This is a genomic window from Paludisphaera rhizosphaerae (assembly GCF_011065895.1).
GTDB lineage: Bacteria > Planctomycetota > Planctomycetia > Isosphaerales > Isosphaeraceae > Paludisphaera > Paludisphaera rhizosphaerae.
The window spans coordinates 1-57,671 of the sequence record NZ_JAALCR010000018.1 but is presented as its reverse complement, the minus strand read 5'-3'; the positions used below and the strand labels follow the sequence as shown (position 1 = coordinate 57,671).

Here is a 57,671-nt window from a genome sequence, read left to right as displayed (position 1 = left end):
CGGTGTACTCGCGGGCCACGCTGGCGCTGGGGTCCAGGACGTTCTCCAGGATGTAGTCCGCATTGCGGCGGTCGGAGCCGGTCAGCTCGGGGCCGACGTCGCCGCCGTCGTCGAACAGCTTGTGGCAGTTGTAGCAGGTGCGACGGAACACCGCGCGGCCGGCGGAGGGGTTCGACTCGCCCGAGCCCAGCACCGACTTGTACTTGCCGATGAGCGCCGCCTTGTCGGCCGAGGTCGCCCGCACGCTCCCCCAGACGGCCTCCAGCCGGCGGGCGAGCGGGGCATCGTTGAGGGCCAGGATCTGGCGGGCGATCGGGACGCTCACCTCCCGGCGCGGGACGGTCCCGCGCTCGACGGCGTCCAGCAGGGCCATCGCCCAGGCCGGCCGCGAGGCCAGGGTGGCGACGGCGTTCTCCCGCTCGGCAGCCGCGAGCGCGGGGTAGCGGGCCAGAACGACCTTCGGCGTCTCGGGATCAGGGTACGCTGCCAGGCCGCGGATGGCCGCGGCGCGGAGCGAAGGGTCGTCCAGCAGGCTGCGGAGGTCCCGCTCCAGTCCGGGCGTCCGACGCTCGACCAACGTGGACAGAGCCGAGGCGCGGCGGGAAGCGTCGGAGGTCGGTTGCAGCAGGACGGTCCGCAGGGCCTCCACCGCCTTGGGCTCGTCCAGGATCACGGCCAGGAGCAGGACCTTGTCAAGCACCGCCGACGACTTCACGGCCGAGAGCCCGGCGTAGAGGTCGCTCCAGCCCTCAGGCCGGGGGACCTTCTTTCGGCCCCGGAGGGCGGTCAGGACGCCGTCGAGCACGTCCGAACGGACGTCGTCGCGGTCGAGCGCCAGCACCGGCGCGAGGGCGCCCAGGGCCTTCGACGGGTCGACCGCGACCATGCGTCGGGCCAGGAAGTTGCGGAGCATCGGCAGCTTGACGGTCGGGATCAGCGCCGCGGAGCGGTCGAACTCGGACGCGGCCAGGGGCTCGATCCCGTACCAGGTCATCAGCGGCAGCATCGGATCGGCCGGGTCGATCTCCGCGGTGGCCAGAACCTCGGCCAGCGGCCGGCGGTCGGCGACGGGGATTCGCTGCAAGGCCGAGGTCAACGCCAGCCGGACTCGGGGAGACTTATCCACCTTCGCCTGTTCGGTCAGCTTCGCCACGACGCCCGGCGCGACGGACGTGTTATCCACCAGCAGCCGGACGGCCCAGCCGCGGACCGACTCGTCGGCGTGGGTCAGCAGGCCGAACAGGGCGTCCTCGTCGAGAGCCCCGATCGCGTTCAACGCCCAGAGCATCCGCAGCCGGCGGGGCGAGTCGGCCGCGTCGTGGAAGGCCTCTCTCAACATGACGGGGATCTTGGCCATGGGGCCGCCGGTTACCACATCTTGCCGTATGACGCTGGTCTTGAGCATGCGGTCGCCGTTCGCGGCCCGCTCCTGCAACAGCCGGCGAGCCGTGCGGACGTACCAGTCGTTTTTATGGGATTGAAGTGCTACGAGCTGCTCATCGGACTGCTTCGACAGGTCGACCTTCACGGGCTTGGGCTCGCCGTAGGTCATCTTGTAGATGCGGCCGTTCTCGCGGTGGGCGTTGTCGGCGTCGTTCTCGTGGCACTCGCCGATGTCGGCCCAGTCGGTGAAGTAGACGGATCCGTCGGGACCGTACTTCAGCTCCAGGCCGCGGAACCAGACGTCGTCCACGCGGAGGAGGTCGGGCTCATGGTGGGCGACGTAGCTGGACCCCTTGCGTTCGAGGCGGTCGTGGTTGACCCGGTGGCCGTGGATGTTGAACGTGTAGACGGCGTCGCGGTAGGCGTCGGGCCACTGGTCGCCCAGGTAGATCATCGCCCCGACGTGCGCATGGCCGCCGCCGGCCTGGCTGTGCTTGTCGTGCCCGGCCCCCTCGCGAGACTCGGTCCAGTCGCCGCCCGCCCAGTGGAGGTGGTCGGCGCAGGTGTGGATGCGTTGATAGGTGTTGGCGTTGAAGTCCTCGCCGAACATCCGGTCGTAGCGGGCCCCGGGGACGACGTGGAACAGGTGGGGGATCACGCAGTTGGTGATGAACGCCTCGCCGTGGTCGTCGAAGTCCAGACCCCAGGGGTTCGTCGTGCCGTGGGCGACGGCCTCGAAGACCTTCCGCGTGGGGTGATACCGCCAGACGCCCGTGTTAATGGCCGTGCGGTCGGCGTCGGGCGTCCCCGGAGCGGCGACGCGCGAGTTGGACAGGATGCCGTTGCATCCCCAGAGCCAGCCGTCCGGGCCCCACTTCAGGGCGTTGAACATGTTGTGCTGGGCCTTCACGTCCCAGCCGTCCAGGACCACCTCGGCCGCGCCGTCGGGGACGTCGTCGCCGTCACGGTCGGGGATGAACAGCAGGTTGGGCGTGGCGCAGACCCAGGCGCCGCCGAAGCCCAGCTCAATCCCCGTGAAGCTCGTGCCGCCTTCGTAGAAGACCTTGCGGGAGTCGAACTGGCCGTCGCCGTCGGCGTCCTCGAAGATCAGGATCCGGTCCTTGCCCGTCGGGCCTTTGAGCCAGATGGGGTACGAGTAGTTCTCCACCACCCAGAGCCTCCCCTTCGGGTCGATGGTGAAGGCGATCGGCTGGACGACGTCGGGCTCGGCCGCGAACGGCTTCACCGAGAACCCCGGTGGGATCGTCATCCGCGAGGGAGCCTGCGCCGGAGGCGTCGGGGCAGGGGCCGGCTTCGGGTCGTCCGCTCCCATCGACGCCAGAACGGTCGCCGCCAGGGCGAGGAGGAATCGTCGCGAGGGCATGACAGGGCTCCGACGGTGGGGCGGATCAGCGGCCGGCGACCAACCGGCGGGGACCTGCAGCCTAAGGCCGTCGCAGGGCTCCGTCAATCCACTCCCGCAGCCCGGCCCACCCTCCCTCACCGTGGCGGAATTTCCTCGATTCCCCTCTTGATTCGGGTTAAGCCGCTGGATATATTCAATGTGTTGAGACTGAATCTCAATTGCAAAATACCCCGCAACGCTCAGAGTGGCATCGGCGTTGTGTGGTCCCTCCCCGGAAGTGCCGAGGCTTGCGGCGTCGGCGACCTTCCGCATCATTTCCCAATGACCGTCCTGGTCGCGGCGGCCCCGGATGAGACAAGGCATCCGGGGCCGCCGTCCTCGTTTCGAAGGCGGTGGATCGGATTGGGGGAGGCTTTTCAACGGGTCGTAGGGCCATTAGGCTCTGGGGTCGCGAATCTGTCCTCTCCTGACGTCCGCCGAGGAGCGAACTCATGAACCCGTTCCGAGCCCTACCGGTCTCGATCGCCTTCCTGTTCGCCGCTGCCTCGGCCGGGGCGCAGGAGCGGCCCAACGTGGTGTTCATCCTGTGCGACGACCTGGGGGTGGACGACCTGAGCTGCTACGGGCGGAAGGACCAGCCGACCCCGAACCTCGATCGTCTGGCGGCGGGTGGGGCGCGATTCACCTCGGCGTATTGCGGCCTCTCGATCTGCTCGGCCTCGCGAGCGGCCATCATGACGGGCAAGGCGCCGGCGCGGGTGCATATCACCACGTTCCTCCCCGGCCGGCCGAACGCCCCGTCGCAGAAGCTGCTGCATCCTGAGATCACCATGAACCTCCCCTCGTCCGAGGTCACCCTGGCGGAGCGGTTCAAGGCGGCCGGCTACGCGACGGGGATCTTCGGGAAGTGGCACCTCGGCAATGCGAAGGGCTCGAATCCGACTGATCAGGGGTTCGATGAGGCGTTCCTGCCGGGCGGCGACTCCGAGCCGTCGGCGACCGAGGGGGGCAAGAACGAGTACGCGATCACGAATCGGGCGATCGACTTCATCGAACGTCGGAAGGCGGAGCCCTTCTTCGCCTACGTCGCGCATCATACGCCCCACATCAGGCTCGCCGCGAAGCCCGAACTGATCCCCAAGCACGCCGACGCCTTCAACCCCGTCTACGCCGCGATGCTGGAGACGCTCGACGACACGGTCGGCCTGATCCTGGCGACGCTCGAGAAGAACGACCTGACGAAGAACACCGTCGTGATCTTCACGTCCGACAACGGCGGCCTCCACGTCCTGGAAGGGGGCGTGGTTTCCACCCACAACACGCCGTTCCGCGCGGGCAAGGGCTATCTCTATGAAGGGGGTCTGCGGATTCCGCTGATCGTCTCATGGCCGGGACGGATCCCCTCGGCGGTGATCGCCGAGCCGACGGTCAACATGGACCTGACGCCGACCCTGATGGAGCTTTGCGGCCTCCCCGCGCCGGCTGAGCCGGGTCTCGACGGCCTGAGCATCGCCCCCCGCCTGCGAGGCGGATCGGCCGGATCGCCTCGCACCTTCGCCTTCCATTTCCCCCACTACACGAACCAGGGGAGCAAGCCCGCCGGCGCCATCCGCGAAGGCGACTGGAAGCTGATCGAGTATTACGATGACGGCCATCTCGAACTCTACGACCTGGCCGCCGACCCCGACGAACGGACCAACCTCGCCGCCAGGAACCTCGACCGTGCGAAGGTGATGCAGTTGAAGCTGGCCGATTGGCGGACGTCGATCGGGGCTCAGTTCAACACGCCCAACCCCGACTTCAAGCCCGCGCTCGCCAAGCCGTTGTACGTCGATTTCGACGCCTCCGCCGTCCGCCCCCTGGCCACCGCCGTCGAGACCGCGAAGATCTTCGAGGCCTGGCGAAAGCTGATGAACGCGGCCGTCGCCGGAGCCCAGGCCGCGAGGAAGGCCGGTTGAACGGCCGACCGCCCCGCCGAGGGCGTACGAAAGGCTCGTGACGACGCTTCTCCTCTCGTGTGACAGAGCCCCGCGCAGCGTCCGACTGCCGGGCGCGATCGAGAGCCCGCGCCTGAAGACTCCCCCTCGTCCAGGATGAGGCAATCTCCTGCTGGACGAGAGGTAGGCCCCGACCAAGCTTTGCATCGGTCCTCTCGACGAATCGCTGAGAGGCTCTCCGCCGACGAACGCGCGGTCGCGACCTCGACGACGTTCGCCTCCGCCTCAAGAAGATCACTCCGCCGCCCATCCGGCCCGATCGCCCGATCCCGGTTCAGTCCGCCTTCGCGGCCGTCGACTCGCTTGGTCGGTAATATATGGACGGTGGCGGCGTATAAATCCGCAGACAATGGCGCGAGGCTACGGGCCGGAAGCTCCGGCGATCTGTCGCTGAGTGTGTGGTTATGTGATGCGGCCGTGGATTTTGCTCGATCCCGGTGCCCGGTTTTCGCTCGGAACCCACGATTTCCACCGTCTTGACGCACCGGGCAAGAACCGCGCGGCGATGGGAGCATTAACGCATGGGACGATACGGCCGATATGAGGCCATGCCGCCTTGTTGTTATTTAGAAGGATTTTTGTTGTTAATTCTTTGCTCTCGCGATATTAATCTCTGAGCAATTCTTGGCGTGGTTGAAATTCCGGGCCGGTCGATGGATCGCGGGCCTGGAGGTTCGAACGCCTTCGAGCAAGCGATTGCGCGACTCTCCTCTCCTTTCGATACGACGAGGGCGCTCTCAATGAGCGGCCTCCGGGGGACTGCATTTGAATGTAAAATCAGTGATCGTCATTTGATGCGTTCTGGAGCCGATGATGACTGCGACAACAGTTCGAGCGTGGTCGCGGACGGAACGGATGAGTTTGCGGACGGCCGGGCGAGGATTCGCCGCCGTGTTAACCCTCGGGTGGTCCCTCGCCGCCCTCGACGCTTCTCCACCGGCTCACGCCCAGCAGCCGGGAGAGGCTGAGAAAACGATCGAGTTCAAGCCCGAGCTGCCCGTCGACGTGAACGACGGGACCGGCGACTTTTCCTTCATTCACGATCCCGCCAACATCCCCGAAGCTCAGCAAATCTTCGATCGCTTCGCGTGGCGGTTGTTCGTGGGGATGAACTGGCCGACGAAGGCCGACGGGCAGCCGGATCCAGCGATCAGCCTGAAGCAGGACGCCGTCGAGGGGGCCTGGCGGCCGCGCGTCTGGCAGACGTTGGCCGAGGCGAACTCCCTCTTTCAGCGATACGGCGCCGCTCCCCAGCCGTGGACGTCGGGCGCCTATCCGGGAACGTTCGAGGCCGACCATTACGAGCCCTTGACGCTCTGGATGTATTCCAAGATCAACAACCGTCACGCCCTGAACCGGACCCAGATCGTCGACGAGTCACTTCAGGCGTTTACCGGTCCGCTCGTCGACCAGCAGGGCCTCTGGGTCCGCTACAAGGTCTACGTCAACCGCACCTCCTACGAGTACATCCGCCGGAACGGCCTCTACAGCCTCGAAGGCCAGGCCCGATTCGCCGCGGACCGCACCGTCTCCTTTCCCGTCGACGGCGACAAGATCGACGGCGAGACCTTCACGGCCGGCACGACCGAGGTGAAGTTCGCCTGGAAGCAACTCGCGACCTACGACGAGAAGGCCAACGGCCCGTTCGTCGCCCGCGACTACGACTTCTCCAAGAACGACGGCTTCAAGCAATTGGCCTCCAAGATGACCTGGAACTCCGATCCCTCCCGGTTCCTCGTCCGCTGGTCGTACATCATCCACAACGAGGCCCCGACCAAGGACGGCGTGCCCCAGCCCGATCCGGTCCCGGTGCCGATGGGGATGGTCGGCATGCACATCGCCACCAAGACGCGTTCCTCGCCCGAGTGGATTTGGGCCACGTTCGAGCACGTCGACAACGTCCAGACGAACGACCTGTCGTTCGTGCACATCGGAGGAAAGAAGCAGCGGCTCCGTCCGATCTTCAACAACCCCGACCTGCCGACCAAGATCCCGAACGTGCTCGCCCCCAAGAACAGCCGACCCGACGCGACGGGCGCGCCGACCGACTGGGACGAGTCGCTCACCACGACCCCCGTGCAGGTGACTCGCGTCATCCCCATTCCGCTCGCCACTCAGCAGGTGAACCGCGAGTCGCAACGCGCGTTGGCCGGCCTGGGGAGCGTCTTCCAGTATTACGAGCTGATCGGCGCCCAGTGGCCGGTCCGACCGAATTTCCCAGCCTTCCCGTCGGGGAACAACTCGGCCCCGGAGAGCATCGTCTTCAAGACGCCCGGCCAGATGGTCCCGGTCTACGTCGCGAACACGACGATGGAAACCTTCTTCCAACTCGGCGTTCAGGCTGCCGGGCCGCTGGCTCAGGACGACCGGCTCCCTCCCAAGCAGGTCGCTGACCCAACCCTCGTCTTCGGCACGGAGAGTTGCGTCGGCTGCCACTATTCGGCCGGCATGTGCCTCGGCTTCAAACGCGACGCCGAGGGGAAGCTGCTCATGAACGAAGGGAACAAGGTTCCCATCTTCGGCATCAACTCCAACGCCGGCCGCACGGGCAACGCCGACTTCTCCTGGTTGCTCCAGATGAAGGCCCAGTCGGAGGATGCTCCGAAGTCCACCGCCGTTCCCGCCGCCGTCCGCGGCGTGAAGGGGGCCGCGAGCCTCAACGACCCAGGCTCCGACCCCGAGAAGAACCTGCCGAAGTAACCGAGTCGCCCACTCTGGTCCCGGCGTCCCGCCGACGGTGCGCCGGTTGACTTATCCGAGCATCGACACTCAAGAAGCAAGGGACCGAATCGTGCCCCATCAGTACGTCTACGTCCACAGCTTTACGCCGAACAACGGCGACTGGAAGCCGATCGGCGACATTGTCAACACGCGTCGAACCGGCGACGCGATCGACCTCGACATGTCCACGCCGGGGATGAGCCTCCGCGTCTCCTTCCTCGGGCCGACTTGCTTTCGGGTCCGTTTCCGACCGGTCGTCACTCCCGACTACACCACGGAGACCTCCTTCGCGGTCGTCGAACGCGACCTGACGGGGGGCGTGCCGCTCTCTCTGGTCGTCAACAAGGGGGGCGATCATCTCGACGTCGACACCGGCTCGATCCAGGTCCGAATCAACCTGAAGCCGTACGGGATCCAGGTCTTCCGCGGCGGCCAGTTGATCAGCGCCGACATGCCGGGCTACAACCTCGTCTACATTCCCTTTCAGGAGGTCGTCGCGAACTTCAAGACCTACCCCGCCAACGCGCGCTATTGCGGGTTCGGCTCGAAGGCGGGCGCCCAGTTGTTCAAGAACGAATTCACGATGACGTTCTTCAACTTCGACAACTTCTCCTACAACAGCGCGCCCGCGCTCCCCGAGAGTGAGGGGAACAATCCGTTGAATCCCTCCGAGCCCCTGTATTGCTCGGTCCCGCTGCTGCTCGAAGTCAATCCGAGCCCGATCGGCGACTTCGCGGGCGACCCGTACGCGTACGGCGTCTTCTTCGACAATCCGGCTCAGTCCTATTTCAACATCGGGGCGAGCGACTACTCCGATATGTACGGCAAGTATTACTTCGGCGCGCTCTACGGGGAGATGGACTACTACTTCATGGCCGGCGACGACGTTCGCGGCGTCCTCGCGCAATACACGACGCTCACCGGCCGGTCGCCCATGCCGCCCAAGTACGTCTTCGGCTTCCACCAGGGGGCGTACGGCTACTTCGACTCCGCCACCCTTTCGGCCGCCGCCAACGGCTACCGCGCCGCCGCGATCCCGCTCGACGGCCTTCATATCGACGTTGACTTTCAGGACAACTATCGCACCTTCACCCATAGCGAGATCAAGTTTCCGAACGCCGCCCGATACCTCTCCGGCCTGCACGACCACGGTTTCAAGTGCAGCACCAACATCACCCCGCTGCTGACCGACAATATGTTCGACGAGAAGGGCGACATGGCGGCCTACGATCAACTCCAGGCGATGAACACCGCCGGGGGTCTGCTCGCGAGCCAGTTCTTCCCGGGCGAGGACCCGGCCCCCTCAAACCCCGATCCCCTCTTTCTCGGCGACGTCAGCTACGGCGACAATTTCGGGAGCAACACCTACTTCACCGCCTATCCCCCCAAGGTGTTCAGGAACGGGTCGATGGCGCTGGGCGCCCAGGGGCGCTACAGCGACTACTCGCGTGCGAAGGTCCGCAAGGCCTGGGGGCGGCAGTACAAGCACCTGATCCAGGACCTCAAAATGGACATGATCTGGCAAGACATGACATGTCCGGCCCTGAACGTCGTGGGAGCGACTCAACCGAAGACCTTCCCGCTGTCGCTGATGCAGAACCCCGACGCCGGCCCCCCCGTGCCCAACGCCGTCATCCACAACGCTTACGCCCTCACGCTCCTCATCGGGACCTGGGACGGAATTCAGACCCTCCGCAGCGAGGTCGCCGATAAGACGCGCAACTTCATCATCGCCCGGGGCGGTTACGCCGGCATGCAGCGCTACGCCGGCCTCTGGACGGGCGACTCCCCGTCGAGCTGGGATTATCTCCGTGTCAACGTCCCCCAGGTGCTCAACCTGGGCCTCTCCGGCATCCCGATCAACGGCGCGGACATCGGCGGCTTCGCCACGGGTTCCGGATCGGTCGGCCAGGGCCGCATCGAAGGCTCGAAGGTCGTCGGTCAGATCACCAACTACGAGCTTTTCACGCGCTGGATGCACGCCGGGGCCTTCCTTCCCTGGTTCCGCAACCACTACAACGGTTACGTGAAGGAGTTCCAGGAGGCCTTCCGCTACCAGGAGCCCGTGCCGACGAACTGTCGCAAGTACGTCGAGCTGCGGTATCGGCTCCTTCAGCTCTTCTATGACGCCATGTTCGAGTGGACCCAGACGGGCGTACCCGTCAGCAGGGCTCTGTTCGTCAACGACCCTCACGACCCGAACGTCTACGACCCGCGCTGGGCCGACAGCGAGTTCTTCGTCGGGCGAGACCTGCTCATCGCCCCGATCATCGAGCAGCACGAGACCGCTTCGCCCCCGTCCCCGCCGATCCGGCAGGTCTACCTCCCGGCCAGGAGCGACTGGTACTCCTTCAAGGACAATCGAGCCAAGCTCGAGGCTCCGGTGACCGGCGGCATACCCGCCTTCGACTACTTCGCGCCCCTCGACCTGGTGCCGATCTACGTCCGCGCCGGGGCGATCCTGCCGACCCGCGAGCTTGAGCAGTACGTGGGTCAGTTGCCGCAGAACCCGCTGACCCTGAACATCTACCCCGGGCCGGACAGCTCCTACCGCCTCTACCTGGACGACGGGATTACCACCGACGCCGCGGAGAACGAGGTCTTCCGCATCACCGAGGTCAGCCACAAGAGCGTCGCCGGCGGCCAGGAGATTCGCGTCCACCGGCTCAAGGACGGGTTCACGCCTCGCGAGCCCTTTTACTTCATCGCCCTGCCGGGGACTCGCCGTCCGTCGACGGTGTCGGTCGGCGGCGCCGCCCTGCCCGACGTCGGCAGTCCCGAGAACCTCACCGGCTCGGCGGCCGACGCTTACTACTGGAATCCGAGCATCGAGGTCACGTTCATCAAGGTGTTCGACTCTCTGCCCGACGTCACCGTGACGGCCCTCTTCCTGTGAGCCGGCCCGAGCCGCCTCTCGACGCCCAAGCGACCCCGGTCCAGACGAGGGAGACCCATCGTGCAACACGTTGAAACCGATTCGAGAGCCCAGATGATCTTCACCCGGAACTTCCGAGAGGAAATCCGGGGCGCCTTCCGGGCCGGTTCGACGGCCCTGATCCGCTTCGACCCGTTCCGCGTCGTCCCTCCCCACGACGACTACAAATTCGGCGACCCTGCGCGGCCGGTCGAGGCCCACCTCCGCTACAAGGAGAACGCCCCCTTCCAGGCCACCCGGCTCGTCAGTTGGGTCGGCGAGCCCGACCATATTCCTCAGATGGCCGTCATTCGCGCTCCCAAGCTCCTGGGAGACGCCGACATTCCGGCCGACGCCGACTGGGTGGAAGTTTATTTCACCTACCAGGACGCCGGCGGCCGGATCTACTACGACAGCAACTGGGGCAAGAACTACCGCTTCCGGTTCTACCAGATCGAGATCCACGTCATCGACTCGACGATCGTGGTGCAGCCCTCTCGGCCTCTCAACGAGTTCCTCGCCACCGTCGCCGCCGCTCCCGTCGTCGATCGCCTGATCGCGCGTTATCGCATTTTGAACTCGCCGACGCCCCTCGCCGAGACGGCCGTCGACCTCGTCCGCACGGAGAAGCTCGACGAGCACGGGCATGTGATCTGGACGACTCAGGGAGTCCAGGTGCCCAACCAGGCCGTCGTCGTTTACGACCTCATCTACTACGCCGAGGGTCGTCCGTTTCGAGACGACAACCAGGGACGCTACTTCGTCGCCGCGCTTCCCGACGTCCGCAAGAAAGCCGGCTACTGAGCGCAAAAAATCCTCTCGCCGATTCGGGAACCGAACATCCTCCCTCCGGAGCGAGCCGTGTCCTTCTCAAGACGACTCCCTCGGTCCTTCGCCCGTCGCCTTTTGACGGCTCTGGCCGTCGTCACCTCGCTTGTGGGTATCGCCAACGCCGCGCTCGCTGCTCCGCTCGGGCCCTCGCTCGACGCCACGGGCGGCGTGACCTTCCGGGTCTATTCCGCTCCGGCGACTCGCATCGAAGTCTGGATCTACGCGAACCCCGAGGGGGAAGCGGAGAAACTCGCCCTCCCTCTGGATAACGACCCGACGTCCCACGTCTGGTCGAAGACCGTCTCCGCCGCCGACCTCCAGAGCGCCGGCCTCTCCGGGGCCGTCTTCTACGGCTACCGCGCCTGGGGGCCGAACTGGCCGTACGTCGCGAGTTGGAAGAAGGGGACCGCCGACGGGTTCGTGTCGGACGTCGACGACAAGGGGAACCGCTTCAATCCCAACAAGCTGCTGCTCGACCCCTACGCCCGCGAGGTGAGCCACGACGCCCGCAACCAGTTGCACCCCAACGGCGACCTGTACCTCTCGGGCTCAGCCCATCGCGCCGACGACACCGGCATCATAGCCCCCAAGGGCGTCGTCCTCGCCGACGTCGCCGTCGACGTGGGCGTCCATCCCCAGCGTACGCTCAAGGACGACCTGATCTATGAGGTCCACCTTCGCGGCCTCACGGCCCAGGACGCCGGCGTTCCGGCCGCCGAGCGCGGCACTTACGCGGGCGCGGCACGCAAGGCGGCCGCGCTCAAGGATCTCGGCGTCACGGCCGTCGAGTTCCTCCCGATCTACGAACTCCAGAACGACCAGAACGACCTCACCCCCGGCTCCGCCGTTGGGGACAATTACTGGGGATACGACCCCGACAGCTTCTTCTCGCCAGACCGTCGCTACGCGGCCAACAAGTCCTGGGGAGGACCGACCCGCGAGTTCAAGCAGATGGTCCGCGCCTTCCACGACGCGGGGATCAAGGTCATCCTCGACGTCGTCTACAACCACACCGGCGAGGGGGACGTCGACAAGGAGACCGGCTCCATCGCTTCCATTCTCAGTTGGCGGGGCCTCGACAACGCGACGTACTACGAGCTTCGCGATGACAACGCCCCGTATCAGGACGACGGCCGGCCCAACCGATGGCTTCGCAACGGCTACTACGCGAACAACAACGGCGTGGGGCCGAACGTCAACACCGCCGCCCCGGTCACTCGCGACCTCGTCCTCGATTCCCTGAAATACTGGACCGAGCAGATGGGGGTCGACGGCTTCCGGTTCGATCTGGCCGCTGTGCTCGGGAACAGCCAGACGCACGGCGACTTCAGCTTCGACAACTCTTCGACCGACGGCTTCCTCAAACGCGCCGTCGCCGACCTGCCCGCGCGCGGTCTCGATGGTTCAGGCGTCGATCTGATCGCCGAGCCTTACGGCGCCAAAGGGTTCGGCACCTTCCAACTCGGCCAGTTTCCGTTCGGCTGGACGGAGTGGGACGACCGATTCCGCTACCCGATCCGGCAGAAGCAGAACAAGCTCGGGATCGGCGGCAATGAAGTTTCTCCGGCCCAGCTCATCACCCTGTTCGCCGGCTCGTCCGACATCTTCCAGGCCAGCGGTCGGAAACCCTACAACGGCGTCAATTACATCGTCGCCCACGACGGCTTCACGCTCCGCGATCTCTACAGCTTCCTGCACAAGCAAAACAACCAGCCTTTCCCGCTTGGTCCGTCGGCGGGCGGGGCGGACGACGACCGCAACATCTCGTGGGACCAGGGAGGCGACCCGGCGCTTCAGCGGCAGGCGGCGCGTACCGGCCTGGCCCTCTTGCTTGTTTCGGCCGGCGTCCCGATGATCGTCGGTGGGGACGAGATGTACCGCTCGCAGCTCGGCAACAACAACCCGTTCAACCTCGACAACGACCGGTTCTATCTCGACTACGACCTTCAGACGAGGTTCCCGCATCACCTCGCCTACGCGAAAGCCATGTTCCAGTTCCGTCGCGACCACGCGGCGCTGCGGCGAGGGGAGTTCTTCGACGGTCGGGACCACAACGCCAACGGCCTTAAGGACGTCACCTGGATTCGCGACGACGGTCAGGAGGCCGACGGCGCCTATCTGGACAACACCCAGAACCACTTTATCGCCTTTCGCCTGGATGGGACGGAGGCCGCTGATGCGTCGCCGTCGATCCTCGTCGCCTATAACGCGTTCTCGGCCGACATCACGGCGACGCTCCCCGCCAACCTGCCTGGCAATCGTTGGCACCTCGTCGTCGACACCTCGGCCGCGCTCGAAAACCATGACAATATCGCGAACCCGCCGCTGCGGGTCGACGCGTCGACTTACAAGACGACGTCGCGATCGGTGGCGGTCTTTGTGGAGAAACCCTGAACCGACGCGCCTTGCGTGTCGTCTCACATAAGAGTCTCGCCATCGCAACGTGTTCGGGAGGTGGCGTCATGATCGGCTCCACGCCTCGCGAGGTCGGTCGCGGGTCGAAATGGCTCTGGGCCGTCGCGCTGTATGAGCAGGCTCGGGCGGTGGTTTTGCGGCCTCGGCCGTGGGGTCGCATCCCGCTGGTCGCGATGATCACGCTGCTAGCGACGGCGCCGGTCTGCCTGCTGCTCAGGGAGGTTCCCGCGCGAGGAACGCGACGGCGACAGGTCGTCGCGCTGCACCGACGGGCGCTTCGGACGACGAGGAGGCTGACGCCCTGGGGACGACTCCCCTGGCTCGCGATGGGGGCCTTGCTGGCGACGGCGCCGATCTGCCTGTTTCTCGCTCAGGATCGGTTGGGGAGCCGGGTCCTCGGCCGGGGCGAGGACGAAGTCGCCTTGATGGTCGACCACTGGCAGCAGACGGCGGCGGTTGCGGTGATCGTCCTGGCGGTCGGCCGGATGTGGAGGCTGGCGCCCGTGCTGGGGGCTCTCTGCCTGTCGAGCCTGTCCGGGTTGCTGATCGCGGCGGAGATCGCCCTGGTGTACTGGATTGTCTACGGCGGTCTCGCGGGAGTCGGGATGCCGGGGCTCTTCTGGCACTTCGACGCGACGACCCGAGGATGGGCCGCGTTCGGCGTGACGCTGTTCACCGGCTGGATGGTCTATCTGTTGTTCACCCGCGATCACGAGATCCATCGCCACGAGCCCGAGCATCAGATCTGGCCCCGGTTCGCGACCGCGGCGAGGGCGAGCGGGCTGCCGATCCCCCGGTCGATGCGGGGAACGCCGGACGGCGGACCGGCTGGAATGCTGGGAAGGTCGAACGCGGCGGGCCGTCTCTCGTGGTTCATGGCGGTCTTCGGCGTCCCGGCGACGTTGGCGTTGGCGATCCCGGCGTTGATTCCCGTGGCGAGGCCCTTGGTCCCGGAGTCGGTCGTCGATGAGCCCTGGCTGATCGGGATTGCGGCCGGCGCGGCGACACTGGGGGCCCTGGCGACGATTCGACCGGCGACCCGGCTCCATGAACTCTGGCACGCCCTGAAGCGCTGGGCGCGTCGCGAGGACCCGGCCTGGTGGACGGTCTGGAGACTCGACCGCGATCGGCTCGACGCCCACGCGAACATGAGGAACCTGTTCCTTGTCCTTTCGGCCGTCTTTCTGATTCCGTACTGGGTCGCCGGCCCGGACGTGTTGCGGTCGCGGTTCCCGGCCGCGTTCTCGCTTTGCACGGCGCTGGGGCTGCTGGCGACCACCGTAACCTGGCTTGGGACTCGCCCGCTGCGCTGGCGGGTCGGGATCGCGGCGGCCACCGCGATGCTGCTGTCGCTGGTTGGTTCGCTCGACTACGAGGTCCGGCTGGACGATCTATCCGACCGTTATCCGGGCACTCTGGAGCAGTTCGCGCGACAGCTCTCCGTTCAGGGCGGGATGCCGGCGAGTTACACGGGGATTGTGGACCTTCAGGGCTTCGAACGCCGCACCCTGGACTTCGCCGACGGAGCCTCCGCGCCCGCGGCGGCCTTGCGGGACGCATCGCATCGCGAGCGGTGGCTTGAGAACTGGCGGCGCTCGTTCGCGACCGCTTCGCGTCCCTCGCCGAAGCCCATTTTGGTGGTTGTCGCCGTCAGCGGCGGCGCCCTTCGAGCGGGAGTTTGGGCCGAGACGGTTCTGGGGTATCTTGACGCCTTCCTCGATGATTTCTCGCACCACGTCCGGTTGATCACCGGGGCGTCCGGGGGGATGCTGGGCGCGGCGAGGTTCGTCGTCTCCCAGTGCGACGGCCACGGGCTGCCGGGCGGTCCGGTCGGGACGCGAGGAGCGCTGCAAGGACCGCCGGATTATCTCTCGCCGATCGCCTGGCAGATCGCCTTTCGCGACTTCCTGCCCAACTCGCTGATCCCCACGGCTCTGTATAACCGCGGCAACGCTCTGGAGGAAGCCTGGGGGCGCGTCGACCGGGGGCTGGACACGACCTTTGAGCAGCTTCGGGACGCCGAGGAGCAGGGGCTGGTCCCATCGATCGTCTTTTCTCCGATCACGACCGAGGACGGCCGCCGGCTGTTGATCGGCAACCTGCCCCTGGCCGACCTGACGTACACGCCCGCCCGCTCGTTGCTGGTCGAGGACGCCGGTCGTCTCGCGGACGACTACCGGCGCGACAACGCCCGAACGCCCGACGACTACGATCTGGAGTATCCCGAACTGGCGTCGGTCTCAGCCGTCGAGTTCTTCCGGATGTTCCCCACCGATCGGAAGCGGCTCCGGTTGGCGGCGGCGGTGCGGATGAGCGCGACGTTCCCGTACGTCACCTCGTCCGTGGTCCTGCCGACGTTCCCGCCGAGGCACGTCGTCGACGCCGGCTACTACGACAACTACGGCGTGAACCTCGCAGGCGCGTGGGTCGCCAGCCACGCCCGCTGGCTCGCCGAGAACGCCGCGGGCGTTCTGTTCATCCAGGTCCGCGCGTTCCCCAACGAGGCCCGACTCAAGAAGCTCGACCGCGAGGTTCTGGCCGCCCCTCCCTCGGAACCAGGGGCGACGCCTTCCATGTGGGGCCGGATCGAAGCGGTCCTGGACGCCGTCCCGAGGTCCGTCGGGCTGATCTTCGGCGGGCTTCAGTCGTTGGTGCTCCCGGTGGAGGGGCTCGCTCATGTGCGGGATTCCTCGATGTACTTCCGCAACGACGCTCAGCTCAACGGCCTGCACGACACGTTCCGCCGGCTTCGCGAGAACGACCCCGAGTTTTTCCGATCCGTCGTCTTCACCTGCGACACCACCCCGCGCGACTCGAACGCGCCCAACGTGGAGACCTTGAACTGGTACATGGACCCCGTCGAATTCGCCCGAATTCGTCGTAATATGGAGGACCTTTCGGAAGACGGGCTCACGGGCCGGAGTCGCAACCACCTGAGGTTTGAGAGTCTGCTCGACTGGTGGCGGCGGCGGGGAGGCGGCGTCCACGCCTCCGATCACGTCCGTCTCTGATCGGATGACTGGAGGAGATTCGCGGGTGATGTCCGAAGAGTCGAACAAGCAGGTGGTCCGCGATTACGTCGCCGCATTCAACCGGGGCGATCTCGACGCCCTCCGCGCCCTCTTCGCCCCTGACGCGGAGATCCAGGGCGTTCTCGGCGCCGGGACGATGGATCGGGCCGCGTCGATCTGGCGCCAGTTGATCGAGGGGCTGGCCATCAACCTGACCATCGAGGAGATGATCGCCGAGGACGACCATGTCGCCGTCCGCTACACCGAGCGCGGGACGTTCCGCGGCGAGTTCCTCGGCCACCCGCCGACGGGCAAGTCGTATGAACTCATCGCGATGGAATGGTTCACTCTCCGCGACGGCCTCATCACCCGCCGTTGGGGCGCCCGCGACGCCGCCTCCCAGGCCCGGCAGATCGGTTTGCCGTTGGGATAGTGGAGCCCGATCCGGTCTCCATAACGGCCTTCCCCCCTCGCGGGGGAAGGTGGCCCGAAGGGCCGGAAGAGGGGGGATCGGCGTCGCCTTGAGAACCGAACGCCGGAAGCACGTCCAGCGGCGGTCGTCCCCCCTCATCTGATCATCGCGATCTGTCTTCCCCCGCGAGGGGGGAAGACCGTTTTCGGTATCGCTCGATCCGAAATCCGCCGCTCCTTGCCTGGCTGTTCGGACCACCGACGTCGGCCTCCTTGCGTCGGCGATCGGCCTCGTCCGATTTTCGGCTCAGCCGTACGCGCGGACCTCGTAGATCCGGGCGGAGTCGGCGCCGTTGGTGGCGGCGACTTCGATCCGGAGCTTGGAGGCGGCGACGGGGGTGAAGTCGTGGCGGCGGAGGCGCTGGTGGTTGCCTTCGACGTGGGCGAGTTCCACGCGCTTGCCGTCGGCGGTCTCGGCGACGAGACGGTAGTCGCGGATCGTCTCGGGCTGGGGGGCCCGGATGCCGTGGTCGTTGTCGCCGAGGCCGGCCGAGCTGAGAGTCAGCTCGCGGTGGAAGCCGCTGTCGAAGGTGATCTGGACGTGCTTGATCGTCTTCGGCTCGGCCCAGGTCAGCTCCAGCCAGGCGCCGTCGGGGGACATTGGGGCCGACCAGCGGTGCTCCAGCGAGCCCGGCATGTCGCGGACGAAGCCGTCCAGCACGCTCTCCGCCTTCGAACCCTCGCCGACGGCCGACGCCGAGGCCTTCGCCTGCTGGGCGAGGTCCGACGGGTCGTCGGCGCGAAGGTTCTTGATGGTCTGATCGTCGCGGAGGAGCGTCTGCTGAAGCTCCTTCAGCCTGGGCTTGTCGCGATACAGCTCGCGAGGCGTGAGGTTGTACCGCGAGCAGAGCGCGGCGGCGGTGCCGGCGGCCTGACCCATCACGGCGCAGGTGGCCATGACGCGCGTCGACGTGAACGCGACGTGCGAGCAACTGGCGTTGCGGCCGGCCATGAAGAGGTTCGAGATATCCTTGCTGTAGAGCGACCGCAGCGGGATGTTGTAGACCTCGGCCAGCTTGGTGCTGACGTAGGGAGGCTGGCTCGAATCGTCGAAGCCCGGCGAGGGATGCTCGTCGAGCGGCCAGCCGCCGATGGCGACGGCGTCGTCGAAGTCGGTGAAGCTCATGCAGTCGTTCTGCGTGAGCATGTGGTCTCCCTGGATGCGTCGGCTCTCGCGCTTGCCGGTCATCATGCCGACCCAGGTGAGCGCCCAGTTGGCGGCGTCGGGATACTTGCCCGAGTTCTTGATGTAGTCCCAGACGCCGGTGACGATCGAGAGCAACTCGAAGCGGATCCGCTCGTTGTCGCGAATCATGTCGTGGCCGCCGCCCCACTCGATCCACCAGTAGCCGTATTCCCAGCTCTTCTTGCCGACCGGCCGGTGATTGAGCTGTTCGGGGCCGATCTTGCGGGCCCAGGCGGGGGCCTTGTAGGGCATCGGCTTGCCGTAGTCGCGAGCCGTGAACAGGATGCTGGAGCCCTCAGTCTCACGGTTCGGCTCAGGCGGGGCGAGCGACTCGCGGAACTCGTCGCGGGCCTCATGCCCCCAGCGGACCGTCGCGCCCGACTCGAGCGCCAGCCGCGAATCGCCCGTGCAGTCGGCGGCGTAGCGACACTTGATCCGGTAGAGGTGCTCGGACTTGTCGCAGCGGGCGAGGACGCGCTCGATGCGGCCGTCCTTGACGTCGGCGGCGACGACGGCGGTTTCGAGGATCAGGGTGATGTTGGGGTTGGAGACCAGCTTGTCGTAGAGGAGCAGGTCCCAAAGCTCCCAGCAGCGCTGGGGGTTGTTGGCGGCGTCGTCGAGGCGGAGTTCTTCGAGGATGCCGCCCTCGCGCCAGCCGGGCCGGCCGCCATGGCAGTTGGCGCCGACGATGTGCATCTTGACCTCGCTCGACGAGTTCCCGCCGAGCCGCGAGCGGTCCTGGACGAGCACGACCTTAGCCCCGTGTCGCGCCGCCGCGAGCGCCGCCATGACGCCGGCCGGGCCGCCGCCGGCGACGAGGAGGTCGCACTCCAGGTCGACGAGCGTCATGTTCGGCTCGCCCTCGAACCGTCGCTTAACGGCCGCCGGATCGCTCGGGGCGAGCGTTTCGAAGACGCCTCGGATCTGCTCCGGCGATCGCTGCGGTTCCCCCGCGAGGGCCGAGGCCCCGTCCGCGAAGACGAACAGCGAATAAGCCGAGGCCCCCGCCGCCGTCGCCAGAAACTCTCGGCGCCCCAACAGACCGTCGCGCTCGCGCTTCATCGACCCGCCCTCCGTTCGCGATGGACCCGGAATGGTGTCGGCCCCGACCGACCCTATCGGCGCCATGCTAACCAGGGTAGCCGCCGCCGGGTCTCGATCAAAGAGGGTGCCATTCGGCCATGGGGTCGAAGTCGAGGGCGATGTCGAACATTAGCGGACCATATTCTCAAGAAAAACAGCTTTCCCTCTCGGGAAGTGAGTGGAATCGAGCGCGAGCGTCTATTAAGTCTTAGTTTGGGAGATTCAGGGGTGTCCTCAAGCAGATTTTGACTCGGTTTCCCACGCTTCAGCCTCCATGGGGGGCGTTCGGTCTTGCCGATGCGCACCTCGTTTCAGGCTATCCCGGGACGGCGTCGTTCCGGGGGATTGCAACCGACCGATCGGCCGACCGGCTGTTCCGGCGGCTTCTGGAGTCGTCATCCATGAAGACGAGAACGTATGGGGCCTGCGAACCAGGCCGGAAGTGTCGGGGCGCCTACGAGCCGACCGTCGAGGCGCTGGACCGCCGCGTCGTGCTGAACGCCTCGACCGTGACGTCCTGGGCGGCTGCGTTGCACGGGGGGGCCGCGACGAGCACGCTTTCAGGCCAGGTGACCAACGCGGCGACGGGGCGGCCCCTCGGGCGCGTGCCGATCCAACTGGTCGACGCAAACGGCCAGGTCGAGTGGACAGTCCTTACCGGACCCCGCGGACGCTATTCGTTCCGTGTCCACGACAAGGGCGCTTACGTCGTCCGCGCTGTGGCCCCGCGCAACGGGGTGCAGGTCGCCCCGACCTTCACCAACGCCGTCCCGACGGGCTCGATGGAGCCGGGCTTCGATAGATCGTCGTGGAACTACAGGACGGGGAACAGCGACCCGTCGAAGGGGCCAGTCGGCCCGACGAGCTGGTGGACGGTCGCCTCGGCGGGGACGCTGCCGTTCCAGTCACCGATCAACATTGTGGGGCCGACCACCGATCTGAGCCGGGTTCTGAACGTCTCGTACGCCGCCGCCGCGCCGACGTCGATGACGAACACCGGTTCGCAGCTCCAGCTCAATTTCCCCGGCGCGACGGCTGCCAACCCGGATACGATCACGCTGGCCGGCCGGACGTTCTCCCTGACCGAATTCCATTTCCACGACCCGTCCGAGAATCAGGTCGACGGCCACACGTACAACATGGAAGTCCACTTCGTGAACACGAGCGCCGAAGGCGGTGCGACCGTCCTGGCGGTTTTCCTGCAATTGGGGGCGCACAACGACGCGCTCGACCCGATCCTCGCGGCGGCGACGGAGCATCTGTCGGAGACGCCGGCCGGCACCTCGACGCCGGGGAGCAACGTGGGCGTCCTCGACTTCTCCAAGCTCCTGCCGACCGACATGACGGGCTGGTACTTCCAGGGGTCGCTGACCACTCCGCCGCTGGCGCAGCCGTTGAACTGGATGGTCTTCGCCACCCCGATCACTCTCGACTTCGCGCAGCTTCAAGAGTACGAGACCCTCGCCGACGGCAACGACTTTTTGCCCAACGCTCGCCCTGTGCAGCCGACCGACGGCCGCCAACTCAACGAAATCAACTACGACGTCAATTTCCAGGGACAGTCGATCGCCGGCCTGAACTTCAGTTTCGCCCCCAGAAATTCCTGAGTCGATCGACGATTCTCGCTCAAGGCGGCGAGGCCCCCCTTGCCGCCTCCTTTCAGCCATCGGGATCGATGCTGAGTGCTCGGCCGACGCGCCTCGTCGATCGGGAAGCCCAGTCGCCGTATGATGTGGAGTCGCCGATGAGACAATGATCGTCGGGTACTTCGCGAGGACACGGCACCTTGGGACTGTCACGCGCGGTCGCCTGGGGGGTGGGGCTGGCTGCGGCGGTGCTGACGCTTGTTCTGGCGCCTGCTCTGGCATCGGCTTATCTGCCGAAGACGATGGTGCAGAACCCCGTCGAATGGGGGCTCGCGGCCGTCGCCTTGATCTGGATCGGGGTGGAACGAACGCACCTCCGCAGGCGGGAGCGAGACTTCATCGAGTCGTCTTCGACCTGGCTCTTGCGGCGCGGGCTGTTCCTCATTCTGGCGGCCTGGACGGTCTTCCGGCTCGCGGCGTTCCTCCCGCATTATCCCTACTGGCCCTGGGCTCGAGACCAGGACTCCTACGCCGTCACGGCGCGGTCGTGGAGCCTGGGAGTCCTGCCGTATCGCGATATTCGGTCGTACAACTTCCCGGGGCACGTTTACTTCCACTGGCTGCTCGGCCGGGCGTTCGGTTGGGGACGTGCGGGGTTGCCGTACATCGCGGACGCCGCGACTCTGCTGGCGCTGGGCGGCGTGCTCCTGGAATGGAGTCGGCGGCGGCTGGGCGGAATGCTGCCGGGGTCGCTGGCGTATTTCGTGATCCTCGCGGCGTACTTCGACGTCCCCTACCAGATCGTCGCCCAGCGCGACTGGCATACAACGCTCCTGGCCGCCGTCGCGCTGATGACGATGCAGACGTGGCCGGGGAGGGGTGGTCGATGGGCGTCGGCGGCGACGGCCGCGGCGGCGTTCACGATCCGGCCGCACCTCGTCGTATTCCTCCCCGCGATGGCCCTGGCGGCCTGGCAGGGGGGCGATGAGCGCGAGATCGATTCCTGGCGGCGGCGAGCGGCGAGGGTCGTCGGATGGGCCGGCGCGTTTGCCGTGTTCGTCGCGATCGGCTTCGCGCCGTTGGTCGCCGCTGGGATTCTGGACGACCTTCTGCGGAACCTGCGGACCGCTTCCTACGGTGGGCCGTACAGCACGTTCAGCCCTGAGCGAGCCCTGATGATTCTCAGAGAAGAGATCGCGACGCCCACGACGGCGGGGGCCATCGTCGCGTTGGCGGCGCTGAGCATCCGCGGCCCGTTGCGATGGACGGCCCGCGTCTGGCTGGCAGCGCTCGGCGGCGTGATCGTCTACCGGCCGTTGCATCCGGTCGACCACGGCTATCTCCAGATGCCGCTGAAACTCGTGACGGCGATCGCCTGGGCGGTGCCAGTCGCATGGGTCGTTTGGACTGCTGTGCGCGCGAATGGCGGCCTTCCGACGTCTTCCCCTCTGGAGGAGGAAGACAGGCCACGAAGCGGGAACGACCGGCGAGGGTTTGAGAACGCTCCGGCGGAAGTCCCTGCGCCGCCGGTCGCCCCCTCATCCGACGCTTCGGGCCACCCTCCTCCTCCAGGGGGGAGGGGAACCGCCTCGATTCGCAAGGCGTTCCTGGGGGTACTGGCGATCCTGGCGCTGATGTACGAATCGGTCCCGCTGCGAGAGCCCTGGAACTGCAGCCTCGCGGCGAGCCTTGATGCGGTCTGTACGTGGGCCCGGGGAGGCCGGCCGTCCATGCCGCCGGGCGCCTATCTCGACTTCGATCCTTACTTCCACCCAGCGCATCCGTGGGACGATTACAACGGACTGCTGAGATACATCCGCGAATCCACGGGGCCGGAGACGGTCGTCGCCAACATCTTCAGGCGGCTGCCGCTTTCGCCGGTCAACGGGCCGACGGGTCGACCCTCGCCGTTCCGCGCGGACTCGGGGATCTGCTGGATGTGGCTCGTCCGGATGGATCTCGACGAGGAGTTCGCTCGACAACTCGAGGCTTCGGGCCCGGACTCGATCGTCGTCTGGGAGCCGAGCGTGAAGCGCGTCGATCATCGACTGGAACTGCCGAAACTGATCGAGGCCGTCCGGCGCGACTATGCGCCGGAGGCTCGATTCGGGACGCTCGAAGTCTGGCGGCGGAAGCCGTCGACGAAGGGGACGATCAGCGGCACGCCTTGAGGAAGGCGACGAGATCGGCGAGGTCCTGGGTTGAAAGCTGCTGGTCGAGGCCCGCGGGCATCACGGAGACGGTGCCGGGGCGGATCTCCTCGACGTCGCCGCGGGGGATGCGGGCGGACTGATCGGCGCCGGTGACCAGCAGGTATTCCTCGGGGGTCTCGCCCTTGAGGAGGCCGCTGTGGACCTTGCCGTCGGCCGTGGCGATCACGACCGGCTCATAGCTGCGGACGAAGCTGGCCGAGGGATAGAGGACGGCCTCCAGCAGGTCGCGCTCGGTACGCACGCCGCCGATCCTGGTGAGGTCGGGGCCGACGTCGCCGCCGCGGTAGCCGATGGCGTGGCAGGTGGTGCAGGCCGCCTTCGAGCCCTGGAAGACAAGCTGCCCGCGGCGGATGTCGCCGCCGGTCAGCTTCGGGAGCAGGTCGTCGAGCCTCGCCTGTTGCTTGGCGGCGTCGGCGTTGAGGCGGTCGAACAGGGCCTTGGCGGCGTCGCGCGTCGCCGGGCCGAACTTCGCCAGGTGGGTCTTCAGGGCGTCGGTGCGGAGGCTCGACAGGGCGGGAGAGTCCAGCAGGGCCGCGACCAGCTTCTTTCCGAGCGCGTCGTCGGACTGGGCGTCGTAGGCGGTGAGCAGGCGGTCGACCTCCAGCGGGCCGGCCTTCGCCAGCGCGGCCACGAGGGCGTCGAGCTGGGCGGGGGCGAGCTTCGCCTTCGAGAGGACGTCGGCGGCCAGGCCGCGGACGGCGACGGTCCCGTCCGGATCGAGCCCCTCCAGCAGGAACGCGAACGTCGCCGGCTCGACCTTCGTCAGCCCCCCGGGGACGGCGGAAAGAGCTTCCAGACGGCCGTCGGTGGGGAAGTCGGCGCGGTCGGCCAGGCCGAGCAGGGGAGGAGCCAGGGTCCTGGCCGTCGCGACGGGCGGAGCCAGCGCCCGGGCGGTCGCCACGGCCTGGCGGGCGAGCGCGGCGTTGGAGTTGCGCAGGACGTCGACGAGTGCGGCGAGCCAGGCGGCGGGGACGTCCTTGGGCCGGGCCAGGGCCATCGACTTCAGGGCGCTGACGCGGGCGACGTCGGGGGCCGAGGCGACGGTCTCGCCCAGCAGGTCGCGGACGGCCGGCGAGGCGGCGTTGCCGGCGAGCTGGCCCTCCAGCGCGGCGCGGTCGGCCGGTGAAAGATCAGCGAGACGGAGCCGATCGCGGAAGAACCCGGCGAGAGCCTGGCCCCATTCGGGACGGCGGCCGATGATCCAGGCGGCGATCTCGCGGACGCCCGGATCCGAGTCGGCCAGCAGCGAGGCCGTCTTCTGCGGGTCGAGCCCGCCGCCGTCCATCTGGTCGATCGCCATCAACGCCGCCCGTCGGACGCGGGGCTCGGACGAACCGAGCGCGGGGGCGGTCGCCTGGGGATCGGCGATCTGGATCAGGGCGAGGGTCAGGGCGTGGTGCAGGAAGCGGTCGTCGGCCGTGACGTCGCTCAGAGCCTTGAGGATCGTCGGGACGGCCGAACGGTCGCCGATGCGACCCATGGCCTCGGCCGCGGCGCGGCGGTTGAAGGGAGATTCGCTCAGGATCAGAGCCGTGAGCTGCGGCAGCGCCTCGGCGTCCCGCGTCAGCGAGACCACCGCCGCGGCGGTCTGGCGGACGCCCTCATCACTGTCGGTCAGGCCGGTCCGAGCCACGGCGCGGGCTTCAGGCGCGTCGATCCGGGCCGACGCCCAGATCGCGTTGCGGCGGACCTCCACCGAGCGCGATCGCTGGACCGCCTCGGCCAGATCGCCGACCGCCTCGACGCCCAGCTTCCCAAGCGCTTCCAGGGCCCGGCGACGAACGGCCGGGCGGGCGTCGGTCAGCAGCCCAACGAACTCGGGCGCTTTCATCTTCTTCCATTCGACGTACTTGCCATACGGGTCGACGACCTTGGCCGCACCCTTTCGACGGACGCGATAGACGCCGCCCAGCTCATCCGGCTTGGAGAGCTGCGACGTCGGGCAGCAGAGCTTGTACCAGCCGCCGGTGTCGATCACCAGCAGGCTGCCGTCGGCGTCCTCCACCACGTCGGTCGGGTGGAAGTCCAGGTCGGGACTCGTCACGAAGTCCTGATCCTTGGTCGTGAACGTCGACCCCGAGGGGGTCAGCACGTGCCGGCTGACCTTGTGCAGGTTGAAGTAGCAGGCGAAGAGGTTCCCCTGAACATCATCGCCGAGCGCCGGCGATTCGATGCAGGTCAGTCCCGAGGGCGCCGCCGGTCCCATGTGGAGCAGGGGGGGCATGACGCCGGGGCCCGTCCACTTGTGGACCGGCGCGTCCAGGACGCGGTTCACCTTGCCCCAGATCCCGCCGTAGACGTTGTGGATCAGGCCGTCTCGGAATCCGCCGCCGGGGCGTTGGAGGAACGTGCACGAGAGGATCCGCTCGCCGGTCGCCGTGAACGCCACGTCGACGGGGTTGTCCATGCCGCCGGTGAGCACCGGCTCGATCTCCGATCCGTCGCGGCGGGAGCGGAAGATGTGCGAGGCGCTGGTGACGAACGGGGTCTTGTCGGGACGGCCGTAGGTCTGCTCGGCGAACGCCCCCTTGGTCCAGTAGACGCGGCCGTCGAGCCCGGGGTAAGGGCCGTGCAGGTCGTTGGCGCAGCCGGTGAGGGTCTTGCCCTGGAACCACTCGACGCGCTCGTCGGCCTTACCGTCGCCGTCGGTGTCGGTGAGCTTCCAGATGCTCGGCGGGGCGGCGACGTAGAGCGAGCCGTCCAGCCACATGGTCCCCTCGGGGAACATCATCCCCTCGGCGAAGACGACCGATTCGTCGTAGACGCCGTCGCCGTTCTTGTCCTCCAGGCGGACGATCCGGTGGGGCTTCTTCTCCAGTTGGATCTCGACCTTCTCGTTCGATCCCGACGAGTCGGCGACGTAGAGCCGGCCTTCCTCGTCGATCGCCGCGGTGATCGGCCGCTGCACCAGCGGCGAGCCGGCGACTCGCTCGATTGTGAAGCCCTCGGGGACGATCAGTTTGCGTCCCGCGTCGGCGGCCGGTTCGCTTGCGGTCGCCATCGCCGCAACCGTCCCGATCCAGCCTACCAAGCCCGGCAGCCATCGCGCGTGCATCATGATGAAGACGAACCTACAGGGGGGGTGTTCTAGGGGCAGCCTAGCTGTTCTATCTCACACGAAAAGGCCGCGTCAACCGGGGCGGCATCGACGAATCGCCACGACTCCGAAGAAATCCGTCAACGTTGGTGGGCGTGGGCGAGGTTCATCGGCTACGATTCTTGGGTCGTCGCGTCGACGGCTGACGTGGGGCGTCAGGGGGGATGACGGCATGCCGGGGATCGGGAACGGACGCCGCCGACGCGGGCGGGAGACGACGCCCGTGGTCGAAACGCTGGAGGGACGGCGTTTGATGGCCGTCTCGCTGACGTTCGACTACTCGCTGGACTCCCTCGGCTTCTTCACGGCCGATCGGCGGTCCGCCCTGGAATCGACGCTCAACGCGATCGCCGCGCGGCTGGGAGACTCGCTGGCCCCGGTCGCCTCGGCGTCGTACACGCTGGATCTGGCCGCGGGCGCCAGGACGGTCACCACCAGCGTTCCGGCGAACGTCATCAAGGTCTACGCCTACGGCGACAACCTGACCGGCACGGGGAGCGTCGCCCAGGGGGGCGCGTACTACTCGCCCGGGGCGAACGACTCGATGCGCGGCCAGGGGGCGAACGATTACGCGCCGGACATCGCCTACATGCGGTTCGACGCCTCCGCCTCGTCCAACTGGTATATCGGCTCGTCGCTGGCCGGACTGGGCTACAGCCAGATCGACTTCATGACGGTCGCTCGGCATGAGTTCCTCCACTCGCTGGGGTTCCTGGACAGCCAGCCGACCTTCGCGCGCTACGACCAGAACAACCAGTTTTTCGGTCCTTACGCCGAGGCCGCCAACAGCGGCCTGCCCGTACCGCTGGACGGCTCGCACGTCGCCTCGTCGGTGACCTCGATCATGAACCCGGTCACGATTCTGGGGACTCGCAGCGATCTGACCAACCTGGAATGGGGCTTCCTCAAGGACTTCGGCTGGACGGTCCTCGCGGCGCCGACGCTCTCCGCTCCCTACTTCGACCGTGATTTCCATCTCTTCCTCGGCGGCCAGGGGAATGGACAGGCGATGACGACGATCCTGCCTGCGAACGGCGTGTACCTCATGCCGATCGACGTTCTGGGCGGGGACTCGCTGCGGCTCCAGACTCTTGACGGCTCGACCTCCGACCTCCAGGGGGCTGACGGCTATCTGAAGCTCTTCGACTCCGCCGGCAATCTCCTGGCCCGGAACAACGACTCGGCGTCGGGGGGCAAGGAGGACTTCAGTTACACCTTCACGGCCGGCGGTCGCTACTACGTCGGCGTCAGCGCGGCCGCCCAGAGCGACTACACGTTCACAACCCCCTCGTCGGCCGCGGTCTCGACCACGGGCTTTCTGCTGAAGGCGACTCTCACCGGGGCGACGGCCGACGAGCCCCACGACATCGCCTCGGCGACCTCCTCGGTGACGCTTGCCGGCGGGCTCTACGACCGCACGACGACTCTGGCCGGCGTCGCGGCCGACGTCTTCAGGCTCGACGCCCTGGCCGGCTACACGTACGTGATCTCGACTTCGCTGCCGACGGCCGGCGGGCTTTCGGGACCGACCGTCGCGACCATCTACGATGCGGCCGGCCGCAAGGTCGTCGGCATGTCCGGGGCCTCGTCCTACGACCGGCTTTCGTGGACGGCCCAGGCGTCGGGAACGTACTACGTCCGGGTCGCCCGGACGGCCGGCGCGAGCGTCGTGACGCTGAGCGAGTCGCTCGTCGATCCGGGGTTCAGCACGCCCGATTCCGGCGACGGGTTCTCGATCTCGGGGACGCGGAGCGTCGGGGGCGACTACCGTCTGACCATCTCCGCGACCGCCCCCACGCCGCCCCCCAACCGGAACCCGCTCTACGTCGACTACGGCTCGTCGGGCCTCTGGCGCTGGAGCGAGTCCGCCGGCTGGCGGCAGCTCATCGCGGCCGATCCTCAGGACTTCGTCACCGCGGCCGACGGCTCGGTGTTCGTTGACTTCGGCGGGTTCGGAACATGGCGCTGGAGCGAGTCGGGCGGCTGGCAGTCGTTGCGCTCGGCCGACCCCCAGCAGATGGCCGCTGCGTCGGACGGCTCGGTCTATTTCGACTACGGCTCGGAAGGGCTCTGGCGCTGGACGGCCGCCGCGGGCTTCGCGAGGGTCAACGCCGCCGACCCCCAGGGGATTGCGACGGGGCCCGGCGGCGTCGTCTATGTCGACTATGGTCAATTCGGCCTCTGGCGCTGGACGGCCGCTGCGGGAATGAGACAGATCAACGCCGCCGACCCCGAATCGATGGTCGCGGGGACCGACGGCGTCCTGTACATCGACTACGGCAAGTTCGGCCTTTGGAAGTGGACCGAAGCGTCGGGGATGTCCCAGATCAACACGGCGGACGCCCAGTCGATGGTCGCCGGCCCGGGCGGCTCGCTGTACGTCGACCTGGGGAGCAGCGGCCTCTGGCAGTATTCGGCCGGCGCCTTCCGCCAGATCATCGCCGCCGATCCGGAGGGCGTCGTCGCGGCGGCCGACGGCTGGCTCTACATCGACTTCGGCCGGTTCGGCGTCTACCGATGGGCGGCTTACGTCGGCATGCAGCAGATCAACGCCGCCGACCCCCAGAAGCTGGCCGTGCTCGCCCCGTCGACGTGACGAGCCCCTGGCCGGGATATGACGTGGCGGAAGAACCGATGAAGTTTCCATAACCGCCGCTCCCAGGGCTTTCATTGATGGGGGCCAGACCGTTAGGCTTGCGAGACGTCCCGGCAGCGCTGGATCGCCGGGGCCGATCGACGCATCCCGCCTCAACGGAAAGGTCCCACCCCATGTTGCGACGCCTCGCCCTCGCGACGTTGGCCCTGGCGACGGCGACGTCCGCCTTCGCGGCCGACGCCGACCGCCACGTCGTGGTCATCTCGCTCGACGGCTTCCCCGCCTACTACCTTGACGACCCCCAGGTCTCGCTGCCGAACATCCGCGCCCTGCGAGACGCCGGCGCCGCGACGACGGAAGGGATGCACGTCTCCAATCCGTCGGTGACCTGGCCCAACCACACCTCGATGATGTCGGGCGTTCGGCCGGAGAAGCACGGCGTGCTTTTCAACGGCCTGCCGAAGCGCGAGGCCGGCAAGCCCACGACCGTCGCTCCGGAGCGCCGGCAGCAAGAGTTGGTCCACGTCCCTCTCCTGTTCGACCATCTGAAGACGGTCGGCCTGACCTCGGCCGCGATCAACTGGCCGTGCACCTCGGGCTCGGAGAGCATCGGCGACAACTGGCCGGACGTCCCCAAGGCGTTCACCTACACCACGCCCCGGCTCCGCGAGGAGCTGCAGAAGTCCGGCGAGGCCGACAAGTTCGCGGCCGGCGGCGCCGAGGTCCACGACGAGATCTGGGCCGACACCACCGCGCGGATCATCCGAGTACGCAAGCCCAACCTCGTCGCCCTGCACCTGCTCCAGCTTGACTCCACCCACCACCAGCACGGCCCCCACACCCCGCAGGGCCGCGCCGCGGCCGGCGTGCTCGACTCGCTCGTGGGCCGGGTCGTGCAGGGGGTTGAGGAAGCCGGGCTCACGGACAAGACGACCTTCTTCGTCGTGGCCGACCACGGTTTCATCGCCGTCACCAAGACCCTCCGCCCCAACGCGATCCTCCGCAAGGAAGGGCTCCTCACCGTCGCCGACGGCAAGGTCGCCTCGGCGCGGGCCTTCGTCGTCCCTGAAGGGGGCATCGGCATGGTCTACCTGACCGACCCGGCCACCCGCGACGAGGACCGCAAGACGATCCACCGCCTGTTCGACAACGCCGAGGGCGTCGTCGCCGTGATCGACTCGGCCGACTTCCCGCGGTACGGCCTGCCGAAGCCCGAAGACCACCTCGGCATGTCCGACGTCATCATCGCCGTGAAAGACGGCTACGCTGTCGGCGGGGCCTTCACCGGCGACGACCTGCTCCAGAGCCACGAGCAGAAGGGAACCCACGGCTTCCTCTCAACCGAGCCCAAGATGAACGCCCTGTTCGTCGCCTCGGGAGTGGGGATCAAGCCGGGCGCGAGGCTGCCGTTCGTCGAGAACATCGACATCGCCGCCACCGCCGCCTACCTCCTGGGCGCTCCGCTGGACAAGCCCACCGGCCGCGTCCTGACCGAGATCCTCACCTCGCCCAAGTGACGAGACGGATCAAACGTCGGAGCCCGATCCTCGGGCTCCGACGCCGGCCGTTACCCGTGAGCGGCGGCTCGATTTGGCTTCGATCGCTGCGGCCGCGACGCCTTGCCCTGGCGCTCAACACATTGGCGTTATGGGTTTTGCGGCAAGCCAAGGCGTTGGCTTCGTTCGGCGAAAAACGCGACGCTCGTCACTCATCACCACCGAAGAAAGGTGAATGTTGGGTGCCATGGCCGCTCTTGCGTGGCCATGCGATCGGCGACGGTCGTCCAACGGTCTCACGCCGGCCGGTCGGTTCGATTTGGCTTCGGTCGCTGGGCTCGCGAGGCCATGTCGTGGGGGTAACGCATTGGTGTTATGGACTTTACGTCTTCGCCGGTCGGTGGCTTCGTTCGGCGAGAAACGACAGGATTTGTCGCTCGCCACCCTCCGGAAACCGAATTGAGAAAGAGTCGGCTGCACTGTCGCCTTCTACTTTCACCATGGTCTCCGCGCGGCTTCTCCGATCGCCGGCCGTAGGGATTTCTCCCGCCCTCACCCGTTGCGATCCCTATAGTAGTTCGCATCAGGAGATTTGATCCCATGCGCACGATCCTCTTCGGCCTGACCGCAGCGATCCTAGCCGGTCACGCTCTGGCGCAGGCTCCTGCACCTTCACACGAGACACAGGCTCGCGAGCAACTCCGTCGGGACCGCAAGGCGTTTCAGGACTAGGAGCCGACCACCGCGAAGCCGCTGACCCGGATCATCAATCCGAACGACCCGCCGCGGATCATCTGGCGCGACGTCGACGAGGTCCGCCGGCTGGGGGGCGACGGCTCGGTCCGTGTGCGATGGTTCGACGCCGCCGCCAATGAGGCGGTCAAGCCCGACAAGCCGGGCCCGTGGGTGGCCGTCGTCGAGTCGAAGGCTCCGAACGGGACGGTCGCGCGGCGGTCGATGACCTTCTACGTCCGCCCGCCGATGTTCCTGCTCTTCCTGTTCCCGGCGACGAACCTGACGTTCTCGATTCCGCCCTTCCCCAGCCCGATCGTCGAGGCCGTTTGGCGCGAGCATCAGTCCGAGATCGACCGTGATGCTCACGACCTGCTCTTCCGCGCCTTCAACGACTCCGAAGCCGGCGCGAGACTGCTCGCGGGCCTTGGCGGCGCCCCGGCGCTCGGCCGACCGCCGAAGACGTTCGAGACGGCCGCCGCCCGAGTTGAGGAGATGCACCTCTCCGCGAAGCGGAAGCTCCACGGGTTGCCCGCCGAGGGGAAAACCCTCAAGCCCCCGCAAGCGATCAGCCCCCCCGCGCCGGCCCTCCACGAAGGGACCGCCGCCGAGGCCGGCGTCGCGCCTGAACTCGTCGACAAGCTCCGCGCCCTCTGCCGCGAGTGGGCCGAGGATTCCAAGCAGCCGTTCACGACGCTCGTCGCCCGTCGCGGCGTGGTCGTGCTCCACGAGGCGTTCGGCCGCCGTCCCGACGGCCGTCCCGCGGCCCTCGACGATCGCAACGAGGTCTTCTCGATCACCAAGACGGCGACCGCGATCCTCTTCAGCCGGTTCCTGGAAAGCGGTCTCGTCCGGCTCGACGACCCGATCTCGACCGTCCTCCCCGACTACCCGAAGGACGATCCGCACGTCCCCACGTTCCGCCAGTGCTTCACGCACACGGCGGGGCTTGCCGGCCACGGCGACTTCGGCGGGATGCGGAACGTCTTCCTCGACAACGTCGTCCTCAACGGTCTGGACGCCGTCTTCCCGGGCGACACGTACGCTTACTCTGGGATGGGCTTCGACCTGTCGGCCTCGGCGATGGAGCTGATCACCGGCAAGGCGTCTGCCAGGCTCTACCACGACGAGTTGTGCGAGCCCTTCGGCCTGGGCGACGTCCCCTTCGACGGTGCAGCGGCCGGAGGCCATTTCACGGCCTTCGAACTCGGCGTGCTGGCCCAGTGGCTCGCCAACGGCGGCGCGTACGGCGACCGCCGCCACGTCTCGCCCGAGGTCTTCGCCTCGATGCTGCCGGAACCCGTCCTCAAGCGCTGGCCGAAGGCCGGCTACAACGACGACGAGGGGATCGGCATGCACTGGCTCCGCATCCCGAAGCCCGGAGCGCCGGCGAACTCAAAGAAGCCGGAAGACCTCCTCTTCGGCCCCCGGATGGTCGGCCACGGCTCCCTCAGCCAGTGCATGCTCATGGCCGACCTCGACTCCGGCCTGATCATCACCCAGTCGCGATCGACGGGCGGCCCGAAGTTCGCCGAGTGGTCGGCGAAGTTCTACAAGACCATCGCCGAGGGTCTGCGCGACGGGGTGAAGTAACGGCCTTCCATTCCCCCGCAGAGATGCCACCAACAGGCGAGGGATTGATCCGTCCCCTCTCCCTGCGGGCTAATGACCCGCCACGTTTGGAAAGCCTCTGGCTTTGCCACCGAACGAAGGACTGATCTGGGTGCCATGGCCACGCTTGCGTGGCCATGAACCGGCGTAGGACGACCGCGAGGCCGTAGCCGATCGCATGCCCACAACAAGCGTGGGCATGGCACCCAAGAATCACTCCTCATCGAAGGGCGTCTGATTGTCAGCCCCACGGTCGAGGGGGACGATCGTCGATAGCCACGCTGGATCAAAAGCGGCTCGCTTGTCGCGACGGCTCGCGAACCGCTCCAGCAATCCCAGGGGATGTGAAGAGAACCCCCCGGGGCGGCGTGGGCGATCGAGGCCGGTTAGTCGGTCAGGGCGAAGTCCTTGGTGTTGGAGCCGCTCTCAACCTTGGCGGTGAGACCGGAGGTGTTGGGATTTTCGTACTTCTCGGGGATGAGCCGTTTGGGCGGGATCGGCTTCTTGGGGATGTAGTCGAGGAGGACGTCCTCTCGTGAGACGAGGCCCACCTTGTAGTCGCCGAGGAGGGCCCCGTCGCCCGGGTTCTCGGTCTGGAGGGTGTACGAGCCGTCTTCGCTGATCGTCCCGGTGGCGTTGCGACCCTCGGGAGAGGTCGTCACGAATGAGACGGTCCCCTTCGTGACGGGCTTGCCGTTGAGGGTGACGGTGCCGTAAACCCGGCCCATCTCGGGGCCGGAGGAGCCGCAGCCGGTGGCACCCGCGGCGCAGAGGGACAGGGCCACGGCCAGCGTCGCCGGCGCGCGCCGAAGCCTGGGCGGGATTCGATTCAAAGGAGGGATCTCCCTGGCGTCAGATAGAGAAATCCGGCCGCCGCATCGTTGGGAAGCGGCGGCCGGTTCGTCGATACGATGAACGGAAGGGCGAGTTCTCAGTAGGAGTCCGAGGAGACGATCTCGCCCATGCCGCGCGTGCTCAACGCCTGGTACGTCGGCATGCTGATCGAGGTCTTGATGAACTTCACCGAGCCGTCGCAGAGCAGGAAGTTGCCGCCGCCGGGGTGCTGGCTGCGGAAGCTGTACCAGTTGTTCCAGGCGCCCGTATTGGAGGCCCCCGTGCCAATGGTGACGCTGCCGCCGGCGGTGATCGCCACGCCGGGCGCCAGATAGTTCAGGGGAACGGCCGTGGAGCCGACGCACTGGTTGGCTTCGACCCAGGAGTTCCACTGGGTCACCCGCATGATCTGCTCGCCGGCCATGAACGTGTTGGAGGTGCCGTCGGTGATCCCGGCGATGGTGACGCCGTTGCACTGCCGCCAGTAGATGCCGCTGCCGGTTCCGGGGCTCGGCGGGAAGGTCGTGCTTGCTGGATCGCCCAGCTGGGCCCCGCGGCAGTTGTAACCCTGAGCGGTGCAGAACGTCGACACTCCGCTGGCCGGATTGCATGACAGGCAGTTGTCGCCCAGATTGCCGACGTAGCACGTGCCGGATGCGCGGAGGCCTGAGATCTCGTCGGCGTTGACCGTGTCGATCTGGGGGCTGGATTCCGACGGGCACATGAGGCCGCTGATGATGGTCTCGCGCACCGTCTGATTCTGGTTGCCCAGGTAGCGCGCGTCGTAGCCGATGTTGTTGGTCCCCCACATCACCATGAAGTTCACAGCGTTGTAGAGGGCCTGCTGCTCCATGTTCGGCAGCAGGAACACCAGCCAACTGGAGTTGTTCCAGGTCGTTCCGGCGTTCGCGTACTGCGGATGCAGATACAGGTTGGCCGGAAACGATCCACCGATGTTGGCGTAGTTATGCGCCGCAAGCCCCAACTGCTTCAGATTGTTGACGCACTGGGCCCGCCTCGCGGCTTCACGGGCCGCTTGTACGGCCGGCAGCAAGAGGGCGATGAGCACGGCGATGATGGCGATGACGACCAGAAGCTCGATGAGCGTGAACGCCCGACGTCGAAGCATTTTCGACCTCCGTTCGACCGAAGAGAGAGAGGATTGCACGACGAAGAAATCGATCCGGATTAGGCGTGTGAACGCGTCACATCTTGTCTCTCACCTCCTCGCTCGTCCAGTCAAAAATCATCAAATGCGCAAGAGATTTTTATCGAATATGATGACTTGATCGCATGCAACATTACACGATTCTGAACGACGCCGAATTCCTAAGGTCGTCGTTTTGGTCGACGAGGGGCGCGGACTCTCGATCGCTGGCTAATCGGGTCGCCCCAATGCGTAGAATCGCCCTCGTTGGCGCCTTGATCGCCGTGGACGTCCAACGGCGATCGGAGATCCGACGGCGGCCGGGAGCCAGTCGCGATTCTCTCCCGCCGGGTGCAATCCAAAACGGTTGGCGTACTAGCGTCGGGGCGTGAGTCGGCCAGGGCCGTAGTCGCCGGCGGGGGCGGGGATGAGTTTGAACCAGTCGACGCCGACCAGTCGGCCGGTGCTCTTCTCGTTCTGGCCGACGATTGAGAGGCTCAGGACGTTGGGCCCGGCGGGGAGGTCGGCCACGCCCAGCAGGACGCCGCCGGAGTGGGCGACGCGGGGAGCGTACAGGTCGATCGGCTTGCCCAGCGGCTGGCCGTCGACGGCCGGCTGGATCTGGGCGTAGTCGGGGGCCTTCGTGAAACCCGCCCAGAGGGCGAATCGGCCGGGCTTCTCCACGGGCAGCTCCAGGTCGAGCTTCGGCTCGGCTTCCTGGCCTCGGACGGTCCACCAGAGCTGGGCGTAGCCCGACCAGACGTCGCCGAAGTGGCTCATGTCCTGGGTCGTCACCTCGCCGGCCGTCTTCGACCGGACGTGGAGCGACTCCGCTTCGATCGCGCCCGGCTCGCGGGTGACGGCTGGACGGGGGTGGACGATGCGCTTCGACAGATCGGCGACGGGGGCGGGCTCGACCTTCGCGCCGGGGGCCGCGTAGAGGTAGGCGAGCGTCGCGAACTGGACCTTCACGGCCTCCCAGTGCCACAATTCCAGGTCGAAGGCCAGCGATCGGTCGAAGGGGATGTTATCCAGGCTCTGGAACCGGACGACGCTGGTGTTCCCCTTGTTGCCGGGGCCGTCGCAGCGAGTCTGGGCGTGGAAGGGGTGGGCGAAGGGGCGGGGGTCGCTCCAGCCGTAGCCGAAGTAATCCTCGGTCCCCGTGCCGAAGGTGCTCGGAAACGCCTCGCCGTCAACGTAGACCTTCTCATCCCCCTCCCCCCACCAGGCGGAGGTTGGATTGTAGACGTTGCAAAGGAGGCCGACGTACCTCCCGGCCCCGCCCGAGATCCGGAGCGCGGGCCAGTCGAGCGTGCCGTCCCCCTTGACGGTGGGGACCTCGTCGCGCTGGGACCAGCGGGCGTGGAAGGTGAGTCGGCCGGCGTCCCCGGGATCGGTCCGATACGAATAGCGCAGGACGAACTGCGCGGGCCGGCCGGACTGGTTCGTCAGGACGATCCGGGCCGACTTCTTGAAGGGCATCACCCATCGCGACGCCATCGTCGCGTCCGACCCGACTTCCAGGAAGAGGCTTCGGAAAGGGTTCAGCCCCGGACCCGAACCGAAGAAGTCGCCGAGCGGCGCGGCGACCTGGGGCTCGGCCGCGTCGTCGAACGTGATGGTCAGCAGCGTGCGCGCGAGGACCTCCGCGAGAGCCGCGTCGTCCAGGCCGCCGCGAAGGATCTGGCAGGTGAGGGCCGTGAGTGCGCCGGGGCCGCCGGGCTCGACGAGGAATTCGCGGGGGCTGCCGGGGTCCAGTCGCTCGGGCTGCGAGGCCGGCATCGCGTCGGCGTGGATTGCCAGAGGGGATTCCAGCATAGACCGACGCGCCTTCGCAACGGCCTCGGCGGCGCGGGACAGGACGGCCGACGAGTAGCTTTCGACGGCGGTCCCGGGGGCGAACGTCGTGACGTTCGCCTGATAATACTGATCCCCCCTGGTCGTCGTGATCTTGATCGACTTCGCGAAGGGGAAGGGGAAGTACAGGTTCCACCCGCGCGAGGTCTCCTGGCCGAAGGGGGCCGAGAAGGGCTCCACCTTGCCCGATGCGATCGCGGCGAAGTCGGCGGCAAGCGCCGGCGTGGTCGCGCCATCAATGTAGATGCGCAGCTCGCCGGCCGGGTTGGGAGACCAGATCCGCGAGACGTACCCCGGACCCTGGGCGTCGGCGAGCACCCATTCCTTTCGCTGGCCCTCGCCTTCCACGCGCAAATAGTGGCCGCGATCCGCGTTGGCGAACGGGGAGACGATCTTGCCGTCGACGAGCTTCGTGGCGCGGTCGTAGCTGGAGAACTGGAACGACCGTTCGCCCGGCGCGGGAGGGACGGCCAGCCAGGAGGGGTCGCTCATTCTTGCGAGCAGGGATTCAACGGTGGTTGGCCGTGGAGGTTCGGCGGCGGGGGCGAGCGCGGTGAGAGCCGGCAGGAAGGCGATCAGGCCCGTCGCGAGCCGGGCGGCCCGGGACGGGAGCTTGGCGGGAGCGTTCATGGGGAGGGAACCTCGAATGCGACCCAGTGACGGGCGGGGCGACGGGCTCCGTCCGTCGCCCCTCATGGGACCAGACTCCGGGGTCGCTCGCAAGCGGCCGGCCCCTGGCGAGCGCGCTGGGCCTGTGATAACGTCGATTCGGTCCGGGGACGCCCCGGACGATCGAAGGGCCCTCGGCGCGGGAGGATCGGGCGATGACGATGCGGGACGGATCGACTTCGCGGCGGGCGTTGGCGTCCGCGTGCCTCTATCTTGCGGCCGGGCTTATGGTTCAGGCGAACGCCGCCGAGAAGCGGCTGGTCTATGTCGGCACCTACACCAACTCGAAGACCTCGCCCAGCGAGGGGGTCTACAAGCTGGAGTTCGACCCGGCCACCGGCGCATTGACGCCTCTGGGAGTCGCCGGCAAGGCCGACAGCCCCTCGTTCCTCGCCTTCTCCCCCGACGGCAAGCACCTGTACGCGGCCGAGGAGACCGGCGATTACCAGGGCGAAAAAGCCGGCTCGATCGCCGCGTTCGCCGTCGACCCCAAGACCGGCGACCTCAAGCTACTGAACCGCCAGTCCTCGAAGGGGGCCCACCCCTGCCACGTTTCGATCGACCCCACGGGAAAGGTCGTGCTGACGGCCAATTACTCGGGGGGGAGCGTCGCCTGCCTCCCGGTCGACCCCGACGGCTCGCTCCGACCGGCCTCGACGGTCATCCAGCACCAGGGGCATAGCGTCGACGCCGGCCGTCAGAAGGGGCCCCACGCGCACTCGGCCAACTTCGGTCCGGCCGGCAAGCTCGCGTTCGTCGCCGACCTCGGCCTCGACAAGGTGATGATCTACGACGTCGACGCCGAGACGGGGAAGCTCTCGCCTCACGAACCGGCCTCCGCGAAGATCGAGCCCGGCCGCGGCCCCCGGCACCTGGCCTGGGCACCCTCCGGCAAGTTCGCCTACGTCATCACCGAGATGGGCGGGACTGTCGACGTCTTCGCCTATGACTCGGCCCAGGGCGAGTTGAAGGAGATCCAGTCGATCACGACGCTGCCGGCTGACAACAAGACCAAGCCCGGCTGCGCCGAGGTGGTCGTGCATCCCTCGGGCAAGTTCGTCTACGGCTCGAACCGTGGCCATGACTCGCTGGCGATCTACAAGGCCGACCCGACGACCGGCAAGCTGACCGCAGCCGGCTGGACCTCGACGGGGGGCAAGAACCCGCGGAACTTCGTGATCGACCCGACCGGCGGCTGGCTGCTGGCGGCGAACCAGGATTCGGACTCGATCCTCGTCTTCAAGATCGACCCGGAAACCGGCGGCCTGACGCCGACGGGCTCCCCCATCAAGCTCCCCAAGCCGGTCTGCATCCGGTTCCTGCCCCAGCCGTCCTCAGCGAGGTGAGCCGGGCATGAGCAGCCTCAGCCTGAGCCTCGGCGAGGACGACCCGCTTGGGCCTAGCCTTCGGCGGCAGGCCAAGCTGGCCTCGCTGCTGTACGCGCCCGAGGAGGCCCGCACGCGCACGCGGCGGATCTACGAGGCTCTGCTGGACGAGTCGCCCCAGGTCCGATCGGGCAACTTCACGAAGATCGCCTCGGACGATCTGGAGCGGCTGTTTCATCTCTACGATCGAGGCTTCTTCCGCGGCTTCCTGGCGGAGATGCTCCAGGAGGACCGGGCGTATCCGATGGCCTTCCGGCTCTCGCGACGGCTGACCCGCGCCGCCGGGCAGACGATCCGCCTGGTGCGCCGGATCAAGCAGGGCGGCCGGGTGGTGGATCAGCCGGAGTACGAGATCTCGGTCTCGACCACGCTGCTGTTCAACACGTTCCAGGACGTCGACCGCGAGATCGTCGTCGGCGGCCTGGTCTGCGCCGATCGGCTGGAGGCCCTCCAGCGCATCTTCGAGCACGAACTGCTCCACCTGGCCGAGTTCCTGGGCTGGGGGCGATCAAGCTGCTCGGCCGAGAACTTCCACGCCCTGTCGCGACGGATCTTCGCCCACGAAGGGGTCCGCCACGATCTGGTCACCCCTCGCGAACAGGCCGCCGAAACCTTCGGCGTCCGCGTGGGCGACGCGGTCGAGTTCCTCATGGAAGGCGCCCGTCTCCGAGGCCGCGTCAACCGCATCACCCGCCGCGCCACGGTGCTCGTCGAACACCCCTCCGGCGTCCTCTTCACCGACGGCCGCCGCTACCAGACCTTCTACGTCCCGCTGGCCCTGCTGCGGAAGCTGTGAACGTCACGTCGAGAGGCCCGACGTCATGCGTCTCGTCGAGATCACGGATCTGCCGCGGCCGGTGGGGAACTCTTTGTTCCAGGGCATGGTATTCAGCCATGGCCAGGCGGGGACTCATGCGAAGCTCAGTTATCACGTCCTGGAGCCTCCCGATCACGACCTCGACCAGCCCCCCGATCCCAATGGAATGCGCATCCGCGTGCTGAACTGTTCAACCGACGAGTGGTGCAGCGCGACGATCACGTTTTGCGGTGTTGAAAACGTGTCGGTCAAATCGTGGGACGGAGACGAGGGAACGGGCCATCCGCTCTCCACTCTTGGCCTGGGGATGAACCGCTTCTACGAGGTAGTCGACGAATCCGATCCCAAGGCGGCGAACCCCACTGCGGTCGGGGACGGCTCCGAGCCTCCGGTTCGACGATTCGCATTCGCCTTCCGAACCCGTGTTTTCGAGATTACGACCTGGTACCACAGCTACTCCGTGACCGTGGAGCGACGATCGGTCATCGACGCCTTGCACTTCTCGCTGCCGATCGAAAGTCGACGATGGCCGGATCTGGGAGATCGACGATAACCTGGGACGTGGGGTGCCATGGCCACGCTCGCGTGGCCATGAGATCGGCGACGGTCTCGCAACCCTCCCTCGCCGGTTGATGGCCACGCGAGCGTGGCCATGGCACCCAGAACGCAAAGGCCGGGAGTTAGGGCCGAGGTTTTCCGTCGAAATCCTTCTTCAGATGCAAGGCGGAGCCGGGGGGCGGCAACTATCGTTGCACCATGAGCGATGGACGCCCACAACGGATGGATTCGGACGGGCTGGACTGGGGCGGCGTGCTGGCCCGGCATGACGGCTGGCTGCGGCGCGTGGTCTCGGCCCGGCTGCGGGAGCCGCAGGGGGTGGACGAGGTGATGCAGGAGCTTGCGCTGGCGGTCGTCGCCCAGCGGGCCCCGCTGCTCGACCCCGCCCGCGTCGTCGGCTGGCTCTACAAGCTGGCGGTGCGGCAGGCTCTGATGTATCGACGTAAGGCCGGACGCGGGCGGGCCCTGATCGGCCGTTGCGCCGAGGTCCGGCCGACGACCGACGAGACGCCGGAGCCCTCGCCGCTGGCCTGGCTCCTACACGACGAACGCCGCGAGATCGTCCGCAAGGCCCTGGATCGGCTCCCCCCGCGTGACGCCGACCTGCTGGCGTTGAAGCACGGCGAGGGCTGGACGGCTCGCGAGCTGGCCGATCGCCTGGGCCTGGGAGTGCCGGCCGTCGAGGCTCGGCTCTCCCGGGCGCGGAAGCGGCTGCGAATGGAACTGGCAGATCTGGCGGGCGATTTCGAGGAGCACGAATCATGACCGAAGACCTCGACGTCCTCATCGACCGCATTGTCGGCGGCGGCCTCTCCCCGGCCGAGCTTCGCCAGGCGCTGAAGGGCGTCGCCGCCCAACCCGAGGGCTGGCGGCGCTGCACGCTGGCCTTCCTGGAGGCTCGGGCGCTCGACGAGGCTTTTCGCGAACCGGCGCCGGCGACGATTCGGCTTGCCGTCCCCGTCCCACGTCAGCGTTCATTTATGCGTCCGGCGCTGGCGGCCGCCGTCGTACTGGCTTGCTTCGCTTCGGGGTGGCTCGCCGGCCGCCGGCCGCAACAGACTACCGTTTCACCGATCGTCGCGGCCGTTCCTGCTCCCGCCCCGGAGGCTGAGCCGCCGACGCTTCCGCAACCTGAACTTCAACCTCGGTCGCAACCGAAACCGCAGCCTGCCGTGTCGGTGCCGGCGTGGGTGTTGAACCAGCCGCCGCCGGTCTCTCCCGATGCCCAGGCTGCGCTGGAGGCCCGAGGCTATCGTCTTGAACAGCATCGCCGAATCCTCGCGACCCGACTTCCCGACGGCCGCCGCGTGGTCGTCCCCGTGGATCGCGTGGGCGTCAGCTACGTCGGCGGGCAGTCGCTTTGAACCGACCCCCGGTCAATCAGGAGGACGCCCCATGCGCATTCCGTCGCTCTTCCTTGCGGGCCTGATCGTCTGCGTCGCTTCGCCCGCCGTGGTCGCGATCGCGAAGGACGAACCGACCGCGGAGCAGCGGGCCGAGGCGTGCCGTCGCCACGGGCTCGATCCGGCTTCGGCGCTCGAATCGAGGTTGAAGGAAACGCCCGCCTCGGTGCTCAAGATGTTCGCGAACCTGGGCGGGCCCGCGCCGACGGTTCACACGCTGACCGACGACGAGCGCCGCAAGCTGTCGGCCGCGTTCGAGGCGCTCACGCCGCTGCATCGTCGAATGCTCGGCGATCGGCTGCGGACGATCAGCTTTCTGGACGGCATGCCCAACACCGCGCTGACCTCGACCGTGAACCCGGACGAGCCCTATCGATTGTTCGACATCACCATCCGGGCCTCGGTCATGGGCGAGACCGCGACCGAATGGCTGACGCAGAAGGAGCAAACCTGCTTCGACGCCGCCGGTTCGCCGAAGAGCGTCGCCGTGGAGGCCGGGGACCTCGACGCCCTCGCCTTCGCGCTCCTCCACGAGGCGACCCACGTCGTCGACGCGTCGCTGGGCCTCACCCCGCGCTCGGACGAAGCCCCGGCGACCGAGTTCACCCGCGACGTCTGGGAAGGCCGCCTCACGCACGCCCCCCGCTTCCGCGACCCGCTGCTGGAGGGACTTCGCTACCGCCGAGGGGGAGGCGTCCTCCCCGTGGACCGGGCCGAGGCCGCCTACCAGGCCCTCCGCAAGACGCCCTTCGTCTCGCTCTACGGCAGCAGCAACTGCCACGACGACATCGCCGAACTGGTCGCCGTTCGTCACTGGACCGAAGTTCTCAAGCAACCCTATCGCATCGTCGTCCGCGAGGACGGCCGCGACGTCTCGACCTACGAGCCCATGAAGTCGGACCTCGTCCGCGGACGGCTCAACCTCCTGCGGCGGTTCGAAGAGGCCGGCGGCTGAAACCGGGCTCGCCGAACCATCCAGCCGCCCAGACTACGAAATTCGGGCCGTGCAGGCCGCCGAGGTCGCGCGACGCGCCTTGCCGAAACTCCCTCGCGAGGCTCCGACAGGCCTCCCTTCTCCCACCGGGGGAGAAGGGACGTTGTCGACGGTTTCTGAATGGGTATGCGCTAAGTGACTGTCCCGTAAATCGAACGGCGTTGTTCCGACGTCTTCCCCCCTTGAGGGGGAGACAGACCGCGAAGCGGTCAGATGAGGGGGACGACCGGCGTAGCATTGAGAACGACCCGTCGAACGCACGTCCGACGGCGGTCGTCCCCCTCATCCGGCCCTTCGGGCCACCTTCCCCCTCCAGGGGGGAAGGCCGTTGTCTGCTCACTTATGGCTGAGTCCATAAGACGTCCCCTTCCGGCTTTCGTTCTGCAGCATCCTCATTCGTCCCAGGAGATCGACAGATGATCCTTTCACTCGCATGTTCGTTGCTTGCCTTTTTCGCCCCGATGAGCCCTCCGGAGGAACCTCGTCAGCCGAAGGTCGTCGACAAGCCGGTGGAGGCGGTGTTTGGATACACAACCCCTGCACACGGGCAGGCCTCGGTCTACGAGTGGAGTAACGCCGTCCCGCTGAACGGCAATTTCGTCCTGGCGTCAGACGGTCCCAGCCTGACGCTGGAACCGCTCGACGACGCGACCCGCGCTCAACTTCCGGCCATGAACGGTCGCGGCCTGGTGGCGTCCTCGGTCCGGGAGGGGGGGCCCGCCTGGGAGGCGGGGATCCGGCCGCAGGACGTGTTGACCTCGCTGAACTCCCAGCCGTTGAGCGACCCCATCGACCTCGACCGCCTGCTGAAGAAGGCCGGCGACGAACCCGTCACGTTGACTCTGCTGCGGAAGCGGAAGCCCGTCGAACTCAAGGTCCGGTCCCAGGTTCACGTCGAACTCGGGCCGGTGGGCGACGATGAGCCCAAGCACTGGATCGGCGCTTCGGTCGAGGCGATCCCCGCGGCGCTTCGGGCCCAACTGGAGCTTCCCGAGGATCGGGGCCTGGCCGTCTCCCGGCTCGTCGAGGACGCTCCAGCCGCGAAGGCGGGCCTGAAGGTTCACGACGTCGTTCTGACCATCGACGGCGCTCCTATCGCCGACGGCCCCGCCATGATCGAGCGCGTTTCCAAGGCGGGCGACAAGCCGTTGACCCTGGAAATCCTCCGTGCCGGCGAACGACGAACCGTGACCGTCACGGCCGAGAAGCGGCCGACGTTGGATCAGGTCGGCATGGAAAACCGCGTCCGGGTCTGGCAGTCCCCCGGAGTGAAGACCAAGTTCGTCGACGTATTCCGCCCCGGCGCCGTGGTCGGCTCGGATGCGGATGGATTCCAGGTCAAGGTTTTCGATTCCAAGCTGCAGGACGTCCCGGCCGACACCGCCGCCGAGGCCAGGAAGGACCGGATCGAAGCCGAGATCAAAGCGCTCCGCGACGCCGTGGAGTCGCTCCGAAAGGCGCTTGAAGCGAAGAAGTGACCTCCCAGCCTCACGCCTCGCCGCGCTCGATGGCCTCCACGACGTCGGCCGGCGCGGCGGGGTCGGGGATCTCGGGCTCCGGAGGGGCGTCGAGTCGGCCCATCTCGGCGGATCGGACGAGGTCGGCGAAGGCGCCGTCGGCCCGGACGAGTTCGCCGTACTTGCCGTTCTCAACGACCCGGCCGTCCTCGAAGACGAGGATCCGGTCGGTGTCCAGCAGCGTCGTCAAACGGTGGGCGACGAGGATCACCGTGCGGTCCGCCCGGGCGGCGTCGACGGCCTGCTGGACGCGGCGCTCGCTGATGTTGTCCAGGGCGGACGTCCCCTCGTCGAGGATCAGGATCGGCGGGTTCTTGAGGAAGATCCGGGCGAGGGCGATCCGCTGGCGTTGACCTCCCGAGAGGTTCTGCCCGCGCTCGGCGACCCTGGCCTTGTAGCCGCCGGGCATCATCATGATCTCGTCGTGAATGCAGGCGGCCTCGGCGGCGGCCTGGATCCCCTCCGGAGTCGGGTCCTTGCAGCCGTAGGCGATGTTCTCGGCGATCGTCCCCGTGAAGACGAACGGGTTCTGGCCGACGTAGCCGACCATGTCGCCGATCGACTCGCGTGTGACGCTCTCCAGCGGAACCCCGCCGAACCAGACCCGGCCGGACGTGGGGTGCACCAGACGCATCAGGACTCGCAGCCAGGTCGTCTTGCCGCAGCCGGAACGACCGGCCATGCCGATCGTCTCGCCGTGGCGGATCACCAGCGAGAGCCCGTCGAGCGCCCGCCGGCCCCCCTCGATGGTCCTGGGATACTGGACGCTGACGTCGTCGGCCACGAAGACCGGCTCCCCCAGCGCCAGGACGGGCGTCCTGGGATCGACCGGCTTGAACGAGGGGTCGATCGGCTCGCGCAACAGGCCGATGAGGTCGCCTACCCTCAGGCTGCTCTCGTGGGCCTCGTCGATGAACCGGTGGACCTCGTTCAAGGGAGCCATCACGTTCAGGTACAGGACGGAGAAGGTGAAGATGTCGCCGACGTTGATCCGGCCGTGGATGTACAGGTAGACCGCCAGCGCCAGGACGACCAGGTGGAAGAAGCCCTCGTTGAGCGCCTTGCCGCAGCCGAACAACGACATCTGGAAATGGTGCTTCAACTCCTTCGACCGTCGCCGCTCGGCCGCCTTCGCCACCCGGGCGATCTCCCGCCGGTGCGTATTGGAGGCCCGGACGTAGTCGATGCCCGAAAGCTGCTCGACGACCGTGCCGTCCATGCGCTCACGGGTTCGGAGAAGGTCGAGCCGCACTCCCTTCTGGGTGACGATCTGGGCGACCGTTAGGCCCAGGGAAATCGGAACGACCCCGAGCATCGCCAGAGCGACCCACGGCTGCTGCGTCAGAACGTAGAAGACCGCGAAGCCCCCCGTGAACAGCGCGGGGACGAAATCGAGAAAGCTGATGCGCAGGAATCGGACGAAGCCTTCCGCGCTGCGGGTGATGCGTCCGTACAGGGCGCCGACCTGATCCTGGGCGATCGAGGCCAGGTCCACCTTCATCAGGTGGGCGACCAGCCGCACGCACATGTCCTTGTCGATCCGGGTGCAGGCCCGTTCGACGAGATAGCGGCGGAGGACGTTCATCGTCTCGCGGACGAGATAGCCCAGGCCGATCAGCGTCAGGTAGAACGCCGCGGCGCGGGCGACGACCTCGGCCGGGGGACGAGTTCCGTCCTCGGCCGGCGAGATGGCGCTGACCAGCTTGCCCAGGAAGACGGCGGCGGCCGTCCCGCCGGCGCTGGCCAGGCCCATGACGATCAGGGCCATCCCCAGCGAGACCTTGTGCGGCCAGGGGACCAGCCGCCAGACCTGCCTTCCCCGGCGGCGGATTCGGCCCAGCTCACGCCCGACCTCTCGCAGCCGCTTCGCCACGCTCTCTCGCGCCATCGGTTTGACCGCCCTTGGGCTCGCCTGAATCTGTGAAAACCGCCTCGTCGGCGCGGGAGGCCGATCGGGGGCGAGTCCGGCCGGCTCGCCGCGTTCGTCACCCTGGGTATGGTACGGCCCGCCCCGCCCGCGGTGCGAGTCGTACCGCCGGGAGATCGGCCGATTTTCTTAAGAAAGCTGAGTCGGTGCCTCCATCCTACCAAGGCGTTTCCTAGTATTTGGAAAACCGCGCGGAAGTCTCCCACGCTTGGGCCGGAATTCGCGTACTAAACTTGTGGAGCGATGGGGGGCGTCCGATCCCGATCGCACCCAGGCCCGAGGAGACGCCGATGGATCCGGCGGCCCAACCCCGCTGAAGTCCCCGACGTCTCGCACATCGCCTTCTCCGGCCGGCCTGTCGTTCCTTCGGCGCGCCGTTTGCAATACGCTCTGTAGGAGGCGGTTATCCGCCAGGTCTTGCAGGAGGTTTCCTTTCCATGTTTTCAAGAGAGGGTTACTTGAGTCCCGTGTTGATCGCCACCGACGTCACCGCCGCTGCTCCTTCCGTGGACCTCGTCGCACCCCGCCGCGAGCCCCTGGTCGCGCGACGGTCCCCCGCGCCTCGTGAAGAGGCCCTGGTGGTCGACGAACGGTCAGGCCAGCGTCCCGCCTGCGTGGTCGAGTCCAAGCTCACCCGTCTGTTGAAAGAAGCCTCGCTGCCCGCCAGCCGCCTCCAGATGCGCGCCATGCTCAAGGCGCGTTGATCGATCCGCCGCGGCTGATCTCCCGCTCACGCACATCACCCTGACGGAAACGTCACGGGATCTTCTTTTCGACCGTCGTCGTCGCGACTCTCCCCGCGACCCCGTCGGCCGCGTCAGGAATCTTTTTCGACCGCCGTCGCGGCCGCCGTCCGCTCCCTACACTCGGGAGGCTGACGACGGCTGCGACCGCGCGCGGGCTTGAAACGGAAACGAGTGTGAAGTCCCCTCTCCCGCCAAGCTGACGACCCGACGCATTTACGGCGGCGGCGATCAAGACGTCTTCCCCCCTGGAGGGGGAAGACAGACCGCGAAGCGGTCAGATGAGGGGGATGACCACCGTCGCATGCGCATTCGAGCCTTGCCGTGAACGCGGAGCCGATCCCCCCTCATCCGGCCCTTCGGGCCACCTTCCCCCGCGAGGGGGGAAGGCCGTTTGGTTCGCTACTCCTGAATAAATGTCGGGTCGTCAGCCCGCCGGGAGAGGGGACCTGGTTTTTTGGCCGGCTTCGGTTCAACGCACCCTCATCGTGGGCCCGCGTCGCGTCTGCTGAGACAATTCCAGGCGGTTTGCGCAGAAATCATGCATTCGCGACAGCCTCATCAAATGGAGACATAAAAACCTCCACATGATGATGATTTCCGTCGTCGGACAGAGGGATGCCGCCGGCTGTGACGGCGGCGCCGTCGATGCTGATTCGCGTCCGTCCGCGTTCGCACCCCTGGGGGTTACGGACGTGGATTTCATAGGCCGTCCGGCCGTGGCGGTAATCGATCTTAAACTCAGTCCACGATGCGGGGATGCAGGGCTCGATCCGCAGGAGGTCGCCCTGACGCTGGAGGCCGAGGATGGATTCCAGGCCCGCCTGGTAGAGCCAACCGGCCGCGCCGGTGTACCACGACCAGCCCACGCGGCCGATGTGGGGAGCAATGCCGAAGACGTCCCCGGCCAGGACGTACGGCTCGCCTTTGTAAATCAGAAGATCGTTCTTACAAAGTGCGTGGTTGATCGGGTTGAGGTGTTGGAACAATTTTAGGGCCGTTTCGCCCCGCCCGAGACCCGCCGTCGCCTGGACCACCCAGGCCGCCGCGTGGCTATATTGGGCTCCGTTCTCCCGGGTGCCGGGGACGTAGCCCTGGATGTAGCCGGGGTTCGGCCGGGACTGGTCGAACGGCGGCGCGAGCAGCAGGACGACCCGGTCGGCGTCGAGGACGAGCTGCGACTCGACGGCGTCCATGGCCTGGGCCGACCGCGCTGAGTCGCCGCCGGCGAGAACCGACCACGACTGCGGCAGCGAGTCGATCCGGCACTCCTGGGCCCCGGCGGTCCCCAGCGGGGTGCCGTCGTCGAAGTAGGCTCGGCGGTACCACGAGCCGTCCCACCCGGCCTCCTCGACGGCCTTCGCCAGCGCGTCGGCCTCGGAGCGCCAGCGAGACGCCCGTTCGGTCTCGCCGCGGGCCTCCGCGATGGGGGCGAACCGCCGTAGAACGACCATCAGGAACCAGGCGAGCCAGACGCTTTCGCCCTTCCCCTCGACGCCGACCCGGCTCATGCCGTCGTTCCAGTCGCCGCCCCCCATCAGCGGCAGGCCGTGCTCGCCACGGGGGCTCGACCGGTCAAGCGCCCGGGCGCAGTGCTCATAGAGCGAGGCTCCGCCGGGGGCGTCGTCGGGGAGGCGGTAGTCGTCCTCCTGCCCGGCGGCCAGTTCCGGGGCCTGGAGGAAGCCGACCGTTTCGTCGAGCGCTGTCAGGTCGCCGGTCGTCTCGACGTACCGCGAGGCGACGAAGGGGAGCCAGAGGTAATCGTCGGAGTATCGCGTTCGGACGCCCCGTCCCTCGGGCGGATGCCACCAGTGCTGGACGTCTCCTTCGACGAATTGTCGAGAAGCGTGCAGCAGGACCTGCTTCCTGGCCAGTTCGGGAGCGGCGTGCAGCAGCGAGAGGACGTCTTGGAGCTGGTCGCGGAAGCCGAACGCGCCGCCCGACTGGTAGAACGCCGTGCGTCCCCAGAGGCGGCAGCTCGTCGTTTGGTAGAGCAGCCAGCGGTTGAGGAGCAGGTCGAACGAGGGCTCCGGCGTGTGGACCTGCACGACGCCGAGCAGGTCGTCCCAGCGAGCCTTCGACTGCTGGAGAGCCCCGGCGGCGCCGAGGTCGCGGACGTGGGCGATCGCGTCCCGCACCTGGGAAGGAGCGTCGGCCCATCCCAAAAGGAAGACGATTTCGAGCGTCTCGCCGGGGCCGAGGTCGAACTTCGTCTGCACCGCGCCGCAGGGGTCGAGGCCGCCGCCGACGAGGCCGGAAAGCTCCACCTGGCCGAGCGCCGCGGGGCTGGCGATGGAGCCGTGGCGGCCGAGGAACTCGCTCCGATCGCCGGTGACGGTTCGCGGCCGGCGGTCGACGTCCAGGAACGCGACGCCGTCGGCGAACTCGTCCCGGAAGCTGTTGCGGGCCGTGAGCGCCCCGCTCTCGGGGTCGAGCGTCGTGACGACGTGCATCGCCGTGCGGTCGCGGTTGGTCCCAAGGACCCACTCGGCGTAGAACGTCGCGGAGAGCTTCCTGGCGGCCTCGCCGGGGTTTTCGACGCGCAGCCGCAGGTACTTGATCGGCTTTTCCGGATCCATGAAGACGTCGAGCCGCTGGCGCAGGCCGTGGCAGTTGCGCTCGAACGTCGTATAGCCCTGACCGTGCCGGACGAGGACCGGGGATGCGCCCGGGATGGGGAGGGGAGTAGGGCACCAGACCTGGCCGGCTTCCTCGTCGCGGAGGTAGATCACCTCCGCGGAAGGATCGCCGATCGGGTCGTTGCTCCAGGAGGTCAGCCGGTTCATCTGGCTGTTCCCCGCCCAGGTGCACTGGGAGCCGGCCTCGGTGACCAGGAAACCGGCCGAGGGATTGGCGACGACGTTGCTCCAGGGTAGGGGGGGCAGCGCCGGGCGAGGGATCGCCTGGCCGCGCGGGGGGGCGTCGATCAGGACGACGTACTCGCGGCCGTCGGCCGTGAAGCCGCCCAGACCGTTGTCGAAGAGTAGCCCCTCGGGAGCGGCGACAGGCTCGTCGCGCCAGGCCGCGGCGTGGGGCGCGGCGGTCAACGGCTCGGGAAGCTCAGGGGTCCAGTCGACCCCTTCAAGTTGTTCGGCGAGCGTTCCCGCGGCGGCGTCGAAGGCGACGCGGGCCGAGGCCAGAAGCGCCCCGCGCGACGGGGGATCGAGGGTCGCCCCGGGGACGACGTGGAGTCCGGCCGGCTGGTTCAGGCGGTCGGCGACGCCGGCCTCGCGAGCCAGCCCGGCGATCGCCTCGCCCAGACCGGAGCCCGGCGAGTCGTCCAGGAAGACGAGCGAGACGTCGAGGCCCTTCTGTCTCAGATAGGCCTGGGCCGAAACGAGCTGGCGGGCCATCGACAGCCCGCTGGCCTCGGTGAGCCGCAGCACGACCATGGGGAAGCGCAGGTCGATCCCCAGCCGGCCGACGGGGCCCGGCGACGGACCGTCGGCATCCCCAGTGGTGGTCCGGGCGCGGAGGGCTGGACCGGCGAAGATCAGATACGAGGCCAGTCGCTGGAACAGGTGGGCCTCCTCGACGGACCAGGCGCGCTGACCGTGCTCGGCCTGACGCTGGGCCCAGGCCAGCTCGAAGGCTCGCGCCGAGGCGCTCGGCCCGTGGTACTGGTCGGCCAGGGCGACGACCCCCGCACGGCTCTCGGAGACGGCCGTGGTGTAGGCCAGGACGACCATGCCGCCCGGCGCCAGAACCATCCGGCGGCGGAGGCTGAAGATCGGATCGAGCACCGGGCCGACCGTCCCCGTCGGGATTTCGCCCGGATCGAGCGCTGCGGGGTCGGCGACGGAGCGGCCGCGACCCAGGAACCGGGCGCGATCGGTCTCATAACCGACCTCGCCGACGAGCTTGCAGCCGGCCGCCGTGGCGTCGACGGCCAGGACGTGCGTGGCCCACAGCGTTTTCTCGTGGGGTGATCGCGGCCGGCGGCGGGCGAGCAGGGCCGTCGAGCCGGGGAGCCATTCGGTTTCCAGGAACAGCTTCAGGAAGGCCGGATGGGCCAGGTCGGCGTCGTGCGGCGCCAGGACGACCTCCGCGTAACTGACGACCTCCAGTTCCCGCGAGGTCGGCCCGTGGTTGACCAGCGTGAGCCGGCGGACCTCGGCGAGCTGTTCCGGCGAAACGGCGACTTCCAGCAGGCTCTCGATTCCGCCGACCCGGCGGCGAATCGTGGCCTTGTCGGCGGCGAAGACGATCTCGTCCTCATCGGCCGGACGGCAGGTCGGCTGGAACCCGGCCGACCAGAAGGCACCGGAGGCCGTGTCGCGAATGTAGAGGAACTGGCCGTAGGCTTCCCGCGAGGAGTCCTCCCGCCAGCGGGTCACGTCCATCCCCCGGCAGGTGCTCGCCCCTGAGCCGGCGTTGGTGAGCATCACATGATACTGGGCGTTCGACAGCAGGTGCGTCCGGGGCGCGACGGTCATCGGCGTGCTCAGCCTTCGACTGAGGAAGCTCGGCGCGGCGGGACGCTCGGGGGCGGACGCGAGGTCCTCCTCGGAGGCGGCCGCGGCGGCGGCGGCTTCTTCGGTCTCGGCCTCCATGTCGACCAGCGGGGTGTCGCGGGGGATCCGTTCCTGCAGGAGCAGTTCGTTGGCGCGGACCATCGGTTCGGCGTGGAACCGCCGGGGCATGATATCGCCCAGCAGCTTGTTGGTCGCGGCCACCAGGCTCATCCCCTGGTGGTGGCTCATGTACGACCGGCAGACGACCGACTTCTGTCCAGGCGGAAGCCGGTCCGGGGTGTAGTCGATGGCCTCATACCAGCCGTAGGCGCCTTCGCCCCCTTCGGCCGTGAGCCGCTTGAGGTTCTCGACGGCCGCGCCGGGCTCGATCATCGTCGCCATCGCCGTGGCGTAGGGGGCGATGACGCGATCCTCGTCGAGCCCCTGCTTGAGTCCCAGGCCGGGGGTGCCGAACGCCTGGTAGCGGTAATCTCCCTCCGGGTACTGGGCCGAGAAGGCGGATTCCGAGATCCCCCATGGCAGGCCCAACTGTCGACCGTACTCCCGCTGACGGGCGACGGCGGTGCGGATGGCCTCGGAGAGGACCGTGTTGGGGAGGCTCTTCAGGAGCAGCCGGGGCATCAGGTACTCGAACATCGTCCCGCCCCAGGAGATCAGGCCGATGCTGCCTGCGGAGCGGACGAACGGTCGGCCGAGCTGGAACCAGTGCTTGCGAGGGGCCTCGCCACGGCAGATCGTCAGGTAGCTGGTCAGGCACGACTCCGACGCCAGCAGGTCGTAGCAGGCGCCGTCGAGCCTCCCCTGAGACAGGTTGCAGCCGATCGTGTAGAGATTCCGCTCCTTCTTGTAGAGCGGACGGAAGTCCATCGCCCGGCCCATCGCCTCGGCGCGATCGGCCAGCGAAACCATCCGCGAGGCCAGCGTCGAGGCCGCCGCCCGCGAGCCCGCCAGCGTCATGAGCGTGGGGACGGGGCCGGACTCCTGGCCGGCCAGCGATTCCAGGTTGCGGCGGTGGTCGACCGCCTGCTCCAGCAGCTTGCGGAGCCAGGTCTGGGCCGTCGCCAGGTCGCCGGAGCGGTCGCTCGCGGCGATCTCCTCTTCCAGCCGGCCCGCCTCATCCTCGACGCGGTCGAGCCAGGCCCGCCAGCCGGGGAGGTCGGTCGGCGTCGGGGCGTCGAGCAGGGCCTTCAACCGGGAGCCGTCCACGACGCCTGACTCGGTCGCCAGCCCGAGCACGTCGGACAGGCCGTGGGCCACCTCGGGGCCGATGACCGGCGTTCGGGTTTTCTCGATCAGGGCCTGCCGCAGGGCCACCAGGCAGCCCAGCATGTTGCCGCTGTCGACCGTTGAGACGTACAGCGGCGGCAGCGGGGCGAGGGTCCGCGTGTTGTACCAGTTGTAGAAGTGTCCCCAGTGCCGCTCCAGTCGGTCGAGCGTGTCGAACGTCCGCTCCAGACGGTCGACCAACGTCCCGAGCGAGAGGAAGCCCAGGTCGTGGGCGGCGGTCGTCGAGAGGAGCAGCAGCCCCTTGTTCGTGGGGGACGTCCGGTGCGCCACGCGGGCGTCGGGGACTTCCTGGAAGTTGTCGGGCGGGAGCCAGTGGTCCTCCTCGCCGACGAAGGTCTCGAAGTACCGCCAGGTCTTTCGAGCCAGCCGTCGCAGGGCGCGGATCTCTTCGGTCGTCAGGGGGTGCTCGGTCGTCGGCAGGGGCCGGCTGATGAGGAACGCCACGAGCGGCGAGAGGATCCAGGCCAGCAAGATGGGCGCGGCGACCCAGAGAGCGCCGGGCCGGAGCCAGGCGACGGCCGCCCCGATCACGAGGGCCGTCGCCGACGCCTGCCACATCGACCTGACGAACGAGCCGAGATCGCCCCCCAGTCGTTGTTCGGCGGCCGCGGCGGTCTCCCATTCGAGCATCCGCTTGCCGCTGACGTACTGGCGGTAGAGCGTGCGGCAGACGGCGTCGACGGCTGACCGCGCCTGGTCGGGGAGGAACGCCAACGAGAGGAGAGCCTGACCTCCCATCGCCGGGATTGCGTCCAGGCCCCCCTTGAACGGGCTGATCGAGCCGCTGCGGATCGAGCCGACCACAGCCGCCGTGAACCACTTGAGGAGCGGCTGCGCCTGAACCAGCAGGGCGACGGCCGTCCAGAGCCAGGGCGAGCCCGGCATGACCGTCCACCCCAGGGCCAGCATCAAGACGACGGCCGGCGGCGTGAGGCTGCGCCGAAGATTGTCCAGCAGCTTCCAGCGCTCGAGGGCGGGCAGGGGGTTGGGCCGCGACTTCCCTTCGGGCATCGGGACGGACGGCGTGATCCAGGGCAGGAGCTGCCAGTCGCCTCGGATCCAGCGGTGCTCGCGGCGGGCGTAGGCGTGGTAGCGCGCGGGGAAGTCGTCGAAGACCTCGGTGTCGCTGAGCAGCCCGCAGCGGACGTAGTTGCCCTCGATCAGGTCGTGGCTGAGGATCCGGTTCTCGGGGAAGATGTGGCCGACCGCCCGTTCGAAGGCGTCGATGTCGTACACGCCCTTGCCGGTGAAGCTGCCGACGCCGTACAGGTCCATGTACGAGTCGGACGCGGCCGTGGAGTAGGGATCGATGCCGCCGCCCGAGGCCAGCAGCCGGGCGAAGTACGAGTGCGTCGCGGCCGTCAGGTGGAAGCTCACCCGAGGCTGGAGCACGCCGTAACCTTCGAGGACCCGGCCGCTCACCGGGTCATACAGCGGGCGGTTCAGCGGGTGGGCGATCGTCCCCACCATCCGGCCGGCGGTGTCGCGGGGCATCTGGGTGTCGGAGTCGAGCGTGATGACGAACCGGAACTTCGGCAGGGTCGAGGGATCGGCGCTGAAGACGTTGTAGCTGCCGACCGGCCCGCCGCGGAGGATGTTGTTGAACTCCGACAGCTTGCCGCGCTTTCGCTCCCAGCCCATCCACGAGCCCTGCGACTCATTCCACAGCCGTCTGCGATGGAAGAGGAAGAACAGGTCGTCCCCCTTCGCGCGGCCGTAACGCTCGTTGAGGGCCCGAACGCGCGCCAGGGCGTCGTCGATCAGGGACTGATCCTCGGGCATGTGCTCGGCGGGGGCGTCGGCGAAGTCGGTGAGCAGGGCGAACCGCAGGTTGGGGTCGGGGTTGGTGAGGTAGTGGATCTCCAGGCGCTCCAGCAACCCCTCGGCGTGGTGGGCCTTCACCAGCATCGTCGGGATGACGACGAACGTCCGGTATTCGTCGGGGATCCCCTTCTTGAATTCCAGCTTGGGGAGGACCCGAGGCGGCACGAACAGCGTCAGGACGTGGTTGATGAAGCCGACGGCGACCTCGCCCACCGGCAGCGCCAGCAGCGCGAGGACCCCCAGCAAGGCTCCGACACCCAGCGACAGTCCCCCGGCGAACCACGTACAGACGGCGGCGATCAGCAGCCAGACCAGCACGATCGAGCCGAAGTAGACGACGTTGGGATGGGCGCGGACCGTCTCTAGCAGCCAGACCCGCCATGGGGGCCGGTAGGGGAAGTGGGACCGCAGCGTCTTGAGGCCGTCGTCGATCAGCCAGAAGCCGACGTGGCCGCGGCGGTGGTCGGCCGGGTCGGCGGCCGCGGCCAGCTCGACGGCCTTCTGCGCGACGGCCAGCTCGTCGGCCTTCGCGCCTCGGGCGACCTTCTCGACCGACTTCCGGTAGCGGTCGCAGGTGGGGAAGTCTTGCTGCGGGTAGTAGCCGGAAGGGTCCTTGAGCAGGATCTTCTGGACGGGGCTTTGCTGCTCGAAGAAGGCGTTCCAGTCAATGGCCGAGAGCAGCCGGAGCGTCACCACGCTGTTGCCGACGGTCACCTGGTTGGCCGCCTGGCGGTGGTTCTCGCGCTCGACGACGGCGTCGACGTCCACCCCCTGATTTTGGAGGAGGTCGCCGACGACTTTGGCCGAGGGCGCCTTCGATTCGCTCGTGCGGGGGGCCTGCATCAGCCGGGCGACGAACGGGCCGGAGGTCTCGGCGAGGGGGGGACGCTCGTTTTCGTCGGCCTCGAGCCATTCGTCGGCGCGGCGGCGCTCCCGCCACGACCAGGCCATCTCCTCGGCCAATCGACGGAGATTCTCCAGCAGGACGAGGCGGAGCATCGTCGGCAGCGCCCAAAGCTCGCCGATGGTCAGCCCGGCCTTCTCCTGGAAGGCGGCGACGAAGCGGTGGATCCGCGCCTCGTCAAACTCGCCGTCGGTATGGGCGGTCAGCGAGACGGCAATGGCGTAGACGCGGGGATACGTCTTCAGGGGCGTGGCCGAGAGCTTGGGCAGGACCGCGTCATAGCCCGAGGGCATGTCGCGGCGGACCTCCTTGATGACGTCGTCGACGATGTGGAAGTTGTCCAGAAGCCACTCGACGTCGATGCCGTGCGCATGGACGTCGCCGCTTTCGATCCGCTCGTGGACGCGCTCCAGAACCTTGGCGTTGTCGGCGAACCGGCGCAGGAGCGGGCTGACGGAGGACCTTGGCGGGAAGGTCGTCGCGACGTCGGCCAGCTCGCGCGCGCGACGCTCCAGCCGCTCAACGCCCAGCAGTTCGCCGCGGATCGGCCCGGTCCGTCGGGGGTCCAGCAGTGCGATCCACGATCCATCCCCGGCGTCGATGGCCGACGCGGGCTCGTCCTTGTACGTTGCACTCATGGCCGTCGTTTCCCACCCCGGAGACCCCGCCCGCCGGGCCGACCTCGCACCGACCCCGGCAGCCACGCGGCCGCACCCCTCCATTCTACCAGATCGTCCGGCTTGCACGAGTCAGGGCCGGTTGGCGGCCTGGGATGGGTAGGCGAAGCGAGGTATGATGGATCGTAAGGAGGGGTCGTTCCCAGTCAGCGTTTACGAATCCCTGACAGAGGGGTACGCATGGACCTCAAGTCCGTTCTGTCCGAAGTGCAAGCCTGGCCCCCAGAGGACCGCCTTCGGCTGATCGAGGAAGTCTGGGACAGCCTGGCCGACGACGAATCCGGGCCTGAACTTACGCCGGAACTCAGGGATCTCCTCGATCGCCGCCTGGCGGCCCTCGAAGCCGAGCCCGACGGGGGCGTCACCTGGGATGAGATCAGGCAACGGTATCGGACGGCTCGCAAGCCCAGGAGTGTGGGGTGAGCCCCGTCCGCTGGCTGTTCGCCCCGCAGGCCGACCCGACGCCCCGGCGCACCATCCTTTGGTGGGAGGTCCGTCGACTACCGGTCAACCTGGTGGTCGGCGCGTACGGGGTCGTCTGTCTGGCGATCTTCTTCTGGGGGCTCTCGGGCAGCGGCGAGTTGAAGCCCGGCGAGGACGCGGTTGAGCCGCTGGCCCTGCTCGCCGCTCCGATCATGTTTGACGTCTGCTATACGTTGGGCTGGGTGGTTGAGGCGTTGGCGCGGCGAAGCCATCCCGACCTGCCCCGCTGGCTCGGGCCGCTTCTCATGGCCCTGGGTCTGGCGTTTTCGCTGGCGGTCGTTACGATGCCTGCTGCGTTCTGGGGCGGCTATCGGTGTTTACAGATCGTCGGTGGGACGGAATAGTCGGGCCCGTCAGTCAGTCCTTCGGCCCCGGCCAGCGGTAGCCGAGGAGGTCGGACTTGGAGCGGGGGGCGATCGAGACGGTGTTGGACTGGTTGCCCCCCAGGACGACGATCTTGTCCCCCTCGGTGCGGACGAAGAAGCCGACGTGGCCCTGCCAGTTGCTGGTCCCGCGCTTGAAGACGACGACGCAGCCGTAGCGGGGTTCCTCGATGGGCTCGCCCCACTTCAGCCACGAGCGCGCCAGGGCGGAGTTCGTCCCCTTCTTGCCGGCGTGGATCATCACCCAGTTGGCGAAGGCCGGGCACCAGGGGGTCTCGTCCGTCTTGTACTGGGTTCCGCAGGTGGCCAGGTATTCGAGGACGCGAGGGTTGTGCTCGTCCCCCGGCTTCTCCTGCTGGCCGATCTCCACCTTCGCAATGTTCATCCAGGGGGCTTCGTCGGGCATTCGCGGTCGGCCTTTCGGGTTGGGATTGTATACTGACGAGGGCGAAATCCATCCTCGTCGAGAGTCGCTTTCGATGTTGAGACGCATCCCCGATTCGCCGCTGGCGCTGGCCCCGGCGGCGATGCTTCGCGAGACGTCGGCTCTGGCCGAAGCGGGCGTCGAGGCGGTCGTCGATCTGGCGCTCAACGAGCGCCCGACCTTGGTGGGGCGGGAGTTGGTCGCCTGCCGGTTCCCCCTGATCGACGGCGAGGGAAACCCGGACTGGCTGTTGCGTATGGCGGTAAGGGTCGTCGCGGACCTGATCCGAGAGAAGGTTCCGACGCTGGTTTGCTGCGGCAACGGCATGAGCCGGTCGCCGGCCGTCGCCGCGGCGGCCCTGGCGATCGCCCGAGGGATTGCGCCGGAGGAGGCGCTGGCTCTTGTCGCCGCTGTCGGACCGGCCGACGTTTCGACCGGGCTGTGGCGTGACGTTCGGGCCGTAGCCATCAGCCTGCGTTCTGATTCGTTCGAGTGATCCAGTCCAGGAGTGTTGCCACGATCAAGGTCGTCATGCCGACCAGGAATGCCTTGGGGACCAGGGAGATACTCGTTGATCGACCAACCAGCATGCCCGCCGCAAATCCACCCATGCCGACGAGAAGCCTTCGGGCTTGTTGGTTCATGATTCTCCCC

The 57,671-nt window shown here is 67.6% G+C and carries 33 protein-coding genes (1 of these 33 running past the window's edge); 24 read left to right on the top strand and 9 right to left on the bottom strand.

Features of this window, described 5'->3' with window-relative positions; translation table 11 throughout:
* Nucleotides 1-2,767 carry the 5' portion of a PVC-type heme-binding CxxCH protein gene (locus tag G5C50_RS21735; RefSeq protein WP_165072902.1) on the bottom strand. 245 nt of this gene lie to the left of the window's left edge, so 2,767 of the gene's 3,012 nt are visible here — the first part of the coding sequence; its start codon is at nucleotides 2,765-2,767; its stop codon lies beyond the left edge, outside the window.
* Between the two features lie 473 nt (nucleotides 2,768-3,240).
* Here G5C50_RS21735 and G5C50_RS21730 point away from each other — a divergent pair, with 473 nt between their 5' ends.
* The 7 genes from G5C50_RS21730 to G5C50_RS21700 all read left to right on the top strand — a co-directional run bounded on the left by G5C50_RS21730 (nucleotide 3,241) and on the right by G5C50_RS21700 (nucleotide 17,071).
* Nucleotides 3,241-4,707, top strand: a complete 1,467-nt coding sequence (locus G5C50_RS21730) for a sulfatase (RefSeq protein WP_165072900.1) — start codon at nucleotides 3,241-3,243, stop codon at nucleotides 4,705-4,707.
* An 894-nt stretch (nucleotides 4,708-5,601) separates the two neighbouring features.
* The gene (locus G5C50_RS21725) at nucleotides 5,602-7,446 is read left to right on the top strand and encodes a hypothetical protein (protein ID WP_165072898.1); all 1,845 of its coding nucleotides are present in this window, start codon (nucleotides 5,602-5,604) and stop codon (nucleotides 7,444-7,446) included.
* 91 nt (nucleotides 7,447-7,537) lie between these two features.
* Nucleotides 7,538-10,363 (top strand): TIM-barrel domain-containing protein, encoded by a 2,826-nt coding sequence (locus G5C50_RS21720; protein ID WP_165072896.1) that lies wholly within the window; start codon nucleotides 7,538-7,540, stop codon nucleotides 10,361-10,363.
* 60 nt (nucleotides 10,364-10,423) lie between these two features.
* A complete protein-coding gene (locus G5C50_RS21715) occupies nucleotides 10,424-11,185 on the top strand; it encodes a DUF6209 family protein (protein WP_165072894.1) in 762 nt (253 codons plus the stop codon).
* Nucleotides 11,186-11,242: 57 nt separating this feature from the next.
* Complete coding sequence (locus G5C50_RS21710) at nucleotides 11,243-13,606, top strand: alpha-amylase family glycosyl hydrolase (RefSeq protein ID WP_165072892.1); 2,364 nt, start codon at nucleotides 11,243-11,245, stop codon at nucleotides 13,604-13,606.
* A 68-nt stretch (nucleotides 13,607-13,674) separates the two neighbouring features.
* Nucleotides 13,675-16,638: a hypothetical protein gene (locus tag G5C50_RS21705; RefSeq protein ID WP_165072890.1), complete on the top strand. Its 2,964-nt coding sequence runs from the start codon at nucleotides 13,675-13,677 to the stop codon at nucleotides 16,636-16,638.
* Nucleotides 16,639-16,666: 28 nt separating this feature from the next.
* Nucleotides 16,667-17,071, top strand: coding sequence for an ester cyclase (locus G5C50_RS21700; protein ID WP_165072888.1), 405 nt, complete (start codon nucleotides 16,667-16,669; stop codon nucleotides 17,069-17,071).
* 285 nt (nucleotides 17,072-17,356) lie between these two features.
* Here G5C50_RS21700 and G5C50_RS21695 read toward each other — a convergent pair whose 3' ends face one another.
* Nucleotides 17,357-19,357: an FAD-dependent oxidoreductase gene (locus tag G5C50_RS21695; protein ID WP_165072886.1), complete on the bottom strand. Its 2,001-nt coding sequence runs from the start codon at nucleotides 19,355-19,357 to the stop codon at nucleotides 17,357-17,359.
* 422 nt (nucleotides 19,358-19,779) lie between these two features.
* On the opposite strand from G5C50_RS21695, the gene G5C50_RS21690 reads away from it, so the two are divergent.
* Entirely contained in the window at nucleotides 19,780-20,985 is a 1,206-nt protein-coding gene (locus G5C50_RS21690) for a carbonic anhydrase family protein (RefSeq protein WP_165072884.1), read from the top strand.
* Nucleotides 20,986-21,164: 179 nt separating this feature from the next.
* Nucleotides 21,165-23,135: a hypothetical protein gene (locus G5C50_RS21685; RefSeq protein ID WP_165072882.1), complete on the top strand. Its 1,971-nt coding sequence runs from the start codon at nucleotides 21,165-21,167 to the stop codon at nucleotides 23,133-23,135.
* Here G5C50_RS21685 and G5C50_RS21680 read toward each other — a convergent pair.
* Nucleotides 23,119-26,178 carry a PVC-type heme-binding CxxCH protein gene (locus tag G5C50_RS21680; RefSeq protein WP_165072880.1) on the bottom strand — a complete coding sequence of 1,020 codons (3,060 nt, stop codon included), beginning with the start codon at nucleotides 26,176-26,178 and terminating at the stop codon, nucleotides 23,119-23,121. The genes G5C50_RS21685 and G5C50_RS21680 overlap by 17 nt on opposite strands.
* A gap of 319 nt (nucleotides 26,179-26,497) precedes the next feature.
* Here G5C50_RS21680 and G5C50_RS21675 point away from each other — a divergent pair, with 319 nt between their 5' ends.
* From G5C50_RS21675 to G5C50_RS21665, 4 genes are all read left to right on the top strand, one after another.
* Nucleotides 26,498-28,870, top strand: coding sequence for a pre-peptidase C-terminal domain-containing protein (locus G5C50_RS21675; RefSeq protein ID WP_165072878.1), 2,373 nt, complete (start codon nucleotides 26,498-26,500; stop codon nucleotides 28,868-28,870).
* Between the two features lie 173 nt (nucleotides 28,871-29,043).
* Entirely contained in the window at nucleotides 29,044-30,387 is a 1,344-nt protein-coding gene (locus G5C50_RS21670; protein ID WP_165072876.1) for an alkaline phosphatase family protein, read from the top strand.
* A 579-nt stretch (nucleotides 30,388-30,966) separates the two neighbouring features.
* The gene (locus G5C50_RS32985) at nucleotides 30,967-31,098 is read left to right on the top strand and encodes a hypothetical protein (protein ID WP_255487508.1); all 132 of its coding nucleotides are present in this window, start codon (nucleotides 30,967-30,969) and stop codon (nucleotides 31,096-31,098) included.
* Nucleotides 31,099-31,212: 114 nt separating this feature from the next.
* A complete protein-coding gene (locus tag G5C50_RS21665; RefSeq protein WP_165072874.1) occupies nucleotides 31,213-32,691 on the top strand; it encodes a serine hydrolase domain-containing protein in 1,479 nt (492 codons plus the stop codon).
* 404 nt (nucleotides 32,692-33,095) lie between these two features.
* On the opposite strand, the gene G5C50_RS21660 is transcribed toward G5C50_RS21665, so the two are convergent.
* From G5C50_RS21660 to G5C50_RS21650, 3 genes are all read right to left on the bottom strand, one after another.
* Nucleotides 33,096-33,542 (bottom strand): hypothetical protein, encoded by a 447-nt coding sequence (locus tag G5C50_RS21660; protein ID WP_165072872.1) that lies wholly within the window; start codon nucleotides 33,540-33,542, stop codon nucleotides 33,096-33,098.
* Between the two features lie 98 nt (nucleotides 33,543-33,640).
* Nucleotides 33,641-34,672, bottom strand: a complete 1,032-nt coding sequence (locus G5C50_RS21655; RefSeq protein ID WP_165072870.1) for a DUF1559 domain-containing protein — start codon at nucleotides 34,670-34,672, stop codon at nucleotides 33,641-33,643.
* Between the two features lie 393 nt (nucleotides 34,673-35,065).
* A complete protein-coding gene (locus G5C50_RS21650; RefSeq protein WP_165072868.1) occupies nucleotides 35,066-37,177 on the bottom strand; it encodes a glycoside hydrolase family 172 protein in 2,112 nt (703 codons plus the stop codon).
* Between the two features lie 194 nt (nucleotides 37,178-37,371).
* Here G5C50_RS21650 and G5C50_RS21645 point away from each other — a divergent pair, with 194 nt between their 5' ends.
* From G5C50_RS21645 to G5C50_RS21615, 7 genes are all read left to right on the top strand, one after another.
* Entirely contained in the window at nucleotides 37,372-38,562 is a 1,191-nt protein-coding gene (locus tag G5C50_RS21645) for a lactonase family protein (RefSeq protein ID WP_165072866.1), read from the top strand.
* A gap of 7 nt (nucleotides 38,563-38,569) precedes the next feature.
* Entirely contained in the window at nucleotides 38,570-39,397 is an 828-nt protein-coding gene (locus tag G5C50_RS21640) for a SprT-like family protein (RefSeq protein ID WP_240907309.1), read from the top strand.
* 25 nt (nucleotides 39,398-39,422) lie between these two features.
* Nucleotides 39,423-39,971 (top strand): hypothetical protein, encoded by a 549-nt coding sequence (locus G5C50_RS21635; protein ID WP_165072864.1) that lies wholly within the window; start codon nucleotides 39,423-39,425, stop codon nucleotides 39,969-39,971.
* A gap of 227 nt (nucleotides 39,972-40,198) precedes the next feature.
* A complete protein-coding gene (locus tag G5C50_RS21630; RefSeq protein ID WP_165072862.1) occupies nucleotides 40,199-40,741 on the top strand; it encodes an RNA polymerase sigma factor in 543 nt (180 codons plus the stop codon).
* The gene (locus G5C50_RS21625) at nucleotides 40,738-41,340 is read left to right on the top strand and encodes a hypothetical protein (RefSeq protein WP_165072860.1); all 603 of its coding nucleotides are present in this window, start codon (nucleotides 40,738-40,740) and stop codon (nucleotides 41,338-41,340) included. Before G5C50_RS21630 ends, G5C50_RS21625 begins: the two co-directional genes overlap by 4 nt.
* A gap of 31 nt (nucleotides 41,341-41,371) precedes the next feature.
* The gene (locus G5C50_RS21620; protein ID WP_165072858.1) at nucleotides 41,372-42,334 is read left to right on the top strand and encodes a hypothetical protein; all 963 of its coding nucleotides are present in this window, start codon (nucleotides 41,372-41,374) and stop codon (nucleotides 42,332-42,334) included.
* A 455-nt stretch (nucleotides 42,335-42,789) separates the two neighbouring features.
* Nucleotides 42,790-43,851 (top strand): PDZ domain-containing protein, encoded by a 1,062-nt coding sequence (locus tag G5C50_RS21615; RefSeq protein WP_165072856.1) that lies wholly within the window; start codon nucleotides 42,790-42,792, stop codon nucleotides 43,849-43,851.
* A 10-nt stretch (nucleotides 43,852-43,861) separates the two neighbouring features.
* Here the strand turns inward: G5C50_RS21615 and G5C50_RS21610 are convergent, their stop codons facing one another.
* Nucleotides 43,862-45,778, bottom strand: coding sequence for an ABC transporter ATP-binding protein (locus G5C50_RS21610; RefSeq protein ID WP_165072854.1), 1,917 nt, complete (start codon nucleotides 45,776-45,778; stop codon nucleotides 43,862-43,864).
* 497 nt (nucleotides 45,779-46,275) lie between these two features.
* On the opposite strand from G5C50_RS21610, the gene G5C50_RS21605 reads away from it, so the two are divergent.
* The gene (locus tag G5C50_RS21605) at nucleotides 46,276-46,521 is read left to right on the top strand and encodes a hypothetical protein (protein ID WP_165072852.1); all 246 of its coding nucleotides are present in this window, start codon (nucleotides 46,276-46,278) and stop codon (nucleotides 46,519-46,521) included.
* 578 nt (nucleotides 46,522-47,099) lie between these two features.
* Here G5C50_RS21605 and G5C50_RS21600 read toward each other — a convergent pair.
* Nucleotides 47,100-55,688, bottom strand: a complete 8,589-nt coding sequence (locus G5C50_RS21600) for a GH36-type glycosyl hydrolase domain-containing protein (protein ID WP_165072849.1) — start codon at nucleotides 55,686-55,688, stop codon at nucleotides 47,100-47,102.
* A gap of 219 nt (nucleotides 55,689-55,907) precedes the next feature.
* Here G5C50_RS21600 and G5C50_RS21595 point away from each other — a divergent pair, with 219 nt between their 5' ends.
* The gene (locus G5C50_RS21595; protein WP_165072847.1) at nucleotides 55,908-56,150 is read left to right on the top strand and encodes an addiction module protein; all 243 of its coding nucleotides are present in this window, start codon (nucleotides 55,908-55,910) and stop codon (nucleotides 56,148-56,150) included.
* Entirely contained in the window at nucleotides 56,147-56,554 is a 408-nt protein-coding gene (locus G5C50_RS21590) for a hypothetical protein (RefSeq protein WP_165072845.1), read from the top strand. The genes G5C50_RS21595 and G5C50_RS21590 overlap by 4 nt, the downstream gene beginning before the upstream one ends.
* Nucleotides 56,555-56,567: 13 nt before the next feature.
* On the opposite strand, the gene G5C50_RS21585 is transcribed toward G5C50_RS21590, so the two are convergent.
* A complete protein-coding gene (locus G5C50_RS21585; protein ID WP_165072843.1) occupies nucleotides 56,568-56,978 on the bottom strand; it encodes a TIGR02594 family protein in 411 nt (136 codons plus the stop codon).
* 94 nt (nucleotides 56,979-57,072) lie between these two features.
* On the opposite strand from G5C50_RS21585, the gene G5C50_RS21580 reads away from it, so the two are divergent.
* A complete protein-coding gene (locus G5C50_RS21580; protein WP_165072842.1) occupies nucleotides 57,073-57,513 on the top strand; it encodes a dual specificity protein phosphatase family protein in 441 nt (146 codons plus the stop codon).
* Nucleotides 57,514-57,671: the final 158 nt, after the last annotated feature.

Excerpts from the sequence above, each read along its gene's own strand:
- G5C50_RS21680 (WP_165072880.1), bottom strand. The coding sequence starts at position 26,178 with ATGGCGACCGCAAGCGAACCGGCCGCCGACGCGGGACGCAAACTGATC.
- G5C50_RS21620 (WP_165072858.1), top strand. The coding sequence starts at position 41,372 with ATGCGCATTCCGTCGCTCTTCCTTGCGGGCCTGATCGTCTGCGTCGCT.
- G5C50_RS21600 (WP_165072849.1), bottom strand. The coding sequence starts at position 55,688 with ATGAGTGCAACGTACAAGGACGAGCCCGCGTCGGCCATCGACGCCGGG.
- G5C50_RS21670 (WP_165072876.1), top strand. The coding sequence starts at position 29,044 with ATGTTGCGACGCCTCGCCCTCGCGACGTTGGCCCTGGCGACGGCGACG.
- G5C50_RS21640 (WP_240907309.1), top strand. The coding sequence starts at position 38,570 with ATGAGCAGCCTCAGCCTGAGCCTCGGCGAGGACGACCCGCTTGGGCCT.
- G5C50_RS21730 (WP_165072900.1), top strand. The coding sequence starts at position 3,241 with ATGAACCCGTTCCGAGCCCTACCGGTCTCGATCGCCTTCCTGTTCGCC.
- G5C50_RS21635 (WP_165072864.1), top strand. The coding sequence starts at position 39,423 with ATGCGTCTCGTCGAGATCACGGATCTGCCGCGGCCGGTGGGGAACTCT.
- G5C50_RS32985 (WP_255487508.1), top strand. The coding sequence starts at position 30,967 with ATGCGCACGATCCTCTTCGGCCTGACCGCAGCGATCCTAGCCGGTCAC.
- G5C50_RS21645 (WP_165072866.1), top strand. The coding sequence starts at position 37,372 with ATGACGATGCGGGACGGATCGACTTCGCGGCGGGCGTTGGCGTCCGCG.
- G5C50_RS21655 (WP_165072870.1), bottom strand. The coding sequence starts at position 34,672 with ATGCTTCGACGTCGGGCGTTCACGCTCATCGAGCTTCTGGTCGTCATC.
- G5C50_RS21610 (WP_165072854.1), bottom strand. The coding sequence starts at position 45,778 with ATGGCGCGAGAGAGCGTGGCGAAGCGGCTGCGAGAGGTCGGGCGTGAG.
- G5C50_RS21650 (WP_165072868.1), bottom strand. The coding sequence starts at position 37,177 with ATGAACGCTCCCGCCAAGCTCCCGTCCCGGGCCGCCCGGCTCGCGACG.
- G5C50_RS21700 (WP_165072888.1), top strand. The coding sequence starts at position 16,667 with ATGTCCGAAGAGTCGAACAAGCAGGTGGTCCGCGATTACGTCGCCGCA.
- G5C50_RS21725 (WP_165072898.1), top strand. The coding sequence starts at position 5,602 with ATGAGTTTGCGGACGGCCGGGCGAGGATTCGCCGCCGTGTTAACCCTC.
- G5C50_RS21705 (WP_165072890.1), top strand. The coding sequence starts at position 13,675 with ATGATCGGCTCCACGCCTCGCGAGGTCGGTCGCGGGTCGAAATGGCTC.
- G5C50_RS21625 (WP_165072860.1), top strand. The coding sequence starts at position 40,738 with ATGACCGAAGACCTCGACGTCCTCATCGACCGCATTGTCGGCGGCGGC.
- G5C50_RS21615 (WP_165072856.1), top strand. The coding sequence starts at position 42,790 with ATGATCCTTTCACTCGCATGTTCGTTGCTTGCCTTTTTCGCCCCGATG.
- G5C50_RS21630 (WP_165072862.1), top strand. The coding sequence starts at position 40,199 with ATGGATTCGGACGGGCTGGACTGGGGCGGCGTGCTGGCCCGGCATGAC.
- G5C50_RS21580 (WP_165072842.1), top strand. The coding sequence starts at position 57,073 with ATGTTGAGACGCATCCCCGATTCGCCGCTGGCGCTGGCCCCGGCGGCG.
- G5C50_RS21595 (WP_165072847.1), top strand. The coding sequence starts at position 55,908 with ATGGACCTCAAGTCCGTTCTGTCCGAAGTGCAAGCCTGGCCCCCAGAG.
- G5C50_RS21690 (WP_165072884.1), top strand. The coding sequence starts at position 19,780 with ATGAAGACGAGAACGTATGGGGCCTGCGAACCAGGCCGGAAGTGTCGG.
- G5C50_RS21585 (WP_165072843.1), bottom strand. The coding sequence starts at position 56,978 with ATGAACATTGCGAAGGTGGAGATCGGCCAGCAGGAGAAGCCGGGGGAC.
- G5C50_RS21695 (WP_165072886.1), bottom strand. The coding sequence starts at position 19,357 with ATGAAGCGCGAGCGCGACGGTCTGTTGGGGCGCCGAGAGTTTCTGGCG.